46 protein-coding genes and 1 pseudogene are annotated in these 57,671 nt (G+C 37.4%); 28 read left to right on the top strand and 19 right to left on the bottom strand.

What is annotated here, in order from left to right:
• Positions 1-656: 656 nt before the first annotated feature.
• A complete protein-coding gene (locus F6K27_RS12750; protein ID WP_287276510.1) occupies positions 657-974 on the bottom strand; it encodes a DUF2499 domain-containing protein in 318 nt (105 codons plus the stop codon).
• Positions 975-1,052: 78 nt separating this feature from the next.
• Between F6K27_RS12750 and csaB the strand changes: the two genes are divergently transcribed.
• On the top strand, positions 1,053-2,090 hold the full coding sequence (gene csaB, locus F6K27_RS12745; RefSeq protein ID WP_287276509.1) for a polysaccharide pyruvyl transferase CsaB: 1,038 nt from the start codon (positions 1,053-1,055) through the stop codon (positions 2,088-2,090).
• A gap of 1,108 nt (positions 2,091-3,198) precedes the next feature.
• Here the strand turns inward: csaB and F6K27_RS12740 are convergent.
• The gene (locus F6K27_RS12740) at positions 3,199-3,939 is read right to left on the bottom strand and encodes an FkbM family methyltransferase (RefSeq protein ID WP_287276507.1); all 741 of its coding nucleotides are present in this window, start codon (positions 3,937-3,939) and stop codon (positions 3,199-3,201) included.
• Between the two features lie 96 nt (positions 3,940-4,035).
• On the bottom strand, positions 4,036-4,674 hold the full coding sequence (locus F6K27_RS12735; RefSeq protein ID WP_287276505.1) for a bifunctional 2-polyprenyl-6-hydroxyphenol methylase/3-demethylubiquinol 3-O-methyltransferase UbiG: 639 nt from the start codon (positions 4,672-4,674) through the stop codon (positions 4,036-4,038).
• 631 nt (positions 4,675-5,305) lie between these two features.
• Here F6K27_RS12735 and trmB point away from each other — a divergent pair.
• On the top strand, positions 5,306-5,956 hold the full coding sequence (gene trmB, locus F6K27_RS12730; RefSeq protein ID WP_287276503.1) for a tRNA (guanosine(46)-N7)-methyltransferase TrmB: 651 nt from the start codon (positions 5,306-5,308) through the stop codon (positions 5,954-5,956).
• Positions 5,957-6,338: 382 nt separating this feature from the next.
• Here the strand turns inward: trmB and F6K27_RS12725 are convergent, their stop codons facing one another.
• Both F6K27_RS12725 and F6K27_RS12720 read right to left on the bottom strand, forming a co-directional pair.
• On the bottom strand, positions 6,339-6,503 hold the full coding sequence (locus F6K27_RS12725) for a hypothetical protein (protein WP_287276502.1): 165 nt from the start codon (positions 6,501-6,503) through the stop codon (positions 6,339-6,341).
• Complete coding sequence (locus tag F6K27_RS12720) at positions 6,482-7,963, bottom strand: dolichyl-phosphate-mannose--protein mannosyltransferase (protein ID WP_287276500.1); 1,482 nt, start codon at positions 7,961-7,963, stop codon at positions 6,482-6,484. Before F6K27_RS12720 ends, F6K27_RS12725 begins: the two co-directional genes overlap by 22 nt.
• A gap of 921 nt (positions 7,964-8,884) precedes the next feature.
• Here F6K27_RS12720 and F6K27_RS12715 point away from each other — a divergent pair.
• The 7 genes from F6K27_RS12715 to F6K27_RS12685 all read left to right on the top strand — a co-directional run bounded on the left by F6K27_RS12715 (position 8,885) and on the right by F6K27_RS12685 (position 21,767).
• A complete protein-coding gene (locus tag F6K27_RS12715; protein WP_287300875.1) occupies positions 8,885-13,393 on the top strand; it encodes a S8 family serine peptidase in 4,509 nt (1,502 codons plus the stop codon).
• Positions 13,394-14,662: 1,269 nt separating this feature from the next.
• Entirely contained in the window at positions 14,663-14,785 is a 123-nt protein-coding gene (locus F6K27_RS12710) for a hypothetical protein (RefSeq protein ID WP_287276497.1), read from the top strand.
• A 332-nt stretch (positions 14,786-15,117) separates the two neighbouring features.
• On the top strand, positions 15,118-19,392 hold the full coding sequence (locus F6K27_RS12705) for a GAF domain-containing protein (RefSeq protein ID WP_287276496.1): 4,275 nt from the start codon (positions 15,118-15,120) through the stop codon (positions 19,390-19,392).
• Between the two features lie 510 nt (positions 19,393-19,902).
• Positions 19,903-20,640, top strand: a complete 738-nt coding sequence (locus tag F6K27_RS12700) for a TspO/MBR family protein (protein ID WP_287276495.1) — start codon at positions 19,903-19,905, stop codon at positions 20,638-20,640.
• Positions 20,641-20,680: 40 nt separating this feature from the next.
• Positions 20,681-20,857, top strand: a complete 177-nt coding sequence (locus F6K27_RS12695) for a hypothetical protein (RefSeq protein ID WP_287300874.1) — start codon at positions 20,681-20,683, stop codon at positions 20,855-20,857.
• Between the two features lie 499 nt (positions 20,858-21,356).
• Positions 21,357-21,455, top strand: a complete 99-nt coding sequence (locus tag F6K27_RS12690; RefSeq protein WP_287240632.1) for a DUF2283 domain-containing protein — start codon at positions 21,357-21,359, stop codon at positions 21,453-21,455.
• 57 nt (positions 21,456-21,512) lie between these two features.
• Positions 21,513-21,767, top strand: a complete 255-nt coding sequence (locus F6K27_RS12685) for a hypothetical protein (protein WP_287276494.1) — start codon at positions 21,513-21,515, stop codon at positions 21,765-21,767.
• Between the two features lie 706 nt (positions 21,768-22,473).
• Here the strand turns inward: F6K27_RS12685 and F6K27_RS12680 are convergent.
• The gene (locus F6K27_RS12680; protein WP_287276493.1) at positions 22,474-22,608 is read right to left on the bottom strand and encodes a hypothetical protein; all 135 of its coding nucleotides are present in this window, start codon (positions 22,606-22,608) and stop codon (positions 22,474-22,476) included.
• On the opposite strand from F6K27_RS12680, the gene F6K27_RS12675 reads away from it, so the two are divergent.
• From F6K27_RS12675 to F6K27_RS12655, 5 genes are all read left to right on the top strand, one after another.
• The gene (locus F6K27_RS12675; RefSeq protein WP_287276492.1) at positions 22,607-23,698 is read left to right on the top strand and encodes a tetratricopeptide repeat protein; all 1,092 of its coding nucleotides are present in this window, start codon (positions 22,607-22,609) and stop codon (positions 23,696-23,698) included. The two genes, F6K27_RS12680 and F6K27_RS12675, sit on opposite strands and share 2 nt — an antisense overlap.
• On the top strand, positions 23,695-26,655 hold the full coding sequence (locus F6K27_RS12670) for a CHAT domain-containing protein (RefSeq protein WP_287276491.1): 2,961 nt from the start codon (positions 23,695-23,697) through the stop codon (positions 26,653-26,655). The genes F6K27_RS12675 and F6K27_RS12670 overlap by 4 nt, the downstream gene beginning before the upstream one ends.
• Positions 26,656-27,965: 1,310 nt before the next feature.
• Positions 27,966-28,595: a type I restriction endonuclease gene (locus F6K27_RS12665; RefSeq protein ID WP_287276490.1), complete on the top strand. Its 630-nt coding sequence runs from the start codon at positions 27,966-27,968 to the stop codon at positions 28,593-28,595.
• A gap of 430 nt (positions 28,596-29,025) precedes the next feature.
• A complete protein-coding gene (locus F6K27_RS12660) occupies positions 29,026-30,195 on the top strand; it encodes an IscS subfamily cysteine desulfurase (protein ID WP_287276488.1) in 1,170 nt (389 codons plus the stop codon).
• A gap of 496 nt (positions 30,196-30,691) precedes the next feature.
• A complete protein-coding gene (locus F6K27_RS12655; protein ID WP_287276486.1) occupies positions 30,692-30,931 on the top strand; it encodes a hypothetical protein in 240 nt (79 codons plus the stop codon).
• Between the two features lie 466 nt (positions 30,932-31,397).
• On the opposite strand, the gene F6K27_RS12650 is transcribed toward F6K27_RS12655, so the two are convergent.
• The 6 genes from F6K27_RS12650 to tkt form a co-directional block, all read right to left on the bottom strand.
• Positions 31,398-32,585, bottom strand: a complete 1,188-nt coding sequence (locus tag F6K27_RS12650) for a glycosyltransferase family 4 protein (protein ID WP_287276484.1) — start codon at positions 32,583-32,585, stop codon at positions 31,398-31,400.
• 486 nt (positions 32,586-33,071) lie between these two features.
• Positions 33,072-33,224 (bottom strand): hypothetical protein, encoded by a 153-nt coding sequence (locus F6K27_RS12645; protein ID WP_287276482.1) that lies wholly within the window; start codon positions 33,222-33,224, stop codon positions 33,072-33,074.
• 222 nt (positions 33,225-33,446) lie between these two features.
• Positions 33,447-33,593 carry a hypothetical protein gene (locus tag F6K27_RS12640; RefSeq protein WP_161564767.1) on the bottom strand — a complete coding sequence of 49 codons (147 nt, stop codon included), beginning with the start codon at positions 33,591-33,593 and terminating at the stop codon, positions 33,447-33,449.
• Positions 33,594-33,779: 186 nt separating this feature from the next.
• Complete coding sequence (locus F6K27_RS12635) at positions 33,780-34,889, bottom strand: hypothetical protein (RefSeq protein WP_287276480.1); 1,110 nt, start codon at positions 34,887-34,889, stop codon at positions 33,780-33,782.
• 512 nt (positions 34,890-35,401) lie between these two features.
• Positions 35,402-35,674 carry a hypothetical protein gene (locus F6K27_RS12630; protein WP_124147858.1) on the bottom strand — a complete coding sequence of 91 codons (273 nt, stop codon included), beginning with the start codon at positions 35,672-35,674 and terminating at the stop codon, positions 35,402-35,404.
• Between the two features lie 511 nt (positions 35,675-36,185).
• On the bottom strand, positions 36,186-38,204 hold the full coding sequence (gene tkt, locus F6K27_RS12625; RefSeq protein WP_287276479.1) for a transketolase: 2,019 nt from the start codon (positions 38,202-38,204) through the stop codon (positions 36,186-36,188).
• A 310-nt stretch (positions 38,205-38,514) separates the two neighbouring features.
• On the opposite strand from tkt, the gene F6K27_RS12620 reads away from it, so the two are divergent.
• The 3 genes and pseudogenes from F6K27_RS12620 (at position 38,515) to F6K27_RS12610 (ending at position 40,964) form a co-directional block, all read left to right on the top strand.
• Entirely contained in the window at positions 38,515-39,087 is a 573-nt protein-coding gene (locus F6K27_RS12620; protein ID WP_124147856.1) for a hypothetical protein, read from the top strand.
• A gap of 459 nt (positions 39,088-39,546) precedes the next feature.
• Entirely contained in the window at positions 39,547-39,825 is a 279-nt protein-coding gene (locus F6K27_RS12615) for a hypothetical protein (RefSeq protein WP_124147855.1), read from the top strand.
• Positions 39,798-40,964: pseudogene (locus F6K27_RS12610) on the top strand (lipoxygenase family protein). The gene F6K27_RS12615 and the pseudogene F6K27_RS12610 overlap by 28 nt, the downstream one beginning before the upstream one ends.
• 44 nt (positions 40,965-41,008) lie before the next feature.
• Here F6K27_RS12610 and F6K27_RS12605 read toward each other — a convergent pair.
• The 3 genes from F6K27_RS12605 to acpP form a co-directional block, all read right to left on the bottom strand.
• On the bottom strand, positions 41,009-41,395 hold the full coding sequence (locus tag F6K27_RS12605; RefSeq protein WP_287284528.1) for a hypothetical protein: 387 nt from the start codon (positions 41,393-41,395) through the stop codon (positions 41,009-41,011).
• A 389-nt stretch (positions 41,396-41,784) separates the two neighbouring features.
• The gene (gene fabF / locus F6K27_RS12600; RefSeq protein WP_287276473.1) at positions 41,785-43,035 is read right to left on the bottom strand and encodes a beta-ketoacyl-ACP synthase II; all 1,251 of its coding nucleotides are present in this window, start codon (positions 43,033-43,035) and stop codon (positions 41,785-41,787) included.
• Positions 43,036-43,097: 62 nt separating this feature from the next.
• Entirely contained in the window at positions 43,098-43,349 is a 252-nt protein-coding gene (gene acpP / locus F6K27_RS12595; RefSeq protein WP_124147851.1) for an acyl carrier protein, read from the bottom strand.
• A 229-nt stretch (positions 43,350-43,578) separates the two neighbouring features.
• Between acpP and F6K27_RS12590 the strand changes: the two genes are divergently transcribed.
• From F6K27_RS12590 to F6K27_RS12550, 9 genes are all read left to right on the top strand, one after another.
• On the top strand, positions 43,579-44,484 hold the full coding sequence (locus F6K27_RS12590) for a CoB--CoM heterodisulfide reductase iron-sulfur subunit B family protein (protein ID WP_287276471.1): 906 nt from the start codon (positions 43,579-43,581) through the stop codon (positions 44,482-44,484).
• A gap of 518 nt (positions 44,485-45,002) precedes the next feature.
• The gene (gene psaC, locus F6K27_RS12585; RefSeq protein ID WP_006616272.1) at positions 45,003-45,248 is read left to right on the top strand and encodes a photosystem I iron-sulfur center protein PsaC; all 246 of its coding nucleotides are present in this window, start codon (positions 45,003-45,005) and stop codon (positions 45,246-45,248) included.
• 277 nt (positions 45,249-45,525) lie between these two features.
• Positions 45,526-45,714, top strand: a complete 189-nt coding sequence (locus F6K27_RS12580; protein WP_287276470.1) for a hypothetical protein — start codon at positions 45,526-45,528, stop codon at positions 45,712-45,714.
• A gap of 6 nt (positions 45,715-45,720) precedes the next feature.
• Positions 45,721-45,975 (top strand): cupin domain-containing protein, encoded by a 255-nt coding sequence (locus F6K27_RS12575; protein WP_287276469.1) that lies wholly within the window; start codon positions 45,721-45,723, stop codon positions 45,973-45,975.
• A gap of 192 nt (positions 45,976-46,167) precedes the next feature.
• Positions 46,168-46,749 (top strand): hypothetical protein, encoded by a 582-nt coding sequence (locus F6K27_RS12570; protein ID WP_375339702.1) that lies wholly within the window; start codon positions 46,168-46,170, stop codon positions 46,747-46,749.
• A gap of 337 nt (positions 46,750-47,086) precedes the next feature.
• A complete protein-coding gene (gene glmS / locus F6K27_RS12565) occupies positions 47,087-48,970 on the top strand; it encodes a glutamine--fructose-6-phosphate transaminase (isomerizing) (RefSeq protein WP_287276467.1) in 1,884 nt (627 codons plus the stop codon).
• A 286-nt stretch (positions 48,971-49,256) separates the two neighbouring features.
• Positions 49,257-49,481 carry a DUF433 domain-containing protein gene (locus tag F6K27_RS12560; protein WP_287276465.1) on the top strand — a complete coding sequence of 75 codons (225 nt, stop codon included), beginning with the start codon at positions 49,257-49,259 and terminating at the stop codon, positions 49,479-49,481.
• A gap of 332 nt (positions 49,482-49,813) precedes the next feature.
• Positions 49,814-50,293 carry a DUF3592 domain-containing protein gene (locus F6K27_RS12555; RefSeq protein ID WP_287276463.1) on the top strand — a complete coding sequence of 160 codons (480 nt, stop codon included), beginning with the start codon at positions 49,814-49,816 and terminating at the stop codon, positions 50,291-50,293.
• A gap of 346 nt (positions 50,294-50,639) precedes the next feature.
• On the top strand, positions 50,640-51,152 hold the full coding sequence (locus tag F6K27_RS12550; RefSeq protein WP_287276462.1) for a DUF3592 domain-containing protein: 513 nt from the start codon (positions 50,640-50,642) through the stop codon (positions 51,150-51,152).
• Positions 51,153-51,196: 44 nt separating this feature from the next.
• On the opposite strand, the gene F6K27_RS12545 is transcribed toward F6K27_RS12550, so the two are convergent.
• The 3 genes from F6K27_RS12545 to F6K27_RS12535 all read right to left on the bottom strand — a co-directional run bounded on the left by F6K27_RS12545 (position 51,197) and on the right by F6K27_RS12535 (position 53,381).
• Positions 51,197-51,436, bottom strand: a complete 240-nt coding sequence (locus F6K27_RS12545) for a DUF4926 domain-containing protein (protein ID WP_287276461.1) — start codon at positions 51,434-51,436, stop codon at positions 51,197-51,199.
• Between the two features lie 91 nt (positions 51,437-51,527).
• Positions 51,528-51,704: a hypothetical protein gene (locus tag F6K27_RS12540; protein WP_287276459.1), complete on the bottom strand. Its 177-nt coding sequence runs from the start codon at positions 51,702-51,704 to the stop codon at positions 51,528-51,530.
• A gap of 732 nt (positions 51,705-52,436) precedes the next feature.
• Positions 52,437-53,381 (bottom strand): aldo/keto reductase, encoded by a 945-nt coding sequence (locus F6K27_RS12535; protein WP_287276457.1) that lies wholly within the window; start codon positions 53,379-53,381, stop codon positions 52,437-52,439.
• Positions 53,382-54,318: 937 nt separating this feature from the next.
• Between F6K27_RS12535 and F6K27_RS12530 the strand changes: the two genes are divergently transcribed.
• Positions 54,319-55,737 carry a BCD family MFS transporter gene (locus tag F6K27_RS12530; RefSeq protein ID WP_287276517.1) on the top strand — a complete coding sequence of 473 codons (1,419 nt, stop codon included), beginning with the start codon at positions 54,319-54,321 and terminating at the stop codon, positions 55,735-55,737.
• Between the two features lie 350 nt (positions 55,738-56,087).
• Positions 56,088-57,365 (top strand): DNA/RNA non-specific endonuclease, encoded by a 1,278-nt coding sequence (locus F6K27_RS12525; RefSeq protein WP_287276456.1) that lies wholly within the window; start codon positions 56,088-56,090, stop codon positions 57,363-57,365.
• A gap of 44 nt (positions 57,366-57,409) precedes the next feature.
• Here F6K27_RS12525 and F6K27_RS33630 read toward each other — a convergent pair whose 3' ends face one another.
• A complete protein-coding gene (locus F6K27_RS33630) occupies positions 57,410-57,649 on the bottom strand; it encodes a helix-turn-helix domain-containing protein (protein ID WP_353735979.1) in 240 nt (79 codons plus the stop codon).
• Positions 57,650-57,671: the final 22 nt, after the last annotated feature.

Here is a 57,671-nt window from a genome sequence, read left to right as displayed (position 1 = left end):
ATACTCGAAACTATAACGTTATAGATATATTGTCTGGAGTGCGGAAAAATATCTCACTGCTGAGTTGATTTAATTTTTCAAAAAAAGATAGTCGGTACTCTGGAGTTAAGTATTCAAAATACTCTGAATATAGATACTCGAAACTATAACGTTATAGATTATTAGTCTGGAGTGCGGAAAAATATCTCACTGCTGAGTTGATTTAATTTTTCAAAAAAAGATAGTCGGTACTCTGGAGTTAAGTATTCAAAATACTCTGAATATAGATACTCGAAACTATAACGTTATAGATTATTAGTCTGGAGCGCTGAAAAATATCTCACTGCTGAGTTGATTTAATTTTTCAAAAAAAGATAGTCGGTACTCTGGAGTTAAGTATTCAAAATACTCTGAATATAGATACTCGAAACTATAACGTTATAGATTATTAGTCTGGAGCGCTGAAAAATATCTCACTGCTGAGTTGATTTAATTTTTCAAAAAAAGATAGTCGGTACTCTGGAGTTAAGTATTCAAAATGCTCTGAATATAGAGACTCGAAACTATAACGTTATAGATATATTGTCTGGAGCGCTGAAAAATATCTCACTGCTGAGTTGATTTAATTTTTCAAAAAAAGATAGCCTCTACTCCAGAGTAAGTGTCGTACCGAAAAATTAACTCTCGCTACTTTCTTCTTGCTTTTCACTATTAGAAAATATCAACCAAGCAGCAGCTAATAGAGTAAAATTTCCCAACAAAGTCATTGAAGCTTGAAGAGTAACCAACCATTCTAAATTTGGGTCATTATCAAAATAATGCCAAGTGCAGGCACACATCGCACTGACCAATGCAGGTAACATGGCAAAAGATAAACCATACCAGGCACGGTTATTAGTGACATTGCCATAGAGAGAAATAAACCAGATGGCAGCTATCCATTCAATAACGCTAGAAATATGAATAATCCAAGTAGGAACTGATAAAGCGTGCATATCTAAAAAATCTGAAAATTTAAGTATCAACTTTGGTGTTATATAAGGTTATATCAAAAGAATAAACTACTCAGGCAAATGCGAGCAATTTTGTGTGGTTACTACGGAAAAGGTAATAGTGGAGATGAGGCATTATTAGCATCCTTGTTGCAGATGTTGCCCAATAATATTCAACCTTATGTTTTGTCTGGCAACCCCATCGAAACTCAAAAACAATATCAGGTCGAAGCAGGCGATCGCCTCAATACTTTTACTATTCTCCAGGCAATGAAACGTTCCGATATATTTATCTGGGGGGGTGGAAGTCTGATTCAAGATGCTACAAGTATTGCCAGTCCTTTTTATTATGCCGGACTAATGGGAATTGCTCAAAAAATGGGCTTAAAAACAATTGCCTGGGCGCAAGGAATTGGGCCTTTACATCATCAAACTACCCAATTTTTGGCAAAGCAATGTTTTAAGGGTTGTACTGCGGTTAGTGTCAGAGATGCCAATTCGGCAAAAATAGTTGCCAAGTGGGATATTCCTTTTACCTTAGCTCCTGACCCAGTTTGGGCTTTGGAAAGTTCCTCTGTCCCTGGTCTTTGGGATTTACCTGCGCCTAGAGTAGCGGTTTGTTTGAGACCTCACCCACAACTTACTCCAGCACGTTTAGCAATTTTAACTCAGGCTTTGGTTTCTTTTCAAAAGGCAACTAAAGCGTTTATTTTGTTGTTGCCTTTTCAACCGATAAAGGATTTAAAAATTGCTGAATCTATTCATCAAAAATTGCCAAATCATAGCAAGATTGTAACTATAGAAGACCCTAGAGTTTTGAAGGGAGTTTTTCGGGGTGTGGAAATGGTAATAGGTATGCGTTTCCACAGTTTAATTATGGGGTCTGCGGAGGAATGTCGTTGTTTTGCTATTAGTTACGACCCGAAAGTTAGTCAGTTAATGACTGAGTTAGAAATACCTGGATGGGAGTTAGCTGAAGTGCCGGAAGATGCAAATTTAATTAGTAAGATGTGGATTGAAAATTATGCGAATGGAGATGCTTTGTTTCCAGAAAGGATAGATTTTTTGAGAGAGCGATCGCTAATTCATCAAGAGGTATTATCTTCAATTAATAATTAATAATTAATAATTAATAATTAATAATTGTAAGCATTCAGCAGTCAGCTATCAGCTATAGCGTTTTTATTTGAGATGCGGAAATCAAATCCTCTTAAAAAGGGAATAGACAATAGGCAATAGGCAATGGTAAAGGATTAAAAACAGTATTAAATTATGAAAAATAAAAGGGAATAGGTACTCAATACAGCATTTTTTTATTAGAAAAAATTACGTTCTAGATTTACATCTCATTTGAAAATACTATATCAGCTATCAGCTATCAGCTTTATTAATTTTAGTGGACAATTTAAGCTTGCTGTTCTTGTGCTTCAATTCTTTGTTTAAAAATGTCGTAGAAGTTAAGTAAATGCTTGCTTCATTTATTAAAAAGCTGTTTGCGCAGCATTCCGCACCGAAGAGCTGACCGCGAGCTAGCTGAATGCTTACTAATAATTAGGGCTTGCTGATTAAATATCAAAGTATTGACAGATAAAAGTTTTAGCCTTTTTGTTGTATGTAAAAAAAGTGTCAGCTTTTAGCTCCGAATTGCCCAAAATACTCACATTTTGAGTAGACAAGGGCAGAAAAATTGAGCGACAATTCTTTCGACTGCCTTCTCTGTAATTTCCATTCATTCTGACTCCTGACTCCTGGCTTCTACCCTCCACAAAAAGACTTTTTCAGCAAACACTAATTAATAATTACTTCTTCTTAATAAAGAAGAGAGAAGAGGATTTACTAAAAGAAAAAAATTTCTTTTATATCCATGAATAGAGATGCTTTATACCTTAATTTTTCGGTAAAAGGAGTAGGTAATACCATTACGGTTGCAGGACTGCAAAAATCTGGAAAAACTTCCAAAATAAGTAGGGCTTACTGATTAAATATCAAAGCATTTACAGATAAAGTTCTTAGCCTTTTTAGGTCGAAAAAAGTGCGCTTGTTTCAGTCTAATAATGCTCAAAAAGTTAGCATTTTGGGTAGACAAGTACAGAAAAATCAATGGGCAAAATATCCGACTACCTCCTCTATAATTTCCATTTCTCCTGACTCCTGACTCCTCCCCTCACTTATAAGACTTTTTCAGCAAACCCTAAGTAGATAGAAGTCGTGCATTTTTAAGTCTGAATTATGATTCTTGATTTATCATTTTATTTTGTTTAGTAAATAGAACGTTAAATACATGGGATGTTTGATAAGACTTACCGATAGGTAACTTAACTAGCTGATTAATTTCGTTTGAGGTAATTAAATAAGTTTCATATTTTAAGGATTCCATAAATTCTCTCAATTCTGTTTCATTAGTTCCCATTTGTTGTAATCCAAATCTATTAATTTCACAAATAATATAGGGAACATCATATTGATAAAATGTATTTACTGCTCCTTTAATTACATCAAGTTCTGCTCCTTCAGTGTCAATTTTAATCATCTTTATCTGACCAATATCTTTTTGCCGATCCAAAATATCATCAAGTGTAGATTGTTGAATATTTTGCATTGTTTGATTATCCAAACTTTTTTGATTGAATGGATGTTTACCGACATCCCACAAAGCATGACCGCCATCGTTATCTTGATTAAAAAATAGTTGTGTTTGTTTCGTTTCTGAGCCAACAGCAAGATTAAATAAGCTAATATTGTTTAGATTGTTGAGACTAATATTCTCTAAGATTTTTTGATAATTTGATAATTCTGGTTCAAAAGCAAAAACTTTGCCTTCGATGCCTACTATTTTTGCAGCTAAAACAGAATAATATCCAATATGAGCGCCAATATCAATAAAACAGTCGCCATTTTGTAGAAATTTCCCAATTAATTGTAAGATTTCAGATTCATAAGCTCGCCCTTTTTGCAAAGAGTCAAACATCAATTTTTGAGTAAATTTATGAGCATCTAGGGAGAGCTTTATTTCTTGTTATTCAGAATTAGATTGCCATTGGATATTGATAATTTTGGTAGAATTTTATGAAGTTATAGTCGAACTATTTTTCCTCTGAATCATTGCCCAATAGATATCTGGACCTGCAGGCACATCAAATTGAATATCTAATACTTGTAAAGTTTCAAACCCTGTTCTTTTAATTAAATCTAGCCACATAGTTTTTCCCAATACACTGTAGTGGTTTTTATTAGTTTGATGTTGGCAACTTGTATCAGGAGCAGGTACTTCTAAATATAGATAACCTTCGGGTTTAATAACTCTATAAATTTCCTGCAAAGTAAAATATGGAAAAATACTATGTTCTAAACAATGTCTACACCAAACAAAGTCAAAATAGTTATCTTCAAATTCTAAAAAAGATTGATCCATTTCATAAACTTGATAACCTTTTTGTTGGCAAATAGCCACATCTTGACTATTTAGAGTAATTCCAATTGGTGAAAAACCATGTTTTTTAAATATCTCTAAAGCGACACCTTGACCACAACCAATATCTAATATTTTGGCTGCTGGTGGTAAAAATATTTGCTTTAGACATATATCAAACATTTGTTCAGTTATTTGATTATGAAGTTTGGTTGGAGGTTCGGGATAGGTATCATTTTTAATTTTTTCTAGAAAGTTCTCTATTTTTTTTATTTGTGATGAATTTAGTTTCATAATATATAGGTATTCAACAATTAATAATTAATAATTAATAATTAGGGTTTGCTGATTAATTATTAAAGTATTGATATATAAAGGGTTGAGCATTTTTAAGGTCGAAAAAACTGTACCTGTTTAAGTTTAAAACGCTCAAAAAGCTAGTATTTTGGGCTGACTATGGCAGAAAAATCATTCTTACAATTTTTACTCAATCCAATAGAACAAGAGAAGAAATAATATTTCCTTATATTCAATTCCATAACGGTTTTAACCAGAGGTAATTATCAATTATCAATTATCCATTATCCATTAATGAACTACTCCCTATCTGAATTAGTGGTAAAAATTTACATAATTATCGTATAATTAGGGCTTGGTGATTAAATCTAAAAGTATTGACATATAAAGACAAGTGCCTTTTTGGGGTCGGAAAAAGTACTCGGTATCACGTCTAAAACGCTCAAAAAGGAGCGTATTTTAGGCTCATAGTTGGGCAGAGAAATCAAGGGACAATTACTTTTACTCCTGCCTACTCGCTCATTGCCATTTATCCTGTCTCCTGTCTCCTGTCTCCTGTCTCCTACCCCGGCAAAAAGACTTTCCATACGCAAACCTTAATCATAACGCAAAAATAGAGGTATAAATTTTGGCAAGAGTCAGAGTAAGACAACATGTTAATCCTTTCTCTAATAAATATCAAGAGTCAGTAATTCTACCAAATTTTAGTAATATTTATTCTGATTTAAATAAACCATTGCATTTAGATATTGGTTGTGGTCGGGGTAAATTTTTATGGCAGATAGCACAGACAGAACCTGAATGGAATTTTCTCGGTTTAGAAATTCGGGAACCATTAGTTATAGAGGCTAATAATTTGCTAAATGAACAGGGTTTTAATAATTTGCACTATTTATTTTGTAATGCCAATATTTCTCTGGAAAAAATATTACAATCTTTCCCAGAGGGAATATTACAAAGAGTCTCAATTTTATTTCCCGATCCTTGGTTTAAGAGACGTCATCAAATACGCAGAGTTGTACAACCAAAATTAGTCGAAGATTTAGCCAATCATTTAACAGTGGGAGGAAAAGTTTTTCTCCATTCTGATGTAGAGAAAGTGGCAAAAGAAATGTGTAAACGCTTCTCTGCTCATAGTTCATTTTCTCGAAGTTCTGATGATTGGTTAACTGAAAATATTTTGCCAGTATTATCAGAAAGAGAAATTGTTACTTTAGCTAAAGATCAACCTGTGTATAGAGCATTATTTGAGAAGGTAGTGCCGCTACGCGGAAGTTAAAAGTCAAAAGTTAAAAGTTAAAAGTAAGATTTAATAGGTATAAAACTTTGACGTTTCAATAGTTTCAACAGATTATTTGACATTATGACTTTGAAACTATTTTTGACATCCTTAAAGTGAAATGGTATCAGATGATAGGTCGTAGATGTTAGATTTAACCTTCAATTTATGAGAAGATAATTATGGTTAAAATTATCTCAAGTTATAGGAATAAATTAGGGATAGAATATCTGGTTTTTGGTGATGAGTAAAAAATCAAAATATAGAACTTCTAGATGATTGGTGGAAACTTTTCTATTCTATTCCCCGTTACAAAAATAACTTCTGACTTCTGACTTCTGACTTCTGACTTCGTTCTAATTGGGTCGCGCAATTCCACCTTTTAAAGCGAAATATTTGAAATATTTTTGGTTCCTTGCTCAAATCCCCTACTTCCTCTCCTGGGAGGGGTTAGGGGTGGGTTAACTTCTGCCTTCTCCTTCTTCCTTCTTCCTTCTTCCTTCTTGCTTCTTCCTTCTTTCTTCTTCAAATCCAAGAACGAAACCACATCCTCATCTGCCAATTTTGCGGAGATATAGGTAATCCCAAATAAATAGGCATCCAAAAAACAAAAGCAAATAAAATGATAAAAATAACTGTAACTCCTATTGCTCTGAGATGAACTTGTCTATTATTTAACCACTTATCAAGCCACCAAGCAAGTGCCAAAATAGCAAACACAGCAGCACCCATATAATGATAGATAAAAGTACAACGAGTCACTTTTGACCAAGGTAAAAAATTGGCAAACCAATTTAATAATAAATATAGTAAAAACCACATTTCTGAGGCAGGAATAAATTTCACTTTTGGCTTAATGAAAATTTTATTACGTCTAGCTTTTCGTTTTTTTTCCCAATCCCAGATGCAGTTAATTAATATTAACACTAAAGATAAAATTGCTACTGCTGATAACCACCAAAGAGCGGGATTTCCCATAGCATGAACATCATAAATTAGCGGATTAACTTTTGGATTTCCAATATCTGAAGGTAATGGTGGTAAAGAAGGTTCAGGTTGATCTAATAAGCCTGTATTTTTATAGAAATAAACCACAGGTCTGAGCATCAATGGCCAAGTAAACCATTGAGCACAATAAGGATGAGTATCTGGTCCACTACCAATTCTTTGATGATAGCTGAAAATTTGTTTTTGCATTTCCCAAAATCCATATTTCGGATTGAGAATAATGTGAGGAATCCAGAGTAAACTGTAGGTTATGATGGGAATAAAAAATAAGTTTAAAGTAAATTTCAGCAGATTTAGTCGAGCTAAATTTCGCAAAGGAGATATAAAATTAGACTTTTTTGGGGGGGCTAAAAATTCAATGACCCAGGCAAATATCCAGAGTAGATAAATACTGAGTAAAAATCCTAAACCATTCCATTTTATCGCAGCACTTGCACCAAAATTTATTCCGGCTAAAGCCAACCAAATTTTTTGTTTCAATTGCCAATCTTGCAAAGCAATAATTAAACATAACTGACCTAATAATCCGAAAATTACTAGATAAATATTATTTAGAGCGTAGCGAGATTCAACTAAAAATAATCCATCTAAAGCAATGAGTAAAGCAGCAAGAAAACCATAACTTTGACGGCGAGTTAATTGATAAGCGATCGCTCCTACTACTACTGGAATAAATGAACCAGTTAAAGCATTTATCCATCGATAAGTCCAAGGAGCTAAAGTAGAACCTGTTTCATTATTGACTATTTCTTGTCCGAAGGGCAGATGAGAGCCTATCCAAATACTAATAGCAATAATATATTGACTAAGTGGAGGGTGGGCATTAAAAAAATCAGTTTTAGTTAAGTAGTTGTTGGCAAATTTAGCATAATAAACCTCGTCAAAAACGAGAGTATTAAAACGACCTATTTGCCAGAATCTGAGCATGATTGAAAATATAAATATGCTCGCCATGCCAACAATAAACCATCTAGATAATTTACGAGATATTAGTTGCATAAATAGAATAAATTTTAGAGTGTTTTTATTTTAGTATAAAGACATAAAAAACAGCCCTAAAGTGCGAACAAATAGGGCTGTTGTTGTATAAAATAATAATACGATACATTCTTTTACTGAAAATGTCAAGTATTTGTCAGTGAGCTAACCCTAAAATAATTTTCTTGATTCAGATATTAATAACTTTTATACCTGCTCAACTGAAAAAAATTAAGTAATCATAAAAATCACATTAAAGAAGGAAGAAGGAAGAAGGAAGAAGGAAAAAGGAAAAAGGAAAAAGTGAATGGGGACTCAAACCCCAACCAATTGTAAACACTGTGTAGACGGTGAGGTATTAAACCCAAAAGAAAAAGATAAATAACAGTATTTTAGATATCTATCCTCATTATAAAAATAAGTAAAAAAATTGAAATTTCAGGGTATTTAGAATTCAAAAATTATGATTTTCCGTAATCAAAGATAATTTGCTTGGAGATGAAAAGTAAATTTATATAGCGCTACGCATTAAGAGACTGTTTATAAAGTTTTGTAATGTACAATGATTGAGCTTTAAACTGTAAAAACTTGGTGATTTATACCAGATTTTATAGGCTGAAATACCCAATTTTTCAGGGGTAAAAACACTTCATAATTCTTGACAAACAACCTCTAAGTCGTTTGATATTCCTCTGTATGCCTATTTCCATAAGAAAGCTGTTGCCTTTTCCTACCATAATGCTGTACAAACAACCCAGATTTATTGTCAAACGCCAAAGAAGATAGTGCTATATTAGGAGTTAATTTCATCGTAAGTTTTGCGGTTTAAAGTGATACATTGACCTTCATTCTAGCTATTTAACCCATAGTATGGCATTGCAGAATCTAGAAGTAACTAGAAATAAAAGTCAAACTATTAGCAATTACTAAATTTTTAGGAAAATGGAACAAACAACAGAACTATATGGCCCTTTAAATGAACTAGAATCTCCTCTCAACTATAATTTTGTTGTCGGAGAACAACCTAATATTCCCTTAGATAAATTTTCAGCTTCTGATGAGGGTATCAAGTTACTTTCTTTGTTAAATGTTGAAGAGGATACTGATAGTATTGTACTAAAAAGTAATATCGATTTTGACAATTCATTTGATGGCTTCAGAAATTCAACTGACCAAAGCTCTACAGATGAGAAACCAGTAATTGTAGGTCGGTTTGAACAGGAGGATTTAAAAAAAGACCTTGGAACAGAAAACGCCGATTTGTTAACAGGTTTACCCACAGAAGATTCTTCTGAGAATTCATCAGAAAAACCCACTGATGTTACTTTACCCAAAGAAGAGAAAACATCTGTAGATGATGATGGAGAAAAATCTGAAACAGATGTCATAAATATTCCACCAGAAGGAAAGTTCATAGAGACACCAAGTAGTATTGCTTCATTAGAACCAGAAGAGAAAGTATCGCCAGAGGTGTTAGAAGCGATCGCTAATGGTGAGGCCCAAGAACTTTTAGTCTCATTAGACAGCAGTGAAATTGATGCACTGGTAGAAGCTCGAATGGTGGAGGAAGGTTTAGAGGCAGGTAGCGACGAAATCTTAGAATACAAAGCAGAATTGCTGGCAGAACTAAAAGAAGAGGTATTCTCTGATTTACCAGAAGGATTTGAAATTATAGATGATTATGGTAATTTGCCAATTTCCTTTGTCCGGTTTGAGTCAGAAGAACCTCTGCTAGAACTGTTAGAAAATGATGACGTTTTAGGAGCAGCAGTTCCTGAAGTTTATGAAAAATCCTTAATAGAAAGTCTACCCATAATCGATCAACCTGAAGCAGAAGCAGAAGGATATACTGGGGAAGGTACAACTGTAGCTGTTCTAGATTCAGGAGCCGATCCAAATGCTCCAGGACTTCAGGATCGAGTGGTAGTAGCTCAAGACTTTGCCCCTGATGATGGTCAAGATGATGACGATGGCCATGGAACGAATGTTAGTGCTATTGTTGCTGGAGTTGCACCTGGGACCAATATTGCAGCACTAGACGTTTTTGAAGGTGGTTTCTATTATGACCAGTACCTAATCTCTGCCTTCGACTGGGTAATCGAAAACAGAAACACTTACAATATTGAAGCCATCAATATGAGTCTTGGTAACGACCAAAAATTTACAGATCCGCGAGCAGATAATGAATCTGCTCTAGGCCAAGCCATTACTGAAGCCAAATCAGCAGGTATTCTCAGTATTGTTGCCTCTGGAAATGAATACTACACAGATGGAATTTCATCCCCTGCAGCTTTTGAAAGTGCGGTATCCGTTGGCGCGACCTATGACTCCGTAGGTACTTGGGGAAATGATATTGGTGAAGTAGATCGAGTCGCCATTTTTTCTAATAGTTCCCAATTTCTAGATATACTTGCGCCTGGAGCCTGGATTACTGCAGGAGGATTAGAAAGGTATACTGGAACTTCAATGGCAGCACCCCACGTTGCTGGAGCAGTTGCGGTCTTAAGTGAAGCCTTCCCTGATGAAAGTCCCGACCAAATTCTGCAACGGATGCTTAATTCTGGCGACCCCATTACAGACCACCGCAACGGAATTACTAAACCCAGACTTAATCTAGGTGCTGCATTAGAGATAGAATCTTCTCGACCTGACAACGATAATTTCCTAGATAGCGAAATCCTATTTGGTACATCAGACAGCGACTTTGGTTCAAACATTGATACTACTGAACAGTCTGGAGAACCAAATCACGCTGGTCTTGGAGGTGGTAATTCTGTTTGGTGGAGTTGGACAGCTCCTACTTCTGGGGAAGTGACAGTTAATACTTTCGGTAGCGACTTTGATACTGTATTGGCTGCCTATACAGGTGCTTCGGTGTCAAACCTGACTGAAGTTGATAGTAACGACGACAGTGGAGGTGGTACTCAAAGTGAAGTTGTCTTTGATGCAGTAGAGGGAACCACATATCATTTTGCAGTAGATGGATTTTTAGGAGCTACAGGCAATATTGCTATCGACCTTTCACTGGAAACAACAGATGTAGAAAACGATAACTTCTCTAACAGTATTTCTCTCAGTGGTTCATCTGCTAGCACTACTGGCAACAATATTAATGCCACCATAGAATCGGGAGAACCAGATCATGCTGGAAACCCTGGGGGTAGTTCTGTTTGGTGGAATTGGACAGCACCTTCATCTGGTACAGTCACTATTGGAACTGATGGCAGTGACTTTAACACGATATTAGGGGTTTATACAGGTTCTTCTGTGTCAAACCTGACTGAAGTTGCCAGTGACGATGATGGTGGTGAGGGATTACAAAGTCAGGTAACTTTTGACGTTGTTGGAGGAACAAATTATAAAATTGCAGTTGATGGATTTTCTGGTTCTGAGGGTAATATTGTTTTAGATTTAGACCTAGCAACATCAGAGATATCTAACGATGATTTTGCCAACAGTGCTACCCTCAGTGGTACTTCTGATAACGCAACTACCAGTAGCATCAACGCTTCCATAGAATCGGGAGAACCTGATCATGCTGGAATTTCTGGTGGTCATTCCCTATGGTGGAATTGGACAGCACCAAGTTCAGGATTAGTAACTATTGATACCTTTGGCAGCGATTTCGACACCATTTTAGCCGCCTACACAGGTTCATCAGTCTCCAACTTAACTGAGATTGCTAGCAATGACGATAGTAGTGGTTTGCAAAGCCAAATTGCTTTCCAAGCAGTAGCAGGAACTAACTATCAAATTGCAGTGGATGGATTTAGTGAAGCAGCAGGTAATGTTGAGTTGGCTTTGTTTTTGGAGGCTGATACCCTAGCAAACGATGATTTTGCTGACAGGATTTCTTTAAGCGGTTCACAGATTAATGAAACAGCTACCAATGAGAACGCAACTGTAGAGTTAGAAGAACCTCTTCATGCAGGAAATGATGGCGGTGCATCCCTGTGGTGGAGTTGGACAGCTCCTAATGATGGTACTTTAACCGTCAATACTGGCGGTAGTGATTTTGATACAATACTAGCAGCGTATACAGGTTCTTCCCTCTCTAACTTAACTGAGGTTGACAGTAATGATGATAGTGTAAATTATGGTCTCCAGAGCGAGATTCTCTTTGATGTAGTTGAAGGTGAAACCTACAACATAGCAGTGGATGGATTCAATGGTGACTTTGGTAATATTAACCTCGAACTAATTCTCTCTACCTTTGAAAACCAAATCGATCTATCTAGTGATGTCTTTGAAGTAACTCCGCAACAAGTTAGTCCTGGTGATTCTATTGATATTGACTTTTCTGTAGACAATACTGGCAGCGATGATGCTACTGGTTTCTGGGTAGACTTCTTCTTATCCGAGGATGGTAATATCGATCCACAGGAAGACTATCTGCTTGGTTTTACCTGGATAGAAAGTTTGCCAGGAAACAGTAATAGTGGAGTGCTAAGTGAAAGTTTTTCCCTACCTACTATAGACGGTTTTTCTTGGGATGAGGACGCAGATTATCAGATTGGTATGCTCGTTGACAGTTTTGATGCTGTTGCGGAGACTGACGAATTCAATAATATAGATACCGAAACGATATCGATATCTACAACGTCATCAGAACCATCTTACACAAGCACCCCAGTCAGAATTAATGGGGTATATGAACCCATTGCAGGTGACTTTAATGGAGACAACAATACTGATATTCTCTGGTATCGACCAGGACCAGGCCAGGATTTCATTTGGTTCTTCAACTCTGACGGCTCTTTTGAGAGCAGTCGCTTCACGGTCAATGGTACTTACACGCCGATAGTTGGAGATTTTAACGGTGATTCCACCTCAGATATTCTCTGGTATCGACCAGGGTCAGGCCAGGATTTCATCTGGTTCTTTGATAAGGATGGAAATTGTACCAGCAGTCCTTTCACCGTCAATGGTACTTACACTCCAGTAGCTGGAGACTTTGATGCTAGTGGTACCACAGATATTCTGTGGTATCGACCAGGTACAGGTCAAGACTTTTTATGGTCTTTCAATTCCGACGGTACTTTTGACAGCAATAGGTTTAGAGTTAATGGTACTTACACCCCAGTAGCTGGAGACTTTGATGCTAGTGGTACCACAGATATTCTGTGGTATCGACCAGGTACAGGTCAAGACTTTTTATGGTCTTTCAATTCCGACGGTACTTTTGACAGCAATAGGTTTAGAGTTAATGGTACTTACACCCCAGTAGCTGGAGACTTTGATGCTAGTGGTACCACAGATGTTCTGTGGTATCGACCAGGTACAGGTCAAGACTTTTTATGGTCTTTCAATTCCGACGGTACTTTTGACAGCAATAGGTTTAGAGTTAACGGAACTTACACCCCAGTAGCTGGAGACTTTAACGGCAATCTCTTCTCTGATATTCTCTGGTATCGACCAGGTACAGGTCAAGACTTTTTATGGTCTTTTTAATAGATCAGGACTTACGCATGAGGTACGAAAAACTAGGACTTGAGATTGCTTTCCGTTCCGGACTGCTCCGCAAACCCTTTCGGTCCCAATGACGGAAATACCTTGAGGTACGTAAGTCATATAGAACCCCTAAACGGATCTATTTAAAAATAGAGAAGGAGATGGGGAGATGGGGAGATGAGAGTATTTTTCTACCTGCAAGGGAAGCTACCAGGTCTGCTATTGGGCGACGCGGGGTCTCATCCGCTTTTTCCCCATTCTCGTTCCTGAATTTCCACAACTTCCTCAGGCTGAGGACGGAAGCCAAAAGCACATACCGCGTCCAAAGACACGCTCAGGGGTTCTATAGATATAAATTATAGCGGTTTTCAAATAGATAGACTACAGTGGCAAAAGCATTATCCTACTGTCTGCTCTCTACTGCCTACTGCCTACTCCCGCGCACCAAAAGAATTTTGTAGTCTACTTAAATGAAAAGCACTGTAACTGAGTCCGTGGTCTCAACCTTGACTTGGTGAGTAATATAATTTCTATCGTCTGTGGGGGTAAACGGCCGTTTGCCCCCTACAATTTTAGGTAGTAGTGCATTGTAATGGTATAGCTAGTGGGAGCATCTTGCTCCCGTTCTAATATCATATCAAATCCGCTTAATTCGGAAAAAAAATGTTTCATCTGAGCGCCAGAGCGCAAATCTTTCTAAATTATTTTCCCTCTTGACTCCGGAGGACTGACTCCTAATTAATTATCTCATATCATGTCTGGTAGCATCGGTATTGTAAGCGTGAAGGTAAGGAAGAAGGAAGAGGCAAGAAGGCTGAAAAGCTTGAAAAAAACGTAAATTTCCTGTAGATATTCACCCTTGGTTTTACACAAACGCGCCCCAGCGGAAATGATATCAAATAAGGTAAGCAAGAAGCAAGAAGCAAGAGGGAAGAAGGCTGAAAAGCTTGAAAAAACGTAAATTTCCTGTAGATATTCACCCTTGGTTTTACACAAACGCGCCCCAGCGGAAATGATATCAAATCCGGTTAAACAGTTATAGATTGGTTAAGTCTTGAGGAGTCAACCCACCCCTAACCCAACCCAGGAGGGGGAGGACCGAGTCAGGAGGAGAGAGAATCACAAAGATGAGCGTAGTTATGACGATTGAAGATTTTTTTTATGTCTAATTAAACGGATTTGATCTGATATCATTATACCAATGCTACTGGATTTGATCTCATGTCTGTTTGAATACCCACAATAAAAAATTGGTGGTGGTGCATAGTAATGGTAGAGAGAGTGTGGGGAGATGGGGACCCACCCCTAACCCCGACCGTGGAGGGGAGTATGGGAGAAATTAAAAAATATATATCTTCACCAAAACCCATGCAGGACTACCAAAAAATTTAGGGAATAGGTAATAGACATTAGTATTAAGCTATACCTCACTATCCTCAAAAGTCCTGTAATTGTCAATAGTGCGAGCAAGATGCTTACACTATTGACAGTTATTAAATTATATCATACAATTATATATAAAAAATTGTTAAATAAAATTAAAATTATTGTCTACAAAAAATGTAGATTCATCATAACTAAATCATTAAGATAGTGTCTATAATTCATAGAGGTTTGCTCGGGAGGTAGAGATACAAAAGATTCAGTGGTATATGAGGTACAAATATTAACGATACTCGCTCTGAAACATTATCTATAAAATTTTTAATAAAAATCAATAAATTATGTCTGTAGAAAATCAAGAATATAAAAAAAAATTAGCAACAGCGATCGCTCGTATTCCAACATCCCTAGAGCGAGAAACTATTTTCAAAATTACGATTACAGAAATACGACAGTTAATCAATGCAGACCGAGTAGCATTGCTTCGCTTCTATCCTCAGTTAAATTGGCAAGGAGAATTTATTTGTGAAGATGTAGCAGATGATTGGAATTCCATTTTAGGGGTGAGGGTAAAACATTGGCTTTTTGGGAAAGAATTAGCTGCATACAATAAAGAAGGATACATTGAGACTATAACGGATATTGAGCAAGCAACATTAAGTGAATCAGAGGGCAAAATTTGCCAAGAGTTTCAGGTACAAGCTCATTTGGTAGTTCCCATACTCAAAGTAGATAACACCAAAAATGCTACAACATTAACTCAATCTGAACTGTGGGGATTACTTTGTATACATCAATGTAGCAGACCTCGGCAATGGCAAGATGTGGAGATTGAACTTGCTCATAAAATGGCTCAAAATCTAGGAGTAGTAATCAAAAATACAGACCTTCTAGAAGCAGCACATTACCAAGTACAACAACAAAAAGCCTTAGCTAGAGTAATCAAGAGAATTCGTAGTCCACTAGATTTAGAAGAAATTTTTAAGATTACTGCCACAGAAGTACGTCAACTACTCAAAGCTGACCGCGTGGGAGTGTTTCGTTTTTATCCAGAAAGAGACTGGGAAGGAGAATTTGTTTCTGAAGATGTAGGATTAGAGTGGAATTCAGCATTAGCAGTTAAAGTATATGACCACTGTTTTGGGGAACAATTCGCTGTTCATTATCAAGAAGGTAGAATACAAGCAGTGGCAGACATTTATCAAGCAGGATTAAGTGATTGCCATGCAGAAATTTTGGGGCGATTTCAAGTGCGCGCCAATCTAGTTGTGCCTCTACTCAAAGGTGCAGATACAGAAATGTTACCCGAACTTTGGGGTTTGCTGTGCATTCATCAATGCAGTGGGCCTCGTCATTGGCAAGACTACGAAATAGAATTTGTCCAACAAATAGCCGATCATTTTGGTGTAGCGCTACAACAAGATGATGCTCTCAGACAAGTTGAAAAACAGGCAGCACAACTAGCTATAAGTAAAGAAAAAGAAAAGTTAGCCGAACGCCAGAAAATTGTAGGTAATTTATTCGACAAAATTCGCCTATCCCTAGAAATTGAGACAATTTTTGCCACTGCCACCCAAGAAGTCAGAAAACTGCTGCAAGCAGATCGAGTAGTAATATATAAGTTTTTACCTGACTTTAGTGGGGAATTTGTTGCCGAATCTTTTGCAGAAAGATGGACTCCCCTAGTGGGAGTTCAGCCCATAATTAAAGATACTTTTTTAGAACAAAATCAGGGGGGGCGGTATGCAAACAATGAAACTTTCGCCGTTGACGATATTTATCAGGTGGGTCATGATCAGTGTTATGTTCAACTTTTAGAACAATTTGAAGCCAGAGCTTATGCACTTGTGCCAATTTTACCTGGAGAAAAACTTTGGGGTTTGCTGGCAACTTTTCAAAATGCTGCTCCTCGTCATTGGCAAAAGGATGAAGTAGACTTGCTAGCTCAAATAGCTGCTCAGTTGGGAGTTGCTCTCCAACAAGCTGAGTATTTTCAGAAAGTTCAGGAGCAGTCGGTACAACTAGCAAAAGCAGCAGAGCAGGAAAAATCAGCAGAAAGGCAAAAAACTCTAGTAGCAATTGTTGATAAAATTCGTCGGTCTTTTGATCTTAAGACAATTTTTCAAACAACTACCCAACAAGTACAAAAATTACTGGATGCAGACAGAGTTACTATCTACCGCTTTCGTGCTGATTGGAGTGGGGAGTTTGTTGCTGAGTCAGTAGCTAAAGGTTGGAATTGTTTAATACAGGAGCAAAAGGAAAATCCCGAAATCAACAAAAATGTTAGTAGATGTTCCGTCCAAAATTTGGCAAATCCCCATACTGATACCTATTTGCAGGAAACTAATGGCGGGCCTTTTAATAAAGGATTAGTTTATCGTATCTGCAACGATATCTATAATGCAGGTTTTAGTGACTGTTACATTGAGGTATTAGAGTCTTATCAAGCCAGGTCTTATGGGATTATTGCGATTTATCTGGGAGAAAAACTTTGGGGTTTGCTGGCAGCTTATCAAAATTCTAGTCCCCGTGATTGGCAAAAGGATGAAGTTGAGTTGCTAGTTCAAATAGGAACTCAGTTAGGGGTAGCTCTACAACAAGCTCAGTATGTTCAGAAGGTTCAGGAGCAGTCAGTACAACTAGCAGCAAGAGCTGCAGCAATGGAAAAATCAGCAGAACGCCAAAAAACTCTGGCTGCAATTGTTGATAAAATTCGTCGGTCTCTTGATCTTGAGACAATTTTTCAAACAACTACCCAACAAGTACAAAAATTACTGGATGCAGACAGAGTTATTATCTACCGCTTTCATGCTGATTGGAGTGGGGAGTTTGTCGCTGAATCAGTAGCTGAGGGTTGGGAGAAGTTAATACAGGAGCAAACGGAAAATTCCAAAATCTCCGCAAATGTTAATCTATGCTCCATTAGAGATTTGCCAAATTATGTGAATGATACCTATTTGCAAGAAAACAAAGGCGAAAATTTTGCCCAAAAAGTTTATTGTATCTGCAACGATATTTATAATGCAGGTTTTAGTGACTGTTACATTGAGGTATTAGAGTTTTATCAAGCAAGAGCTTATGCTATCGTAGCTATTTATCAGGGAGAAAAACTTTGGGGTTTGCTGGCAGCTTATCAAAATTCGGCTCCTCGTGAGTGGGAAGCAGCAGAGGTAGAATTATTGGCTCAAATTGGCGGTCAGTTGGGAGTCGCACTACAACAAGCTCAGTATTTCAAACAAGTTCAAGCTCAAGCAGCAGAATTGGAAAAAGCCACAGAACGACAAAAGGGACTGTCAATTACCATTGATAGAATTAGGCAATCTCTGGATATTAATACAATTTTTCAGACGACTACTCAAGAGGTACGACAGTTACTAGAAGTTGAGAGAGTCGCTATTTATCGTTTTTACCCAAACTGGAGTGGGGAGTTTGTGGCAGATTCGATGATTGATGAATGGACCCCTATTATTCAGACTCCTTTAGCAATTAATCCTGTAATCAGTAAACTGACTAATGCCAGTAAACTTCCCAGAAATGAAACTTTTGTGCCAATTTTGCAGGGAGAAAAACTTTGGGGGTTACTGGTTGCTTATCAAAATTCTAGCCCTCGTTATTGGCAAGATGAAGAAATTAATTTGCTAGCACAGGTGGGAGTGCAGTTAGGTATTGCTTTACAACAAGCTGAATTACTGGAAAAAACCCGTACCCAAACTGAAGAATTAACAAAAACTCTGCGGGAGTTAAAACAAACTCAACTGCAGATGATTCAGGCTGAAAAAATGGCTAGTTTAGGGCAGTTAGTAGCAGGAATTGCCCATGAAATTAATAATCCTGTAAATTTTATTTTTGGCAATCTAATTCATGTCGATGAGTATGCACAAAGTTTGCTCACTTTGATGAAATTATATCATCAACATTATCTTGACCCTGTTCCAGAAATTAAAGATTTTTCAGAAGATATTGACTTGGAGTTTATTATTAAAGATTTGCCTAAGATGATAAATTCTATGAAAATGGGAGCTGAAAGAATTCGTCAATTAGTATTATCATTAAGAACATTTTCTCGCCTTGATGAGTCTAAAAGGAAAGAAGTAGATATCCATACAGGAATTGATAGTACCCTGTTAATTTTGCAACATAGATTGAAACTTAAATCAGAACTTCCTCAGATTACAATTGTTAAAAATTATGGGGATTTACCTTTAGTTCCGTGTTATGCAGCTCCAATTAATCAGGTATTTATGAACCTGCTTAGTAATGCTATCGATGCATTAGAAGAAAAACTGGAAACAGATCAACTTTTTATTCCTACTATTACGATTACTACAGAAATTAATCAAGATAATCCAGACACAGTTTTAATTAAAATTTATGATAATGGTTTGGGAATTACTCAAGAGGCAAAAGATAAAATATTTGACCTGTTTTTTACTACTAAAGAGGTAGGAAAAGGAACTGGTTTAGGGCTTTCTATTAGTTATGAAATTATAGTACAAAAACATAGAGGTCAAATATTCTGTAATTCTCAACTAGGTCAAGGAACTGAATTTATTATTCAAATTCCAATTAATCAGGAGTCAGGAGTCAGAAGTCAGGAGTCAGGAGAAATATAAGGATTTGAATAGCATGAATTTTTAAATTCGTATTCAATAAAGTATCTATATTCAAATGAACTAATACCAGTTTTATATGAGGTTGCATACAATGATGAAATTCATTAAATTGATCTATATTTATCTACGCTTACCGGCGGTCAATTATACTTGAAATATTATTCTATAGCAGTTTCATTTCAATTTGGTATAACTTAGCAATTATATCATTTCTAGTAGCATCGGAGCGTGTATAAAATAAGGTGGCAATGAGAAAAAAACCTTTCCTACCGAATGCTACGCAAACAGCATAGCTGCCTTCCTTCCAGCAAAATCTAATTACTCAACCGGACATGATATTACTGTATAATCAGATTTTAGATGAGACAGGAATTACGCATAACCACCACATAAAGTAGGGGTTAACGGCCGTTAACCCGTACATAGCCAACCCCTACAAATGGTGTATAATTTCGTCTTTTGCGTAAGTCCTATGAAAATAAAGTTAATAGTTTTCTGAATATTCTGATTATGACTCAATCAAATGATGGTGGAACAGTCGAACAGTTTGTCAATACAGTAATGGGGGTAAAAACTGAGTCGAAAAATCAATCCATCCCCAAACAAATAGTTTCTACAAAAGAGCTAGATATCAAAGCACTTTTAATGTATAAATTAGGAACTATTGTACAAATAGGAATTATTCTTCTAGCTTTCTGGGGAATGGAAAAATTGGTGACTTTAGTTAATAATTATTCTTCTTTTCCTAATTGGTTAAATACCGTACTTGTAGGAATGTTTTTTACCTTATTAAGTATTCGTTCGCGAATTTTTTCCCCATTAAATAATACTCGTTCTCGTCAGACTTATGATAGTATAGTCAGACCTAAATGGGCACCTCCACCTTTAGCTTTTCCCATAGTATGGATGACAATTGCAGTCTTACGAGTTATCTCTTCGTTATTAGTTTGGCAGGAGATCAACCAACAATTTTTAGTGCTTCCTTTAATAACTTTTGCAGTACATCTTGCTTTAGGAGATACTTGGAATACAATATTTACTGTAGAACGTAGGTTAGGTGCTGCTGTTCCCGTCGTAATTTTAGGTCCTTGGTTATCTGCTTTAATAGTTACTATATTTTACTGGCAAATTAATCCCACAGCAGGAATGATTTTAGCCCCTTCTTGTGTATGGTTAACTGTGGCGGCTATATTAGTATTTAGGATTTGGCAATTGAATGGAAAAGAACCACTATATCCACTTAAATAGACAATTATATCATCTCCGGTTGAATAGTTATAAATAGGGTTTGCGCTTCACTAGTCTTTTAGTAGGGGTAGGAGACAACCCACCCCTAGCTACCAGGAGGGGGAGACAGGAGACAGGAGACAGGAGACAGGAGACAGGAGACAACCCACCCCTCGCCCCTCCCCCTCCCAGGAGGGGAGAAATGGGAATGAGCGAGGAGGTAGGATTCAACAATTAATAATTAATTATTAATTATTAATTATTACCTCTCCTTGAAAAGAAGAGGATTGACTAAAAGGAAAAATTTTTTTCTTTTTTCCCCTGAAAAGGGGAGGATTTTAACCTGAATTAATAATTAATAATATCATGTCCGGTAGCATCGGTATTGTATAGCAAAGGTAGGGAACAGGGAACAGGGAACAGGGAACAGGGAACAGGGAACAGGCAAGAATACTTAAGGGCAATAAAAAACTTAAATTTCCTGTAGATATTCACCCTTGGGTTTACACAAACGATACCAGCGGACATGATATAATTATACCAATTTCCATGCATTAATGCTATACTTTCGATGAACTTCAGTTATTAAGTAATAATAATCGTTTAGTAATGTTTATAACGATTATCGATATTAAACAAAGATATATTATCTCTTTTCACCCTACTCCCTACTCCATACTGTCAAAGAGATGTAGCAATAATGCGTGAAATTTAGTATTATTAATTATTCGGTAATTATGAAGTTAAAAATTGATCAGCAAATTGATGCTTTATATTTTCGCCTTGATGAATCTCAAATTATTGAGTCGGAGGAGGTACTGATAACTGATAACTGATAACTGATAACTGAATTTTGAATATTCTACAATTTGAAAATTAATAATTTATGAAAAATGAATAGAGAACAAGTTTTGTTAGATAAGTGGCGGAGTTTACCTGTGGAAAAACAGCAGGAAGTATTAGATTTGGTCGAACAATTTTATAGACAAAATCTGGATATAAATCAGGAAAATATTTATCAACCTAAAACGGAAATGGGTAAAAAATTATGGCAAATTCGTTCTCAAGCACTTGCCAAACAACCTAAGTTACTAACTTGGGATGAAGTTGAGGTCGAAATTAGCGATCGCCGAGGTGAAAGAGAGTGACTTTTACCAAAACTTAGGCTTTGTTGCATGAAAGTAGCGTTCTTAACATCCATTGCGTAGCTTAATTGCTCTGTTTGGCGGTTATTGATGTTCTATTTACTATTGTCCAATAGTTATTGTTCTGCAATAAGAGCGATCGCTCTGTTTCGTGATTATTGATGTTCTATTTACTATTGTCCAATAGTTAGGGCTGACCGCTCAATTTTCAAAACTTTTACCTGTAAAGGTTTCAGCCTTTTTATTTCCAAGATTGATGTTCTATTTATCTATTGTCCAATAGTTACAGCAGTTTCAGCGCGTTATTGTTGTAGATATGCACAAGCAAGTGCGGCAGCTATATACTTTCATGCAACAAAGCCCAAAACTTATATAGATTAGCGTACTTATTGCAGCATTTAGCAGCAAGGGAAAATCATCAATAACGATCGTATCAAACAAAAATACCATGAACAAACAAAAACAGAAAAGCAACAGTCCCGACAATACTGAAACTGCTACTTCCTGCTATCAAGCTGCTTTGAGAGTGTATACCGAATCTGCCTATCCGTTCTACTAAACTTACCCAAACTTACCCGTGCCGGAATTGCACGCAGCTCTGGAGTTAGCTTCCTGCTTTGCTGACGCAATGCTGCGCAAACACAGAAGACCACTGACCGCAGTCTGTAACTTATCTTCTCCACAGGCTTAAAATCGGCGGGAACTCTACCTACTGATAAGTGAGTATAGTAAATTTTTTCTTAACTGTCAAGTCCTCCCTTTCTAAGCGATCGCCTCTATCTAGAGGTTTTAATTGCAGCAAGAGAGAATCATCAATAATTATCGTATCAAACAAAAATACCATGAACGAACAACGCCTAACAGCATACGCACAACTAATTCAACAACTCTTAGAATGTTCCGAAGACCGAAAGGCAGACTTACTGCAAAACCATCAAGACTTAATCGATAAGGAATTCATCGCCTTCATGCAGCAATATGCACAATATCTGGCAGAAGCAGGCAATAAAAATAACGCCCGACGGCTACTGAATACGGCTCAACAACTAACACAATGGTTAAATCAATCGCCAAAATCTGTCTCCGAGGAATCTTATATCACCCTACTGCAACAACTACTACAAGCAGAATCGGAAGTTAGCGCAGGTAAAGCAAACAAAAGCATCGTCTACCAAATTCTAGACAATAACCGACACCTCCTCAATGAAAACCTCGCCCACATCCTGCCACAATACGCATCCGACCTCATTACCAACAACTCTCCTGAAACTACGGATACTACTGTTGCATTAATCGAAAACCTGAGTTTTCATATTTGGCAGTTTCCAAGGGGAAACAGAAAAGCACAAATAGAAATAGCGATCGCCGGATATTTATTCACCCTCAGTCACCATGAAGAAAACACCAAAGATTGGGCAAAGACTCAAAATAGCCTAGGAGCAGCCTACCGTCAGAGAATCAAAGGTAACACAGCCGAGAACATAGAATCTGCCATTGCCTACTACCAAGCTGCTTTGAGAGTGAGAACTGAATCTGACTACCCCGAAGATTGGGCAGAGACTCAAAACCACCTAGGTATAGCCTACTATAGTAGAATCAAAGGTAACACAGCCGACAATATTGAAACTGCCATTGCCTACTACCAAGCTGCTTTGAGAGTGAGAACTGAATCTGACTACCCCGAAGATTGGGCAGAGACTCAAAACCACCTAGGTATAGCCTACTATAGTAGAATCAAAGGTAAGAAAGCCGACAATATTGAAACTGCCATTGCCTACTACCAAGCTGCTTTGAGAGTGAGAACTGAATCTGACTACCCCGAAGATTGGGCAGAGACTCAAAACCACCTAGGTATAGCCTACTATAGTAGAATCAAAGGTAAGAAAGCCGACAACATAGAATCCGCCATTGCCCCTACTACCAAGCTGCTTTGAGAGTATTCACCGAATCTAACTACCCCCAAGATTGGGCAATGATTCAAGGCAACCTAGGATCGGCCTACTCTTACTCTAGTAGAATCAAAGGTAACGCAGCCGACAACATAGAATCTGCCATTGCCTACTACCAAGCTGCTTTGAGAGTATATACCCTCTGTGCCTATCCCCAAGATTGGGCAATGACTCAACGCAACCTAGGTATAGCCTACTATACTAGAATCAAAGGTAACAAAGCTGACAACAAAGAATCTGCCATTGTCTACTACCAAGCTGCTTTGAGAGTATATACCGAATCTGACTACCCCCGAGATTGGGCTATGACTCAAGACTGCCTAGGTATAGCCTACTCTAGTAGAATCAAAGGTAACACAGCCGACAATATTGAAACTGCCATTGCCTACTATCAAGCTGCTTTGAGAGTGAGAACTGAATCTAACTACCCCCGAGATTGGGCAAGCACTCAAAACTGCCTAGGAACAGCCTACAAAAAGAGAATTAAAGGCAAGGCAGCCGACAATATTGAAACTGCCATTGCCTACTATCAAGCTGCTTTGAGAGTGAGAACTGAATCTAACTACCCCCGAGATTGGGCAAGCACTCAAAACTGCCTAGGAACAGCCTACAGAAATAGAATCAAAGGCAAGGCAGCCGACAACAAAGAATCTGCTATTAACTACTGCCAATTTGCTTTAAGAGTATATACCGAATCTAACTACCCCCAAAATTGGGCAGAGACTAAAAACTACTTAGGAACAGCCTACAAAAACAGAATTAAAGGTAAGGCAGCCGACAATATTGAAACTGCCATTGCCTACTATCAAGCTGCTTTGAGAGTGAGAACTGAATCTAACTACCCCCGAGATTGGGCTATGACTCAATACAACCTAGGATTAGCCTACAAAAAGAGAATCAAAGGTAACGCAGCCGAGAACATAGAATCTGCCATTGCCTACTTCCAAGCTGCTTTGAGAGTTAGGAAACCAGAAACTTTACCCGCAGACTGTTTAAAAACCGCCCGTCAATTAGCTAACTTAGCCTCAAAACAAAAAAACTATCAACTCGCCATCGATAACTATCAAACAGCTATTACCGCCATTGAGCAAAGTCGAGATTGGATACCCGACGAAATTGCCAGACAAGAAATTTTGCGTAAGAATATATATGTCTATGAAAATATGATTCAAGCTTCAGTTAACGCCGAACAATATGACAAAGCTTTAGAAACTGTAGAAAGATTCCGCTGTCGTCGCTTGCTGGACTTAATTCTCACGAAAGATTTATACAAAAATGGCGAAGTGCCTGAAGATATCCGCGACTTGGAAAAACAAATGGAAGCAAAACAAAGAGAAATTGACATTTTACGTCGGCAGTTAGAAACGCCAGAGGATAACAAGGAAAAAGTTGGAGCGAGTCGCCACCTTACCCGCGATGAGTGGGATGATATTACAGAGGAAATTCAAAAATTGATGAGGGAAAAACGGGAAACTTGGCAAAAGATGCGTCGGTTAGACCGGGTATTAGCGGAAGGTATTCAAGCACCGAGTGTTAGTGTAGGGGGAATGAAGGAGTTGTTGGAAATTAGGCAACAGGCAACAGGCAACGGGCAACAGGGAGAGGATGCTGCTCTGCTGAGTTTCTACAGCACCAAAAATGATACTTATATTTTTATGCTTACTCAAGCAGGGGTAAAATTGCACCGTTGTCAAGAGCAAGGTTACGAAAAATTCCAACTGTGGTTACGGGATAATTGGTTAAAACCTTACTCCCAAATAAATGATAAAGCAGCATATCAAGCAGCAGCAAATTTAGCCAAGTACGATATTGATGCCATTGAGTCAATTAACCCCAAACCATCTAATGTAGTAGTTAAACTCAAGGATGGCAGGGAAGAGAAAATTAGTCTTTCCGACTTTAACGCATCCCGGAAACAACAGAAACACCATTTATACAAACAATGGCAAGACAAAATGGAGGGAATGTTAAAAGAAATAGCAGACAGACTGCAAATAAACCAACTGATAGAAAAACTCACGGACATCAAAGAAATTATTCTGGTACCCTTTATGTTTCTGCATCAAATTCCTTTACCAGCGTTACCCCTAGACAACGGAGAATATTTAGGGGATAAATTTCGGGTGAGAATAGCACCCAGCACCCAGGTATTAACATTTTGTCGGCAACAAGCGCCATATTCAGAGTCAGACCTACCACGTTACGGTATCGTCGAAAATACCAGGGACGATCTACCATACACTCCCAAAGAATGCGAGTTAGTAGCACAAATTTATGGAGTCGCCCCCGAACACCATCTCAAAGGTAGCAAAGAGGCAACCAAAGCTAAGTATAAACAGTTGTTGACCAGAGAGAAAGTTAATGGTTTACTCTCCAGTCACCACGCCAAATCTAATTTGACCGAACCATTAGAATCAAAGTTATTGCTAGGAGACACAGACTTAACATTAGGGGAGTTGCTGAATGCCAGCATTCGTTTCCCGCAGTTAGGAGACTTATTTCTCTCCTGTTGTGAAACAGCATTAGGAAATTCAGAATTAACGGACGATATTTTTACCCTCAGCGCCGCCTTTTTATCAGCAGGTGCGTCGAATGTTATTAGTAGTTTGTGGGCAGTCAACGATTTAGCAACGACAATTTTATCATATTTTTACCACCGCAACCGCGCCGCAGGTATTTCTAGTGCGGATGCGTTATGGCAAGCACAGATGGAGTTGAAGGAGTTAACTTTGGCAAAAGCGGAGGAAAGTTTGGAGAATGCAGAGGCAGTATTAGAAGAGTTTGAAGAAGGGAGCAGAGAGTATGAGGAACAGGAGAAAATAGCTGATAACTGTCAGGAAGTTTTGGATTTAGTCAGCGAAGCTAAAAAATCAATAGGGGGCGAAAAACCGTTTAATCATCCTTATTATTGGGCAGGTTTTGTTTGTCAAGGAGAAGGGTGAATTCAGTTATCAGTTGTCAGGAGTCAGAATTCTGAATTCAGGAGGAAAGAAGAGCTATGCTCAAGGTGTTGCTGAGTAATAATGTTTTTTAGATTAACTTTGGGCGCAAAACATCAGTTTTTCAATTTTATAGCGCTGCGCGCTGGCATATTTACAAATTGCAGGAGGTGTCCAATAGCTAAAAGTCTTATATTATCGGCAATTTATATCATGTTCGGACGGGTCAGTTATAATAAAATTTAAGGACTCCGGGTATCGACAGTACCAAACAAATACTTAAATTATCAATACCCCCAATACCAATATTTGTTCTTTTTCTCCAATATTTCCTCCTGAGTTCTGAGTTCCCCTCCTGGGAGGGGCGCGCGGGTGGGTTGACTCCTGAGGACTCACAACAGTCATTTATAAGTATTCAACCGTTAGCGTAGCTCCCCCTCCGGGGGAACATGATATTATTCCCCCTATTGCCTGTTGCCTGTTCCCTGTTCCCTGCGCGCAGCGCTATACCTTCAGCTAATAGACATCTCCAAGAATAAAAAATCAATATCTATATCCCAAAGAAATTATCAATTCTTTCCCCTCCACGGTCGGGCCCCGCGGGTGGGTTCCCTACTGCCTACAGCAAAGTGCCTATGGGTGGAGTAGATGTCTAATTATCATTACATTTAAGCAACGCCATGCTCAACGAAAGAAGATAATGTGGTAAGCTAAAAATGAGCGATCGCGCTATTATGGGGAGTGTGGGAAGTGTGGGAAGGGTGAGGATATCATATCAAATCCGGTTGAATACTTATTATATAGTTGGCACAGATGGGGAGATGGGGAGATGGGGAGATGGGGAGGTAGTCCGATTTAATATTGAAGTGTGGTATAGAATTATAAACATATACTGTATAACCAGATTCTATATCAACAGGACTTACGCAAATTAACCTTTAAAACGCTATATGTAGGGGCGAATGCCATTTGCTAATATCAAATCCGCTCGGGTTCGGTATAAAAAAAATTTTCATCTTCATCCAAGAGCAAATGTTTCGCGCATTCTCTTCCCTCCTGACTCGGTCCTCCTGACTCGGTCCTCCTAGATTAACTATCTAATTACACCGATGCTACCGGATTTGATATAACGCAAACCTCCGAATGGCGTCCTCACTCTATTTAGTGTCCGTGCGTAAGTCCTGAGCAAAAGAGATTTGGTTAAGTATTTAACGGAACATGATATAATACGAACAGGATTTACCCAGTGCGTAACGCTAGTTTTGGTGCGTTACGCTAGCGCTAACGCACCTACGGACTGACCAAGGAAAAACATGACTGCAATTATTCAAGCAAATAAACTAAATATGATTGATGTTGAGCATAAATTTAGTCTCAACCAAACAGATGATATTCAATTCTTTAGAGAATGGTTTGATAATTTACCCGAAATAACCGATATCGAAAAACAAGTATTAGACCGAGCAAAAGCAAATTATTTGAATGCTATTAAACATCGGGAAATTTCAGAAAATTTGGTAAAAATGACAGTAATTGCTCCCCTACTTGCTTGGGCAAATTTTTATCAGCTTCCTTTTGATATTGTAGATGAAAATTCTATTGATGTTTCTGTAGAAACACAGGATGAAGTTATCAAAGGTAGGATTGATATAATAGTCTTCAAATATCATCTATGGTTATTAGTAATTGAGTCAAAAAATGCTGGATTATCTATAATTAATGGTATCCCTCAAGCCCTTACTTATATGATTGCTAATCCTCATCCAGAACAACCAATTTTTGGATTAGTAACTAACGGAGATGATTTTCAATTTATCAAATTAGTTAAACAAAATTCACCTCAATATGCTTTATCTAAAAAATTCACAATTTCTAATCCCCAAAATAATGAACTTTATCATGTACTCAGTATCTTAAAAAAATTAGGTCAAGTTATCAATTAAACATTTACAATAATAAAAAATCAAATCAATAATTACCGAATAATTAATTATTAATAATTAAATAATTCGCGCCTTGAAGCCTCCCCTTTTAAGGAAAAAAAAAAGAAAATATTCGTTATATTCAATCAAGAACGGTTTTAACCAGAGGTAATTATCAATTATCCATTATCCATTAATGAAAGCATATTTTGGGCAAATGAGATACAGGGTAAATGATGAAAATATTGTAGTGAGGCAATCTAGCCATCTTCGGGGTGTACCTCGCGGGCAACGGGAAGCGCTGTATAAATTATTTCCCCCTACACAGAACAATCTTGGGACAATTCTTACTCCTATCTCCTCGCTCATTCCCATTTCTCCTGTCTCCTGTCTCCTGTCTCCTGTCTCCTACCCCTACTAAAAGACTTTCCATACACAAACCCTAATTATTATGTTAAAACGTCCTATATATCTCGACTGCAATGCTACTACTCCTCTTGATGAACGAGTATTAAAAACAATGTTGCCCTATTTCACCGAACATTTTGGCAACCCTGCCAGTATCACTCATCAATATGGTTGGGAAGCAGAGGCAGCAGTTAAAAAAGCTAGAGAAATTTTAGCTTCAGCTATTAACGCCACCCCCGAAGAAATTGTGTTTACCAGTGGAGCGACAGAGGCAAATAATTTAGCAATAAAAGGAGTCGCTGAAGCTTACTTCAATAAAGGTAAACATATTATTACTATTGCCACGGAACATAATGCCGTTCTCGACCCCTGTACATATTTACAAAACTTGGGATTTGAAGTTACTTATTTACCTGTAAATACAGATGGAATTATTGATTTAACTTCCCTAAGAACTGCCATACGTCCCGATACAATATTAGTCTCTGTCATGGCAGCAAATAATGAAATTGGTGTCTTACAACCCTTGGCAAAAATAGGAGAAATATGTAAAGAAAATTCAGTAATTTTCCATACTGACGCTGCACAAGCTATTGGGAAAATTCCTCTAGATGTGCAGACAATGAATATTGATTTACTATCATTAACTGCCCACAAAATTTACGGTCCAAAAGGTGTTGGCGCTCTCTATGTGCGTCGTCGTCATCCCAGGGTAAAATTAGCACCTCAAATACATGGGGGCGGTCACGAAAGAGGAATGCGCTCTGGCACTTTGTATACTCCCCAAATAGTCGGTTTTGGTAAAGCTGTAGAAGTGGCAGTAACAGAAATGGAGTCAGAGGCAAAACGGTTAACTACTTTGCGACAACGGTTGTGGGAAAAGCTGCAAACAGTGGAAAATATTTTTCTCAACGGACATCCGACTCAGCGTTTGCCAGGAAATTTGAATATTAGCGTTGAGGGTGTGGATGGACAAGCATTGTTATTGGGGTTACAACCTGTGGTGGCAGTGTCTTCCGGTTCTGCTTGTACTTCTGCAAAAATAGCGCCTTCCCATGTTTTGGCAGCTTTGGGGCGTTCAGAAAAATTAGCTTATGCTTCCGTGCGTTTTGGCATTGGGCGGTTTAATACTGCTGAAGAAATAGACTTGGTGGCCGAACACGCGATCGCCACTATTACATCTTTGGCGTTGATTAAATGTAATGATAATTAGACATCTACTCCACCCATAGGCAGTAGGCAGCTTTGCTTTAGGCAGTAGGGAACCCACCCGCGGGGCCCGACCGTGGAGGGGAAAGAATTGATAATTTCTTTGGGATATAGATATTGATTTTTTATTCTTGGAGATGTCTATTAGCTGAAGGTATAGCGCTGCGCGCAGGGAACAGGGAACAGGCAACAGGCAATAGGGGGAATAAATTGCCGATAATATAAGACTTTTAGCTATTGGACACCTCCTGCAATTTGTAAATATGCCAGCGCGCAGCGCTATAAAATTGAAAAACTGATGTTTTGTGCCCAAAGTTAATCTCAAAATCATTACCACTCAGCAACGCCACATTTTTACGTCAAGCAACCGCAAACATATAGAACCCCCGATCGTATCTTCATAAATATGCGCGTTTTTTTAGCCTTGAGTCAGGAGACAGCTATACTGGAGACAGGAGACAACCCACCCCTAATATCAAATCCGGTTAAACAGCCATAGAATGGTTAAGTTAGGAGGAGTCAACCCACCCCTAACCCCTCCCAGGAAGGGAGGGGAAGTCAGGAGGACCTCCTCAGGAGGAGAAAGAATTACAAAGATAAACGTAGTTATGGCGATTGAAGATTTTTTTTATGTCCAATTAAACGGATTTGATATAACCCCTCCCAGGAGGGGAAGGGAAGAGGGAAGAGGGAAGATGTGGGGAGAAATAATACAAAAAATTCAACACTCCTTCAGATGATTTTTCCTCAAAATTGATGGGCGAAAAGACTTGACTACCATAATTATATAGAACTCAAATGGGTTCTATATAACCCATTTTATATCATCTCCGGTAGCATCGGTATTGTAAGCGCGAAGGTAAGGAAGAAGGAAGAAGGAAGAGGAAAGAAGGTTATTGAGCAAGAAAAAAACCTAAATTTCCTGTAGATATTCACCCTTGGGTTTACACAAACGATACCAAAAGTACATACCGCGTCCAAAGATATAGCAATGTGCGCTGGCATATTTACAAATTACAAGAAGTGTCCAATAGCTAAAAGTCTTATATTATAGGTTTTTTATTCCCCCTTCCGGAGCTGTTGCCTGTTGCCTGCGCACAGCGCTATATAGCACTACGCAAATAGGATGTGAACATTTATAAATGCTCAAAGTTAGTTAGGAATTACTTCTGACTTGCGCGTAGCGCTATACTCCCGTTGTTTGAATTACCAAACTACCTGTAACCTTTCTGCTGCCACTCTCTGATAAACCATATCTGTTTGTTTCGCTATCCTACCCCAACAGAATTTATATTCTAATTCCTGATAAGCATTACTAACCAATTTTTGCATATAATCAGAGTCTCTCAACACCTCTACAATGCCTTGTGCTAAAGAAATAGAATTACCAACTTTCGTGACAATACCTGTTCTACCATGTTCCACCACTTCTGGTAAACCACCCGTATCCGAAACTACCACAGGCACTCGCGCGGCAAAACTTTCTAGGGCAACAATACCAAAAGGTTCGTACAGACTGGGAAATACTGCACAGTCAGCGACCGCTTGAAACTTATCTAAATTTTCTTCAGACATAAACCCGGTAAAATTAAATCTTTCAGAAACTCCCAAATGCCATATTTCTTTTTTCCAAAAGTCAGTTTTTCCACCACCGATCATAATAAATTTTACCCGGTCTCCCATTTCTGCAATTACTCTCGGCGCTGCATGAATTAACACAGAAATACCTTTTTCTGGGGTCATTCTACCTAAATAGTAGACAATTTTTTCTCGATCTTCTGCAAAATGCCTGCGGAAATTTACTGCATTAAACTCATCTCTACTTGGTTTTTTTTCAGCACAAATACCATTATAAATTATATCTATTTTATCACAAGGACTGTCTAAAGTTCTTGCTACTTCTAGCTTCATATATTTAGAACAAACAATGACTCGCCAAGCATTATAAACTAGCTCTTTTTCCTTCTCATTTATGTACTGTTGGCTATGATTATGAATACCATTGTGACGACCATTTTCTGTGGCATGAATTGTAGCTATTAATGGTAGTTTAAAGATATGTTTAAGAGCGATCGCTGCATCGGTGACTAACCAATCATGGGCATGAATTATATCAAAATTTTTCTCTTCTTTTATTAGTTTCCCTCCATGACGACCCATAGCTTCATTCATATTTGCTATCCAATGAAAGAAGTTTTGACTTGGTCCGACTGGCACTCTATGTACTTCTATCCCTTCTACAATTTCATACATTGGCGCTTCGCCAGACTTGACTGTGATTAAATGCACTTCATGTCCTAATTTCACCATTTCTGGATATAATTCTGCAACATGACGTGCTATGCCTCCAATAATTCTTGGTGGAAACTCCCAGCTTAATACAAGAATTTTCATTACTGCATAACTCCCATTTTTTACAATTCTTAATTTTTAGTAATTTTACTTCAAAGATGATTTTTAATATTTAACATTTTCTCAATAAATTACACGGATGCTTTAATTCAACTATTCTTGGCGATGTGAGTTAATTCTGGTTAATTACTATACCAAAAAATATACTTAATATAATAATGATGTTTATGCAAGTGAGATTTTTATCCCTGGACTATTTTATAAATTTTGTCAAGGCTATTAAATGACTGAAAGACGAACTTGATACTGGGATAGAATTAATATATACACGATCATTTCACTTAATACTAATAACTATTATTCCATTATCTTTTTAAGATATCATTAATTTCCCCTAACTCAAAATCTCAAGCAATCAATAAAAATAAGTATAATTATACAAGCATGAGGAATTATTAAAAAATATTAAGTAACTGCGATCGCTCTATTTAGCCTGTAAGTAATTCTCTGCATTTATCCCCTGAACTCTCAAAATATCAAAATCATAGAAGCCAGAGTTAAATTATAAATTATTGCCATTGCTGCGATGAATAGATCGAAATTTGATATTGTTCTTCCTTTTCGTCTCAAGTCTATATTAATTTCTGATGTTTTTTCGATAATTGATAAATTGTTTAACAATAAAATTGTAATTTCTTAACAAAACTCATTAAACACGGAAGCTTGAATCATCATCTCCTCCTATAATTTTTTAATTCTGGTTTACAACTGCTGAAACCATACTAATATTTAGTATATCACTTACCTTAATATCTCCCTTCTACTGCAGCATTAAAAATTTCTTTTTCTTCTGAGGTAAAATCATCAAGTATTGTCGATAATAACTCTGTTGACATAACTCTCTCAACCCTTTTTTTTTAGTTGTTCATCATTGAGAAATAGGAAAATTTGAGGTGACACTCTATCTAATAATTTCGAGAAAGTCTGAATAAGTTCATCTCGATCTAATTCCTGATCAAGACTATCATTTTCCATTGTTTGGTCAATCATTTATGATATTCTTTTAAGAACTGTATTATTTTCCACGGAAGCTTGAGTTATCATCTCCTACTATAACTTTTTAATTCTGGTTTACAACTGCTGAAACTATATCACTCTGCATCATCTAAATGATGCCAATAAAAAACAATTGTTCCACAATTTATATCGGTGGTTAAAGTCTGATGGGTTATTCTCTTATTTCTCTTTTACACATTGAGAAAAATGTGGTTTTACAGTATCTTTAATTTCCCTATAGACGCTCTCTAGTAGATCATTCCATAAAACAACAATTATTAAAGCATTGTTTTTAATTTCAGATTTTATTTCTTTTAATTTATGCAGCAATGAGCTTCCTGACCGCTCTTTTTTTCCAGTAGAATAAGACCTTTGCAAGACCATGGAACAATCTAATTCTGTTTGTTGTTTAATTTCCTTTTTTAAGTCCTTCAAAAAAAATTCGCGATCGCCTCGTTTTAATGTGTCAGGATATAACAAGATAGTGTCAGGAAAAGGAAATTTAGAGTAAGACTTATTTCTGTATAGAGCTGATAATTTACTTGAAGCCCATTTTGTTACTTTATCGTCAAAATCTTTACTTGTTTTTTGAGGAATATTTGAACTCAAGAAAGGTTTATGAAGTTCACCACCACCGTACTCTAAATTTGGAGGGATAAAGACCGTTCTCTCTCTTTTTAAATATTTTTGTTTAATTTCAACTGGTTGATTTTCATACTCCACACCAGATAATTCATCGATAAAACTTGAAATTATACGAACTCGTTTATCAGGACTAACTTGAGGACAAATAGGCCATTTTCGTAATCCTTCATACTCCGTTGTAAAAATTGGAAAAAGACGTGAAATAGGAACAGCTATAAATCTATCTTTATCCAAACGATCTTTTACAAAAACTGCCTCCTCGTGAGGAGATATTTTAAGTTGTGAATACTTTTGACAATAATATTCATAAACAGTCTTACCCAAGTCTTTAACAGTATATTGATTTATCGTTTTTCCTGTAGTACCTACATAACGACAAGGAATTTTTTTTGTTCCATTATCACGAAGGAAAAAAGCTCTTTTTTCATCATTAAGTGTTAAATCTGTATGTTGTTGGAGAATCTCATTTTTTTCATTATCTGTATAATCTGCGAAAGATTTTTTACCAACATATTTAGTTCTTATATCCGCAGCAAAGTAAAACCCATCACCTTCTAAATAAACAACACCAAATTTGAAACCACGGTAAGCATTAACAAGATCTTTATTTACACCTTCATTTCCCGGAATTTGATTAAAAAACAATGTCCAATTTGAACGCCAAAACTTATCATCAAGACTCTTAAATTTATCTGTAAAAGGTCTTTATAATATCCTACAAACAAGTTCTCTTTCTTTACCAATAGCATCTTCAATTTTTACATCCAAAGTTTCTTTAGCCACTTCGATAAAATAAGTCTTATCAGGTACATCTGTTATTTCTAATATCTTTCCTACTTCTGGACTATTTCCATCAGGAATTAGAAAAGCTGGATAACCAAAACGTTTAGTAGGATAAACAGGACAAAATAGTTCTTCTCGCCATAATTTATCCGCCCATCTTTGAAGTCGAATTGGTTGATTATTAGCTTTAGGAATCTTTTCAGTTACTTTAAGTATCCGGAAACGATAGACTTCTTTTTCAACACCTCTTTAATTATAATTGATAATCAAGTCAATAAAAACCAAATCGACTTATGCTTTAGTTTTAACTATTAGTACCCAATAGCATTTTTTAGTATTAGTTTAAGTTCTAATGAAATTGGTAATCTATCAATTTATCTACATAGATTTGATAAAGGTTCACCATCTGATTTTCTCTGTAGATAAACTCCTTTCAACAAAGCTTCTAACCCATACTTTGTCAGTGCATCTGATGCGAGTCCTATTACTCCCAAGAATACGATACCACCAATCATTCCTCCGGGTCCTAACATTGCTAATGCTGCTGTAATTGCTGCAGCACCAGTGAACCCCGTCGTTGCCATTGCAATTAAAAGTATAACACCGGGTAATCCTACACCTGCTATCTTTCTTACAGCTTCATCCATAACTATTTTTTCTTGTTATTAAGTAAAGATTTTTTCTTAGTATAAGAAAAACTGTCTAAATATTTCCTCAGCAATAGTAAAATCACGGAAAACCAACTTATTTTTTATTAATAAAAACAAGAATAATATCATGTCCGGTAGCATCGGTATTGTATAGCAAGGGTAGGGAACACCGGAGCTGGGAACAGGGAACAGTCAGGAATACTTAAGAGCAAGAAAAAAACTTAAATTTCCTGTAGATATTCACCTTTGGGTTTACACAAACGCGCCCCAGCGGACATGATATAAATCCTGAAAAATACTGAAGGGAATTGCTATGAAAATTTAAAAGGTTCCCTATTTCTAGAGAACCTCTTTAATGATAGTTGAAATTTTGAGATAGCTAATAGGCAGATATAGCACTACACACTACAATTAAGACAACTATAAAACTTTAAAGCTTATTATCTGTAAAGTTTTAACTCTAGATGACTGCTGACTGCTGAATGCTAAATGCCGATCGCTATGAAAACTAACCCAATACTTCCTTAGCTTTAGCAACAATGTTATCAACAGTGAAACCAAACTTCTCCAGCACAACACCACCAGGAGCAGAAGCACCAAAAGTATCAACACTCAAAGTTGCACCTTCATCAGTCACATAACGATGCCAACCAAAACTAACACCAGCTTCCACTGCAAAACGCTTCTTCACAGCAGCAGGGAACACAGACTCTTTATAAGCTGCATCTTGCTCTTCAAATAATTCCCAACATGGCATAGAAACCACCCGTACTTTCTTACCTTCCTCACGGAGTTTTTCTGCAGCGTCAACACATTGGTAAGTTTCTCCACCAGTACCAATTAAGATAATATCTGGAGTACCTTCGCCATCACTAATAATATAAGCACCTTTAGCAACCCCATCAATGGAACTACCAGCTAAATTAGGTAAACCTTGACGAGATAATGCTAACAGAGTAGGTTGAGGATGAGAAGATTTAGCCTTTTCCACTGCAACCTTGTATGCACCAGAAGTTTCATTACCATCCGCAGGACGCATCACAAGTAATTGTGGAATCAAACGTAAAGATGCAATATGCTCAACTGGTTGGTGAGTCGGTCCGTCTTCACCTAAAGCGATAGAGTCGTGAGTCATTACCCAAATAACACCAGCTTCAGCTAAAGCAGACAAACGGATGGAGTTCCGCATATAGTCAGTGAACACCAAGAAGGTTGCACCATAAGGAATTAACCCAGAACCATGGAGAGCAATACCATTACAAATTGCTCCCATACCATGTTCCCGAACACCAAAACGCATATTTCGGTTTTGATATTGACCTTTTTGGAAGTCTCCTAAACCTTTGAGTAGAGTCTTGTTAGAAGGAGCTAAGTCAGCAGAACCACCAATTAACTCTGGTAAAACTCCAGCTATAGCATTTAGTGTTGCACCAGACTGGTTACGAGTTGCATCCTTCTTGCTTTCAGGAGTATATTTAGGAAGTGCATCTGCCCAACCTTCAGGTAACTTACCACTTACCATCCGTTCCAAAGTAGCTGCATCTTCAGGATATTTGGATTTATAGTCGGAGAAAAGTTGATCCCATTCTTCCTGATATTTTGCTCCTCGGTCAACTGCTTGGCGGAAATGACTCAGAGCATCCGCAGGCACTTCAAATTCTGGATATTCCCAACCAAGATTTTTCCTAGTAGCTGCTACTTCATCAGGTCCGAGTGCTGCACCGTGAACATCGTGAGTATCAGCTTTATTAGGAGAACCATAACCAATAAGAGTAGTAACTTTGATCATGGAAGGTTTATCAGTAACCGCTTTCGCTTTTTCAATTGCTTCGGCGATCGCATCTAAACCAGTATTACCATCAGTAACGTGCTGAACGTGCCAACCATAAGCTTCAAAACGCTTACTTACATCTTCAGTAAAGGAAATGTCTGTATGACCGTCAATGGAAATATGGTTATCATCATAGAAAGCAATTAACTTACCTAAACCCCAGTGTCCCGCTAAGGAAGCAGCTTCACCAGAAATACCTTCCATGTTACAACCATCACCCATGATGACGTAGGTATAGTGGTCAATTAGGTTACAGTCTGGCTTATTGAATGTAGCAGCTAAATGGGCCTCTGCTGCAGCTAATCCTACAGCGTTAGCAATACCTTGTCCTAGTGGCCCGGTAGTAACCTCGATACCTTCAGTGATGTGATTTTCTGGGTGGCCAGGAGTTTTAGAATCCCACTGACGGAATTGTTTAATTTCTTCCATAGGTACGCTGTCAAAACCTGTGAGGTGCATGAGAGCGTAAAGTAACATACAGCCGTGGCCAGCAGAGAGAACGAAGCGATCGCGATTTAACCATTTAGGATTTTTGGGGTTAAAGCGCATGAACTTATCCCAGAGGACAAAGGCCATTGGTGCAGCACCCATGGGTAGTCCAGGATGGCCAGAATTAGCTTTTTGAACTGCATCAATTGCTAAGAAGCGGATTGAGTTAATACAAAGTTCTTCCAGTGATTGAGTTGTAGCAACCATAGTTATTGTTTCTATATATTGAAATGTGTGAATGCCGGAGCGAATAAACCAGATATTTGTCCACTGTCATACTACAGTTATACTGCTCTGGAATTGTTCTCAGACCATATACATTACAGATCATCTCACTGTAGGGATCTCTAGGCAAGGGAAGTTATCAAGTCAAAAATTTTAAGGCCCTTATGAAGTTAAACTTATGGTGTGGACTTTAGTTATTATTATGAGGTTAAGGGTATGAAACAGTCTATAAGGTTTTATCTCCCAGCCGCATTCCTAAAAGTATTAATATCTAATGTTTGGAGATACCTAGATGAATCAAGATAACACTACTATAGAAGAACGTCGCTTTGATGATATCCAAACTTGGATGTCAACAGGAAAAGGTACAGATTTACCCGAAGTCTTACAGGGTATCTACTTTATGGATGGAAACGATCTACCAGAGGATTGTCTGACTCTGAATGCTTCTGCTTCATGGAATCCTGAGACTCTAACCTTGTCAGTGAGGACTCACGATCCCTTTCAATGGACATTTCATCCTTCAGTTGCTGGACGAAGACTTCTTCAGCAGAATAAGTCCCAAAAATTGCTCATCAAGATACTTTTTCAGGATAATACTTTGAGACGGGCAGATGTGATTCCCCAATTTTATGGAATACAATTTCCTCGCTGGATTCTTGGCTTTGAGATGATCCAAACGGAAGATAGTGTCGATGGTATGACCTGGTATCGCAGAAATAATATCTTTTTTGGTTTGATTCCTGCAGGGAGCTATATTCTCAGGAAGATTGTGGATAAAAATGGCCAAAAAACTCCTGCTTTTCACGATATGCTTGCTAAAGTTCAGGAAACTTGCATTGTTGTGACTAAAAGTAATAAGTAGCTTTTGCTGAAAAAGTCTTTTGGTGAAGTTAGGGAATAAAGTTATTCGATTGACTACTCCCCTAGCTGAAGCCTAGGGGATTCTAAGTTGATACTACGCAACTTCAAAATCAGCAGTTTCTTCAAATAGTCCAACTTATGGGGAGTCACCAATGACTCAATGCTGCAACTCTGGTTAAATTTGATCGGGTGTTAAAAAGTTTTTAGTGTTACTTAGACATTTTATGGTATAAAAAATGCCTGTTAGCTCCGCATTCCGCCGGAAAACCCGCTTGCTGTTAATAATTCATGCCTTTTTGAGGTAAAAAACCCTGCATGTCTATATTTGAGAATATTTTATGACTCTGTTTTGTCTAAGTTCCACCCATTAGAAGATGTTGTTTAAGTTCCCTTCTCCTTAAAATCAAGATACAAATTATACTAAAATAAGCTTAGTATTTTCTAACGGAAAGAGCAAAAGATGTCTGAAATCCAACTAGCAAATTCTTTATCTAAAAATAGCGAACAAAACACCGCCACGAGTCTAGTCAAATTGGCGGCTTTTTTAGTAGCGTTGTACATCCTAGAGCGTGACAGCCCAGCTGAATATAAATATAATTACAGCTATCTCAATCCTCTGGCGATGACAAATGTACCAAGATACAAAATTATAGAGAAAATTGTAGGTTTTCCTGTAATAAAGCTACCTAAAGGCACATTTCCAACACTGCAATGGCTGATCAAGTTAGCCGAGAATTAGAACAGCAAAAGTATATTGCTACTCCAGTAGCACTATTTGCCGTTCCACCTGCTGATAGTTGGTCTAGGTCTTTATTTCCTGTTGCCATTAGTTATCAACGAACAGCTATTAGCACTGAATGGATTTTGTTTACGCCCCTAGATGGGGAATCTTGGATGACTGCTAAAAACATAGTCCAAATGACTGATTCTAACTATCATGAACTCATCAGCCATTTAGGACGCACTCATTTAGTGGTGGAGCCTTTTATTGTCCCTACTAATCACTTACCCGAAGATCATTGTTTAAGAAAACTTTTGGTACCTCATTTCGAGGGGACTGTGCTGATCAATTATGGCGCTCATGCAATATTAGTTGCGCCTGGTGGTACAGTAGACTCTATATTAGCCAGCAGCGTCGGTGGCGATCAAGCTATGGCAGCTAAAGCTGCACAAAGTTATTTGTTTAACTTTAATGAAATTTCATTTCCCCAAACTTTATAAAATCGGGGTGTAGCCGATCCTGACAAGTTACCAACCTATCCCTACCGAGATGACGGGTTACTAATTTGGAATGCCATTGAAATTTGGGTACGGGATTATTTCAACATCTGCTACAGAAACGACTCAGCAGTTGAGAGTGATACCGATTTACAAACTTGGGGCTCAACATTAGTTTCTTTGCAAGGGGGACGGTTGCAAAACTTTGGTGATGATGGACAAGGCAAATTTAACACCATAAATTGTTTAGTCAAAACAATCTCGACAGTGATTTTTACAGCGAGTGCTCAACATGCAGCGGTGAACTTTTCTCAACAAGAAATGATGTACACGCCAGCATTTCCTTTGGCTCGCTATCTTCCAGCCCCAATAAATCCCCAAGATCCTGAGAGTTTCATCAAAGGTTTGCCTTCACTCAGTCAAGCTCAAAACCAGATTAATACGCTTTATTTACTTGGCTCTGTCTATTACACCCAACTAGGTAAATATTCCCCATCAGCATTTCCAAATAATCAAGAATTGCAAGCGGCTTTGAAGAAATTCCAGGACAATTTAAAAGCGGCTGAGACCAAAATTAAGGATCGAAATCGCAATGCTGACCGTTTAATGCCTTACGAGTTTTTCCTCCCTTCCCAAATTCCTCAAAGCATCAATATTTAGCAGATAGCAAAGTGGGGAAATGCGATCGCTTTCCATCAGGCTATTCATCTACTAGAGTTGTCCCTAAATAGAGGAAAAAATCGCTCCAACCTAGACAGAGCAACAATTCCAACATCTTTTATCTCATGTCCGGTAGCATCGGTCTTGTATAGTAAATAGGCAACAGGCAACAGCTCATCTGGCAACAGGCAAGAAAAAAACTTAAATTTCTTGTAGATATCCACAAATAGAGGAAAAAATCGCTCCAACCTAGACAGAGCAACAATTCCAACATCTTTTATCTCATGTCCGGTAGCATCGGTCTTGTATAGTAAATAGGCAACAGGCAACAGCTCATCTGGCAACAGGCAAGAAAAAAACTTAAATTTCTTGTAGATATCCACGCTAACTTTTACACAAACGATACCAACAGACATGATATTAGTCGCCAATAGCTACAATCCTTATATAATAGAGTTGTTGGGAATTAAGCAAAAAAAATGGCTAAAACTCTTATTAGTCAAAGTTTATAGCGTTTTTATGCCTAAACTCCTGAAAAGCTTACTATATAAGCTTTTGAGCATTGTTCAATTCTTATTTCCCAACAACTCTATTTTTCAAATAAGCGTGGGGGATGCCGAAAACGCAGATTTTAGCTGTTTGCGTAGCATCCCGCAGGGAAGCGCTGATAGCTTGTTAAAAAGCGTTTCCGTTCCGGAATCTCCGCAAACAGATACCATTATCTATGCACTACCTTTTTAGGCTGATAGCTGACAGCTAATAGCTAATAGCTAGTAAAAAAGGGGGTGCAAGCCCCCTAAATAATTTCTAGTCCTAACCTCTAGACATATTTCTTAAATGCTAGAGTTACATTATGCCCTCCAAATCCAAATGAGTTGGATAAAGCTGCTTCCACTTTGTGAGCACGACTTATATTAGGGACATAATCTAGGTCACATTCTGGATCGGGATTATCTAAATTGATTGTCGGTGGAATTTTGTCATGGGCGATCGCCATTACTGTTGCTATAGCTTCAATACCCCCAGACCCTGCTAACAAATGACCAGTCATTGACTTAGTTGAACTAATTGCTACCTTATAAGCACTTTCACCTAATGCCTTTTTAATAGCTTTTGTCTCTGTTGGGTCATTTGCTCCTGTACTGGTACCGTGGGCATTTATGTAACTGATTTGTTCTGGAGTTAAAGCAGCATCTTTCATGGCCAACTGCATAGCTCTACTTGCCCCCTCTCCATCTGCAGCAGGAGCGGTCATATGATAGGCATCACAAGTCATACCATAACCAACTACCTCTGCATATATCCTTGCCCCACGACTAAGGGCACATTCCAATTCTTCTAGGAGGATAATTCCAGCACCTTCACCCATCACAAAGCCATCGCGATCGCGGTCAAAAGGACGACTTGCATGAGCTGGGTCATCATTACGCCTGGATAAGGCTTTAGCAGAAGCAAATCCTGCCAATCCTAAAGGGGTAATTGCAGATTCCGCCCCACCACAAATCATTGCTTGAGCAAATCCCCTTTGGATCAGACGGAAAGCATCTCCTACAGCATTGGACCCTGAAGCACAAGCAGTCACACAACAAGAGTTAGGTCCTTTGGCTCCAGTGTGAATTGCCGTTAGACCTGCGGCCATATTAGCAATCATCATTGGAATCATAAAGGGGCTACACTTAGAAGGACCACGAGTCAGATATATCTCTTGTTGATCTTCTAATACTTTTAGGCCACCTACCCCAGTGCCAATTATTACCCCCACCTGTTCTGCGTTTAGGTCATTGATTTCAAATTTGGCATCAGTTACAGCCTGTTTGCTCGCTGCAACTGCAAACTGGGAAAACCGGTCCATTCGTTTCGCATCTTTAGGACCAACATAGTCGTGAGGGTCAAATCCTTTTACCTCTCCAGCAATACGACATTTGTGTTTTGAAGCATCGAATCTGGTTATTGGGCCTATACCGTTTTTACCGCTTAATAACCCGTTCCAATAGTCAGATAGGGTGTTGCCAATAGGTGTTAAAGCACCCATTCCTGTGACAACTACCCGTTTCAACTCAGAATTTGTCATAATTTTCGTTTTCAGAAGTTCCATACCCAGAAGGCAGAAACTTTGGGTTTTTGATCGGGATGTTATGCTTTGGCTGTTAGTTCCTGTTCAATATGGTCCACAGCAGCTTGAACGGTAGAAATTTTTTCTGCTACTTCATCTGGAATCTCGATTTCAAATTCTTCTTCCAATGCCATAACTAACTCTACGGTATCTAGAGAATCAGCTCCTAAATCATTGGCAAAATTAGATTCTGGTTTGATTTCTTCTTTTGGTTTTTCTAGCTGGCTGGACACAATTGTCTGTACTTTGTCAAAAATGTCTTCTTGGCTCATAAAATTTTCTCCTTTTTAGTTTGGATGTCGCGTATACAATCTTATCTGAAAACTGAGACCCCTCTATTACGGCACACAGGCAAATGAGTTTTCTAAATGCCTTTTTTTATTTTGTGGTTAAATTTTGTATCAGAATAAGCTTTTAATTATAAATAAGTAACAAAGAAATTATATATACTAATAAGTTATGTCTATGATACTTATCTTCTTTATATAATTAGTTAATGTTATGCCTGTTCAAACACTGAAATATGCTTACTTCCCTGGCTGTGTTGCTCAAGGAGCTTGCCGGGAGCTTTACCAATCGACTCAAGTTCTTACTCAAGCTCTGGGAATAGAGCTAATAGAATTGAAAAAAGCTGCCTGTTGTGGCTCTGGTACTTTTAAGGAGGATTCTCAACTACTAGAAGATACTGTTAATGCCCGTAACATAGCTTTGGCCGAAGAGTTAAATTTAGCCTTACTAACCCACTGTAGTACTTGTCAAGGGGTAATTGGTCATGTCGATGAACGTCTCAAGGAATCTCAACAAGTCAATCCTGACTATGTAGATCAAATTAATGGCCTCTTACAAAAACAGACTTGTTCTCCCTATCAAGGCAGCACAGAGGTCAAACATTTACTTCATGCCCTGGTTGCAGATTATGGTCTAGAAGAAATTCAAAATCGCGTTACCCGTAAACTATCTGGCCTTAAATGTGCTGCGTTCTATGGTTGCTATCTACTTAGAGGTCAAACTAATTTGCCGTTAGATGACCCCTATCAACCAGAATCTATGGAAAATGTATTTCGGGCTATTGGGGCGACTCCAATTTATTACCGAGGCCGGACTCAATGTTGTGGTTGGCCTCTTTCTAGTTATGCCACTAATCAGGCTTTTCAAATGGCTGGAAATCATGTGAGCGAAGCTATTGACAAAGGTGCTGACTGTATGGTAACACCTTGCCCTTTGTGTCACTTAAATTTAGATTCTCGTCAACCAGAGGTAGAAAAAGTTATTGGACGTAATTTAGGTTTACCAGTGTTGCATTTACCTCAACTAATAGCTTTAGCTTTGGGCGTTTCTCCAACAGAATTGGGTTTGGATCGTCATGTAGTCTCAACTCGTCCAGTATTAGAAAAGTTAGGACTATAGCTGAAGTCAGGAGTCAGGAGTCAGGAGTCAAAATAATTTTATGGCAATTTCAGGAGTCAGGAGTCAATAGAAAAGAGTCATTAGTCAGAAAAAATTTTATGGCAATTTAATGAAGCTAATTATTAGCCATTAATTTTAGTTGTAGCTAAAGGCTGTTAAATAGTAATATCAAATCCATTTGATTGGGCATAAAAAAATCTCCAATCATCATAACTACGCTCATCAAAGTGATTCTCTGTGATTCTCTCCCCATATGACTCGGTCCACCTGACTCCTCCTGACTTAACCAATCTATATAACCAATCTATAACTGTTTAACTATATTTGATATAATAAAAAGATTTTTCCAATTCAAAACTCCAGGCGATCGTTGAGAAATTTTAAGTTTTTCAACAATGTTTATCAATGGTGAGAAGCAGTAGGGTAAACTAAATCAAAGCATTCATATCTAATAACTTGCTGTTCTATATGCCTTTGAGTAGATACGGCAGAATAAACTTGTTGGGAGAATTTAATTTATGTCTCATTCAGTAAAAATTTATGATACTTGCATCGGTTGCACCCAGTGTGTTCGTGCTTGTCCATTAGACGTTCTAGAAATGGTACCTTGGGATGGTTGTAAGGCAGGCCAAATTGCTTCATCTCCTCGTACTGAAGATTGCATTGGTTGTAAGCGTTGTGAGACTGCTTGCCCTACTGACTTTTTGAGTGTCCGGGTTTATCTGGGTGCTGAAACTACTCGCAGTATGGGTCTCGCTTACTAATACTCTTTTCCCTCTATTGGTTTTTGGTTTTAGATTTAATAGAGGGTTGGAAAATTTTAGATATAGCAGAAGAAAGAAGGAAGAAGAAAGAAGGAAGAAGGAAAAATCTTACGTTTTCTGAGTTTTAAGCTTTTGATCTGTCCTAACCTTTCCTGCGATTGTTATAAGGTATAATAAATAAAAAATTTTGTAGAGGGAATTAATAATTTTCCCTCTATTTTTTATTTAGTTTCTACATATTGTTACAGGAGTTTGGAACTGATAACTGATAACTGAAATGACACCCAATTCAAATGAAGTAATTAATTTTGTAGATAATACTACAAAGTACAACAAGATTGCTTCGGCCATGAGAGAACTTGTGGGTCAATTTATGCCAATTAAGGTCATCGAAGATTCTCCACCTTTTGCAGTTGCAAGGTTGGGGGTATTTTCCCGAGCAGGACAAGGGCCAATTGTTGAATAACTTGTAATGTACCTACCTAATTCTCGTCATAGAGCTCATATCCATGATGAATCAGATGCAATTATCAAAATAATTACTGGAACTGGTGTTGTAGTAATTAACGGAAAACCTATACCTTACAAACCAGGTGATGTGCTTGATTTCCCAAAAAGTATCAGCCATGGTTTTGAGGTAGGAGATGAACCTACACTTTTCCTATCTACTCAAATACCTGGGATTATCAGAAGTGATGGGTCTGTGGACTTTAGATATGCAGATTGAAAATAGAGTTCTACTTCATAGAAATAATTGCTTAATATTAAGATAATACTTGAAATATTCAGGTAAAAAAAAGTAGTGAAGATGGATTTACAAGAAGCTTTAGAAAGATATCATGGTACTAAACTCAACCTTGATGAATTGAGCAAATATCAACAGTAGGCTTTCTATTATTTCCATAACGAAGAATTTGTCTTGAACTCAAACCTTTCAGTAACTATACAGTTAGACTTGGTAAAACCTCGTGAGGTTTATGAAAGGTCTTTTCAAAATGCCCAAGAAGCATCTTTTCAAGGTTATCTTGTATGGAATTTAGTCAAAGCTTTATCTCTAGAGTGGACTTTCTGTACGCGTAAAATTGACGAGGAGTGGTATCTCTTTAAAAATCTTCCAGTTTATTTCCCTATTGCTGTTGGTGGGGAGGATAGATTTAAAGACGTAATTATTAACGATGTTATTTCCATGGATTGGACAAAGTTTTGTAGGGTATATCGAGATTCTATTGACAACTGCAACACCGATCCTGGTTCTTTTCCGCGATTAGTATGGGAAATTTCTCATTTTATTGGAAATCTACCTTACCTAAACTTTACATCATTTCAAATGCACCGTGGAGTTATGAAAACTGGTCGGTCTATATTTTACTTTGGACAACGCCACAATTTGTACCAAAGACAGACTGTTCCGTTAAGCATTACCTTCGACCATGCTAATTCAGATCCCTATGTGTTGGACAATCTCATGCAAACCTATCAAAATTTGTTGATCACAGTTTAATTTAACTGAGGGAAACAATGTTGAAAAAGGTCGTAATTTAAAGAAGCAGTCAGCGGTCAGCAATCAGCAGATTTTTTTTGCGACTCCCTAGATTGGGGAGCATTCCGGAACGGAAAGGAGATTTCAACTCCTCCGATGGCCATCCGCCTCATAGGAAGCTGAGGATTTTTACCCAGAGCTGCTAAAAACTGATAGCTAGTTAATTGGCGATGAACTTGAGAATTGTCCTAAGAAAACCTGCAATTGCTATGGCAAAGAAAAACCTTACTCTCCTACGGGATAACTAACTTTGAGTAAGTATTATATATAGTCAAAGTTAGTCAGAATAAAAAATAAAATGTGTGGAATTGTTGGTTATATTGGTACGCAGTCAGCTACAGAAATTTTACTATCTGGACTAGAAAAACTAGAATATCGGGGTTATGATTCTGCCGGACTGGCCACTGTTTGGGAGGGGCAAATTAAATCTATTCGGTCTAAGGGTAAACTACACAACCTGCGGGAAAAATTGGCCGGAATGGAAATACCTGCTAATATTGGTATTGGTCACACTCGTTGGGCGACTCATGGCAAACCGGAAGAATATAATGCTCATCCTCATACTGATGATACTGGACGAGTGGCAGTAGTTCAAAATGGGATTATTGAAAATTATCGGGAATTACGCAGAGAATTAGAAGGTCGGGGACATAAATTTATTTCTGATACTGATACGGAAGTTATCCCCCACTCAATCGCAGAATTTTTATCTAATTTTACTGAAGGCAACAGGGAAGCATTTTTAGAAGCTGTACGTCAGACTGTGAATAAACTGGATGGAGCATTTGCGGTCGCTGTTGTTTGTGCAGACTATCCCAACGAACTTATTGTTGCTAGACAGCAAGCACCTCTATCTATTGGTTTAGGACAAGGAGAATTTTTCTGTGCTTCTGATACTCCTGCTCTTGTATCCCATACTCAAGTTGTTGTCAGTTTAGAAAATGGTGAAATAGCTCGTTTAACACCTCTGGGGGTAGAAATTTATAATTTTGCAGGGGAGCGCTTGAATAAAATACCCCGTATTCTTAACTGGAGTCCGATTTTAGTTGAGAAAAATATTTTTAAACATTTTATGCTCAAGGAAATTCACGAGCAACCAAATGTTATCCGGGGTTGTTTAGAAACTTATATTAATAGCGATTGGGATATTAATAACGATCATGTTTCTCCGACTAATTTAGAATTATCCCCTGCTCTATATCAAGACTTAGAACAAGTTGAAATATTTGCCTGTGGTACTAGTTGGCACGCTAGTTTAATTGGGAAATATTTATTGGAACAATTAGCAGGAATTTCCACTACAGTTAATTATGCTTCTGAAGCTCGTTATGCACCTTCTCCTCTGAAAAAAAATACTCTAACAATTGGTGTTACTCAATCTGGAGAAACAGCAGATACTTTGGCAGCTTTGTCAATGGAACAACAACGACGTTTAGATAAACCAGCCGAATTTTCATCAAGGTTGCTAGGAATTACTAATCGCAGCGAAAGTTCTATTGCTAACTTAGTTCACCAAATTATTGATATTCGGGGAGGTCTTGAAATTGGTGTGGCTGCTACTAAAACATTTGTGGCACAGGTAATGGCGTTTTATTTATTAGCTCTAGAATTAGGCTGGCAAAAACAATATTTATCTGGTGAAGAAATTGCAGGAATTGTTAATGGTTTGCGACAGATACCTGCACAGATGGAACAGATATTAGAAGCTCAAGATAGCCAAATAGAAGATTTTGCTCACCAGTTTAATGATACTCAAGATTTTATCTTTGTGGGTCGAGGAATTAATTTTCCAATTGCTTTAGAAGGCGCTCTAAAACTGAAAGAAATTAGTTATATTCACGCTGAAGGATATCCCGCTGGTGAAATGAAACATGGTCCGATCGCTTTGTTGGATGATAAAGTGCCTGTAGTTGCGATCGCTATGCCTGGTTTAGTATATGAAAAGGTACTTTCTAATGCTCAGGAGGCTAAAGCGAGGGATGCACAGTTAATTGGGGTGACTCCTGAAAGTACGGAGGCGGATGTGTTTGATCATGTGTTGGCAGTGCCTGCTGTGGATGAGTTGTTGTCTCCAATGTTGACGGTTATTCCTTTGCAGTTGTTAGCTTATCATATTGCTGCTCATCGTGGTTTGGATGTGGATCAGCCGCGAAATTTAGCGAAGTCGGTGACAGTGGAGTAATATCTCAGTGAACAGTTATAGTTGTTTCACTTTAGATTGAGACAAGTGTTTCTTGCTATAAAAGGATTTCAGCCTCAAAAGTGTTTCATTCTTAAATTAAATGACTATATCAGTATTTTCTGTTGAAATACTTGACGTTTTAATCCCCCCAAACCCCCCTTGGGAAGGGGGGCTAAGAATTCAGACTTATGCTATAACTTTATTAAAATGGTATGAGTAGACTAAAAAGTAGGGACGTTGCATGCAACGCCTGGTTTATCATTTGTAAAAAAAGGAAAATGGAGTCATGTTAAAACACCTAAATCGAATTACTTTTGACCCGAAAATTATGACGGGAAAAACTTGTATTCGAGGAATGCGAATTCCTGTTTCTTTGATTCTGAATTTAGTTGCCAATGGGAAACTTAATCAGGAAATTTTAGAAGAATATCCCGATTTAGAATTAGAGGATATCAAACAATGTTTGCTTTATGCTGCCTGGTTAGCTGAAGAAAGAGTTATTCCTAATTGAAAAGCTTTTCAAGTCGTGAGAACCCTTAAATCAACGAAAGAGTTAGGGCAAAAACGAACAAAGGGTAAGTAAACTAAACCATAAAGTTTGTCTAAATTTTTTCGATGTAACCGCTTAACTATTTCTCAATGAAATGCCAATTCTTCTGCTAAACTATTTGTAATATTGTGACTCCAGGGTGATTATACCGAAACTTTCGGCTTTTTGTCATCTGGCGGTTGACTATACAGATCGGTATAATAAGTAGTTAGGCTGCAAAAAATGTTTGTAATCATGCTGATTTCTGTACAAACTTTGACATATTAACTACTATGCTTAGGTTCTTGATCATTATGGTTAGGTTCTTGATCTTTATTTACGCTTCTGGGTTTGGTCTGCTTGGGTATGGTATCTACTCTGCCTGTAAATCAGTCGAAGCTTCTAATTGGCCATCTGTGACGGGCACAATTACTAATGTGTCTCTTCATGAGAATAAAGGTCGTAGCATAACTTATGAAGTAAAGGTTAAATATCGTTACTCTGTTAGGGGTAAAACATATACTAGCTCCCGATTGGCATTTGGATATTTTTTTAGTAGCGGCGGACAGGAACAGCAAGATATTCTCAATAAACTAAAGAGTGCTTCATCAGTAAAGGTTCGATACAGCCAAAAAAATCCTGCAACATCCACTCTTTCATTCGGAATTCATCGCTCAATAAAGTTTGTCTTAGCTTTCGCTATTGTATGGTTGGGATTTACCTGTAGTTCGTCGGTAGTATATCAACCAGACCATGTTCTGCTCAAAAATCTAAAAGTGACCCCAAAGCGATGATATTACTGATTGTTTCTCCTATATCTGCGATCGCTGCCTAACTATCCGGTTGCACCCAATGGAACAGAAAGTTCTGGTTAGACTTGAAAAGTTATCTGATACAGGTGAACTGGTGCGTTAGAAGGTAGAGTAAATAAATGTTGATTAAGCCACTTTAAGTTAATAATGTAAAACCAATAACTCATCTTCTTTTTGGTAACATAGTGACTCCAAGAGGATTATACCAAAACTTTCGGCTTTTTGTCATCTGGCGGTTGACTATACAGATGGGTATAATAAATAATTAGGCTGCAAAAAATGTTTGTAATCATGCTGATTTCTGTACAAACTTTTAAATTGAGTACTCATGGATCAACTGTTTTTAGCTCTATTTATCAGCATATTTTCCGCTCCTGGGTTTGGTACGCTTGGGTATGGTATCTACTCTGCATATAAATCAGTTGAAGCTTCTAAATGGCCATCTGTGAGGGGCACAATTATTAATGTGTCTCTTAGTACCGATGGCAATATGTCTTTTCGTATCAATGGCAAGACAAGTTATGAAGTAAAAGTTAAATATCGTTACTCTGTTAGGGGTCGAACATATACTGGTTCCCGATTGGCATTTGGATATGTTTCTAGTAGCGGCAGACAGATACACCAAGATATTCTCAATAGACTAAAGAGTGGTTCGTCAGTAAAGGTTCGATACAACCGAAGAAATCCTGCAATATCCACTCTTTCATACGGAATTCATCGCTCAATAAAGTTGGTCTTAGAGTTCGCTATTATATGGTTGGCATTTTCCTGGATTTTCTGGTGGGTAGTATATCAACCAGACGATGTTCTGCTCAAAAATCTGGAAGTGATCCTAAAGTGAGGATCTTACTGATTGTTTCTCCTATATCCGCGATCGCTGCCTAACTATCCAGTTGTACCCGATGGAAATGTTTGTTTTTCTTGTATTTGTTCGACACTAATTAATTGAATTTGAGATTCAGTAACTTCTACTGTATCTTGAGCAATTAAACCTTCTACACTGTAGCCATCTTCTCCTTGATACATGGGATAATATTCAACAATTACCCCCATACTACCTTTTTTGAGATTAAACTCAGGAATATCTTGAATTAATTGAACTTGATAAAATAGAGGAAATGCCATTTTTTATCTCTCCTGTGCAGGAAAGAAAGTAACAAATTTAGTTATTTTTTCAGTTACTATCCAAATCGTTTTGATGTTTAAAATAAAACCATTATGACAATTTAATGAACCAATAATCTGATATTTTTGCCCATATTTTCGTTAAAGTTATTGTGATAGACGATCGCCAAGTTGGTAAACTTAAAGAATTAGTCAGAGCGATCGCCCAAACAAGACCCAGACCCAGAATGAATTTAATAATAGTAGGTTCTGATTGGTCAATTCCCACAATATAGAATCCGGTTACATAATATATGGGTAGTACATTAGCAAAATTTTCATTTTGTGAAGCTTAAAAAAAATTTAGAGAGGAAGTATAGATTGCATTCGGTAAAAAGCCGTGATACTATAAGTATATTGGGGGGAGCTTGCCAATACGCCTGATTTTTTATTCAACACAAAAAAAAGAGACTTTTAGACAAAAAGGAGCGATCGCTGAGAGTAGTAAGTGAAAGTTTAGTCATTTTGTGAAGCTCAAAAAACCTCCTAGGTAACAGAGCGATCGCCTTCTCTTCCCAAAAAAATCGTGATACTATAGATATATTAGGGGTTGTTCGTACCTACGCATGACTTTTTATTCAACTAAAAAACATTTCTTCAGCTATGAGAAATATTGTGCGATAGCATACGCTGAACTGGAGGTGATCGCTGAGAGTAGTAAGTGAAAGTCTAGTCATTTTATGAAGCTCAAAAAAAAATAGAGAAAGTAAGGTAGGTTGCATTCGGAAAAAAACCGTGATAGTGTAAATATAATGGTTGTCGTTAACCTCAAGACATGACTTTTTATTTAACACAAAAAAAAGATACTTTTAGACAAAAAAAGCGATTGCGTACGCTTAACGGAAGGTGATCGCCATCCCTCCTCAACTAATAAATAATTAAATTAACTCCAACGTTGTAGTTATGTAGTTATTAGGAAAGACAAAAGCAAAATTTCAAGCTTTCAATCTTCCCTTTCCTATTATTTCAACCAAGGATGAGTAATTTCTTCTAACTGATTAAATTCTTCTTGACTCATCTCCCAACCAATAGCTCCTACATTTTGTCGAACTTGTTCAGAATTTTTACAACCAGCAATAGGAATCACACTATCTTGAAAAACCAACCAATTCAGGGCAACCTGAGCCAGAGTTTTGTCATATTTTTCACCAATTTGTTTTAACAAAGACATCACAGGAGTAATTTTTTCTAAACCCTTTCTTTGAAAACGAGAGTCAAATTGACGAGCACCAGTCGGCGGTTTTTCCACAGTATATTTCCCAGTTAATAAACCTTGAGCCAAAGGACTATAAGCTAAAATTGTCACCCCTAACTCTCTAGCAGTATCCAAAATTCCTTTAGCTTCAATTTGTCGAGAAAGCAGAGAATATCTCACCTGATTAGTTGCTAAAATTACCCCTCGTTTTTCCAGAATTCCATGAGCTTGACGCATCTCTTCAGCCGAATAATTACTAACACCAACCGCTTCAATTCTGCCCTGTTTTACTTCATCAGCCAAAGCATTTAATAAAGTTTCCTGACTCATAAAAAAAGTAAAGGGCCAATGTACTTGATAAAGAGTAACTTTCGGCAACATTAATCGTTTCAAACTAGCAGTAACAGCATCAGCAACAGACTCTGGAAAAAAACGCCAAGGTACAGGACCATATTTAGTAGCAATTTGCACAGGTTGTGCAGTTTTTTGCATAAATTTTCCCAGCAATTCTTCTGATAAACCATTGCCATAAACTTCAGCAGTATCAAAGAAATTTATCCCTGCTTCTAAGGAAGTTTGAAAAGCAGCTTCTACTTCATTAGCACCATAATTACTGCCATAATTCCAGAAAAATTTATCCCCCCATGCCCAAGTGCCAATACAAATGGGATTAACAGTTATTCCTGTTTTACCTAAAGTAGTTGTTGCCATGTTCAAAAAAATCCTAATTAGTGTATAATGCTCAAAGCCAGACTAACAATTTTTAGTTAAATTTTAATCTAGATAGATGTTAATTTACCAAAAAATAATTCAGTTATCAGTCTTCAGAATTCAAAATAAAATTCAGTAAGGCTTATGTATGAATAACAGGGTTTAAAAGCCATTAAGTCATAAAATTGATAGTTTTCAATTAGTTCATAGCAAACAATGCCAGAATAATTATTTTGTCTTCTAGTTTGGTAAGCATTCAGCCATCAGCTATTGCTTTTAGTTTTAGATAAAAGCTTTACTAATTGAGTTAGAATTTATACTTACTATAAAAGCTGGCTAAAACAGTCTATATTCATTAAAATCCTCTGCTTTTGCTCAGAGGTTACAACTAATAGCTGTTTGGGCAGCATTCCGCAGGAAATGCTTACTTAGTTTGTGGCAACTGACTCAAAAAATCAGGTCTCAAACCTCCCTTTTTAAGAGGATAAAACAGAAAATTTTGCATCTTCTCGCCTCCCTATTATAGGAGGTACTAAAAAAGGAGGCTATAGCAATCATAAATCATTTGTAAAAAATCTAAGAATATATAAAAAGTCTGAAAGTTTTACCGAATAATTAAGGTTTAAAGCCTCTCCTTTAAAGGAGAAACAAAACAAATTTTTCCTTTGAGTCAATCCTATCCGTTTTCAAGGAGAGGTAATTATTAATTATTAATAATTAATTTTTGAACCCTGTTCCCTGTTCCTTAAATTCAAAGATTTTTTTACCCGCAACTGAAATAGGATTGCTATATCAGTTATAGCAAGGAAGGAGTTGGTTAGGACATAGATTGATGATGAATCTCAGACAGAGAAAAGCTTTTGCCACTGTTCCCTGTTCCCTGTTCCCTGCTATAACTGCATTTACTCCTTATTCAATACTTAATAATAATATAGTTATGACAATTAAAGATTCTTCCAGTCCACTCAAATTTATCAAATTAATCCAAGAAAACTTTCTATTTTTTAGATTAGGTTTATATCAAATGGGGTTAGGAACAATGTCAGTTTTAACTCTCGGAGTTTTGAACCGAGTGATGATTACTGAATTAACAATACCTGCCACAATCGTAGCATTTACTTTGTCATTATATCAATTTATGGCACCAGCAAGGGTTTGGTTTGGTCAAATGTCTGATGTTAAACCTTTGTTTGGTCAACACCGTACAGGTTATATGTGGATAGGGGCAGTTTTGTTTACTTTAACTGCTTTTATTGCTGTACAAGTTATGTGGCAAGTTGGTGATAGTTTACAAGTTAATGGTTGGACGAATCCCACATTTTTTTGGGTCGGAATGTTGGGTTTAATGTTTATAATTTATGGTTTGGCTTTAAGTGCAAGTTCTACACCTTTTGCTGCATTATTGGTAGATATTTCCGATGAAGATAATCGTTCTAAAGTTGTCGGTATAGTTTGGTCGATGTTGATGGTAGGAATTATTATTGGAGCAATTACCAGTAGTGTTTTACTTAAACAAGTTGGTGTGGGCGCACCATTAGAAACTGTAAAGGCATCTGTTAATAGTTTGTTTATTAAAGTGCCAGCAATTGTATTAATTTTTGCCTTTATTTCCACAGTGGGAGTTGAACAAAAATACTCTCGTTATCGCACTCGTTCAACTATTGCTAATCGGGAAGATAAAGTTACTCTAGGAACAACCTTAAAAGTTTTAAGAGCTAGTCGTCAAACAGGTTTATTTTTTACATTTGTATTTGTACTAATTATTAGTTTATTTATGCAGGATGCAGTTTTAGAACCCTATGGTGGAGAAATATTTTCGATGCCAATTTCTGAAACTACAAGATTGAATGCTGTATCAGGTATGGGAACTTTAATCGGATTAGGTACAACTGGATTTTTAGTAGTACCAAGATTGGGTAAGAAAAATTCTCTAAAAGTGGGATGTGTAGCTACAACAATTAGTTTTATCCTGATAGTTATGTCGGGGTTTACTGGCAACCCTTCTTTATTTAAAGGAGCTTTATTTTTATATGGTTTAGCTGCTGGTTTAACTACTACTGCTTCTCTGAGTTTAATGTTAGATTTAACCGTGGCAGAAACAGCAGGAACTTTTATCGGTGCTTGGGGATTAGCTCAAGCAATGGCAAGAGGATTATCTACAGTTATTGGTGGTGCGACTTTAGACTTAGGTAGACTTTTCTTTAATATTCCAATGCTTGCTTATGGCTTAGTTTTTCTCATGGCAGGAATAGGAATGATATTGTCAATTTTTCTGTTAAATCGAGTCAATGTACGAGAATTTCAAGATAATTCAAAACAAGCGATCGCTACTATTTTAGAAGGAGAATTAGATTAATTAATAATTAATAATTAGGGTTTGCTGAAAAAGTCTTTTAGTTAGGAGTAGTAGACAGGAGAAATAGGAATGAGCGAGGAGGTTTGAAGAAGAATTCAGTATACAGGATTCTGGAGAGAAATTAGGTTGGGGTTTAATTAACAAGAGTGACAATTTTTCCGTATCTCCATCATTTTTTCTCTTCTTGCTCCCTACTTCTTACTTGTTACTTCTTGCAGATAAATTGACCAATGAAAATTCCTCAAGTAATCCTGATTAACCATAATCTAGATATGTCTGATTTCTTAAAGCTTCTCTAGCCTCGCAACTTGATATAATCAATTTATAGAGTGAAAAAAGGAATAATACAAATGGTTGGTTATAACCCTGAATTCTTAGGTACAGACTTTCCGTTACCAATGCCTAGTTTTTCCCCAAGTCTAGTTGGTAACGTTTTGAGAAAACCAGAGCTGCGAGACGATATATATGTAGATTATATTAACTTCACTGTCATTATGAATCGCGTGCGACGTTCGCCACTCGTAACGGCTCTCAATATTGACCAAAATCTGCTCAAAAAAGTGGAACGGAAGAGTAGATGGGATATTGATACTCGTGTAGGTTGTGAGTATCAATTAGACAACGATTATTATGCTAACAACTGTTGGGATAGAGGACATTTAGCTAGAAGGGCGAGCGCTGCTTGGGGTCATTCCACACAGGAGGCAAGAAGAGCTTCTGATGCAACTTTTTTCTTTACCAATGCTGCATTGCAACATGAGAATTTCAATCCAGATGAATGGCTAGCTTTAGAGGATTGGGTCAAGGATTTGACTCTCGATCAGAACGGTTTAATCACAGAATTTACTGGTCCCATTTACGGCGATTTTGGTAGAACAATTACTCCTTCTGGTCGTAAACCTGCGGTAGTCCCTTCTGGATTTTTCAAAATTGTATGTTTCATTAACGGACAAACACAGGAATTAGATGTGCGAGCATGTATCATGTGGCAAGATGCAGATTCTATGGCAGATAGACGAGGAAGAAAGTTGTTTAACTTTCAACGCTATCAAGTCACGGTATCAGAGATTGAAGAGTTAACAGGATTATTTTTTGACTACAAAATCTATGAAAAAAATCCTCTCCTGTTTAATGAAAATGAGGGAGCAAAAGAGAAATTAAATATAGATAGTTTTCCGGAGTGTATCCCTGTAGATGAACCAGAAGAAATGATTTCTCAGGAGACAAAACGACAAGATATCGGTGAAGAATTACCAGTTTATATTGCTGCTGCGATGGTGAACTCAAAAGGAGACGAACGTCAAAATGAATGGGTTTCCGTTATCAATCTGTCCCCAGATGAAATTGATTTAACAGGTTGGACACTATCAGATATGAAGCGGGTTCCTCTTGAGTTGGATACAGTTTTGGCAGGAGAGCAACGGATACTAAAACCGGGAGAAGCGAGGCAAATTAAACCTTTAAATCCGTTGGCGCTTTCTAATAAAGGAAGTACGATTGCTCTTTATCAACCAATGGAAGGAAGCGAAAGAGGTTTGCGCATTGACCGAGTTCATTATACTCAAAAACAAGCTAGTGTAGAGGGGGTGCCAATTGTGTTTTCCTATCAAAGAAAAAACAAATCTTAACTTTCTTTTTACACATATAGCAATCCTAAATAGGTCGTGACAAATCAAAAAGTATAGCGCTGTGCGCAGGCAACAGGCAACAGGCAACAGCTCCGGAAGGGGGAATAAAAAAACCATAATATAAGGCTTTTAGCTATTGGACAGTTCTTGTAATTTGTAAAGATGCCAGCGCTCATTGCTATATCTCGCCATTGATGAAGAGTAGGCCGACTTATATTTAATAAACGACTCACATGACTGATAGACATACCATTAATAATGAGGTCAAGAGCCCGTTCACGCAAATCTTGACTGTAAGGATATACC

The sequence above is a fragment of the Okeania sp. SIO2F5 genome, from assembly GCF_010692685.1.
Classification (GTDB): domain Bacteria; phylum Cyanobacteriota; class Cyanobacteriia; order Cyanobacteriales; family Microcoleaceae; genus Okeania; species Okeania hirsuta.
Note: the sequence above shows the minus strand (reverse complement) of the source record. Positions and strands in the feature narration are given on the sequence as shown.

What these genes read in the sequence shown, in the direction of transcription:
- F6K27_RS12750 (WP_287276510.1), bottom strand. Translation starts at nt 974, where the DNA reads ATGCACGCTTTATCAGTTCCTACTTGGATTATTCATATTTCTAGCGTT.
- csaB (WP_287276509.1), top strand. Translation starts at nt 1,053, where the DNA reads ATGCGAGCAATTTTGTGTGGTTACTACGGAAAAGGTAATAGTGGAGAT.
- F6K27_RS12740 (WP_287276507.1), bottom strand. Translation starts at nt 3,939, where the DNA reads ATGTTTGACTCTTTGCAAAAAGGGCGAGCTTATGAATCTGAAATCTTA.
- F6K27_RS12735 (WP_287276505.1), bottom strand. Translation starts at nt 4,674, where the DNA reads ATGAAACTAAATTCATCACAAATAAAAAAAATAGAGAACTTTCTAGAA.
- F6K27_RS12720 (WP_287276500.1), bottom strand. Translation starts at nt 7,963, where the DNA reads ATGCAACTAATATCTCGTAAATTATCTAGATGGTTTATTGTTGGCATG.
- F6K27_RS12715 (WP_287300875.1), top strand. Translation starts at nt 8,885, where the DNA reads ATGGAACAAACAACAGAACTATATGGCCCTTTAAATGAACTAGAATCT.
- F6K27_RS12710 (WP_287276497.1), top strand. Translation starts at nt 14,663, where the DNA reads ATGGTAGAGAGAGTGTGGGGAGATGGGGACCCACCCCTAACCCCGACC.
- F6K27_RS12705 (WP_287276496.1), top strand. Translation starts at nt 15,118, where the DNA reads ATGTCTGTAGAAAATCAAGAATATAAAAAAAAATTAGCAACAGCGATC.
- F6K27_RS12700 (WP_287276495.1), top strand. Translation starts at nt 19,903, where the DNA reads ATGACTCAATCAAATGATGGTGGAACAGTCGAACAGTTTGTCAATACA.
- F6K27_RS12690 (WP_287240632.1), top strand. Translation starts at nt 21,357, where the DNA reads ATGAAGTTAAAAATTGATCAGCAAATTGATGCTTTATATTTTCGCCTT.
- F6K27_RS12685 (WP_287276494.1), top strand. Translation starts at nt 21,513, where the DNA reads ATGAATAGAGAACAAGTTTTGTTAGATAAGTGGCGGAGTTTACCTGTG.
- F6K27_RS12675 (WP_287276492.1), top strand. Translation starts at nt 22,607, where the DNA reads ATGAACGAACAACGCCTAACAGCATACGCACAACTAATTCAACAACTC.
- F6K27_RS12680 (WP_287276493.1), bottom strand. Translation starts at nt 22,608, where the DNA reads ATGGTATTTTTGTTTGATACGATAATTATTGATGATTCTCTCTTGCTG.
- F6K27_RS12665 (WP_287276490.1), top strand. Translation starts at nt 27,966, where the DNA reads ATGACTGCAATTATTCAAGCAAATAAACTAAATATGATTGATGTTGAG.
- F6K27_RS12660 (WP_287276488.1), top strand. Translation starts at nt 29,026, where the DNA reads ATGTTAAAACGTCCTATATATCTCGACTGCAATGCTACTACTCCTCTT.
- F6K27_RS12655 (WP_287276486.1), top strand. Translation starts at nt 30,692, where the DNA reads ATGGTTAAGTTAGGAGGAGTCAACCCACCCCTAACCCCTCCCAGGAAG.
- F6K27_RS12650 (WP_287276484.1), bottom strand. Translation starts at nt 32,585, where the DNA reads ATGAAAATTCTTGTATTAAGCTGGGAGTTTCCACCAAGAATTATTGGA.
- F6K27_RS12640 (WP_161564767.1), bottom strand. Translation starts at nt 33,593, where the DNA reads ATGATTGACCAAACAATGGAAAATGATAGTCTTGATCAGGAATTAGAT.
- F6K27_RS12630 (WP_124147858.1), bottom strand. Translation starts at nt 35,674, where the DNA reads ATGGATGAAGCTGTAAGAAAGATAGCAGGTGTAGGATTACCCGGTGTT.
- tkt (WP_287276479.1), bottom strand. Translation starts at nt 38,204, where the DNA reads ATGGTTGCTACAACTCAATCACTGGAAGAACTTTGTATTAACTCAATC.
- F6K27_RS12620 (WP_124147856.1), top strand. Translation starts at nt 38,515, where the DNA reads ATGAATCAAGATAACACTACTATAGAAGAACGTCGCTTTGATGATATC.
- F6K27_RS12615 (WP_124147855.1), top strand. Translation starts at nt 39,547, where the DNA reads ATGTCTGAAATCCAACTAGCAAATTCTTTATCTAAAAATAGCGAACAA.
- fabF (WP_287276473.1), bottom strand. Translation starts at nt 43,035, where the DNA reads ATGACAAATTCTGAGTTGAAACGGGTAGTTGTCACAGGAATGGGTGCT.
- acpP (WP_124147851.1), bottom strand. Translation starts at nt 43,349, where the DNA reads ATGAGCCAAGAAGACATTTTTGACAAAGTACAGACAATTGTGTCCAGC.
- F6K27_RS12590 (WP_287276471.1), top strand. Translation starts at nt 43,579, where the DNA reads ATGCCTGTTCAAACACTGAAATATGCTTACTTCCCTGGCTGTGTTGCT.
- psaC (WP_006616272.1), top strand. Translation starts at nt 45,003, where the DNA reads ATGTCTCATTCAGTAAAAATTTATGATACTTGCATCGGTTGCACCCAG.
- F6K27_RS12580 (WP_287276470.1), top strand. Translation starts at nt 45,526, where the DNA reads ATGACACCCAATTCAAATGAAGTAATTAATTTTGTAGATAATACTACA.
- F6K27_RS12575 (WP_287276469.1), top strand. Translation starts at nt 45,721, where the DNA reads ATGTACCTACCTAATTCTCGTCATAGAGCTCATATCCATGATGAATCA.
- glmS (WP_287276467.1), top strand. Translation starts at nt 47,087, where the DNA reads ATGTGTGGAATTGTTGGTTATATTGGTACGCAGTCAGCTACAGAAATT.
- F6K27_RS12560 (WP_287276465.1), top strand. Translation starts at nt 49,257, where the DNA reads ATGTTAAAACACCTAAATCGAATTACTTTTGACCCGAAAATTATGACG.
- F6K27_RS12555 (WP_287276463.1), top strand. Translation starts at nt 49,814, where the DNA reads ATGGTTAGGTTCTTGATCTTTATTTACGCTTCTGGGTTTGGTCTGCTT.
- F6K27_RS12550 (WP_287276462.1), top strand. Translation starts at nt 50,640, where the DNA reads ATGGATCAACTGTTTTTAGCTCTATTTATCAGCATATTTTCCGCTCCT.
- F6K27_RS12545 (WP_287276461.1), bottom strand. Translation starts at nt 51,436, where the DNA reads ATGGCATTTCCTCTATTTTATCAAGTTCAATTAATTCAAGATATTCCT.
- F6K27_RS12535 (WP_287276457.1), bottom strand. Translation starts at nt 53,381, where the DNA reads ATGGCAACAACTACTTTAGGTAAAACAGGAATAACTGTTAATCCCATT.
- F6K27_RS12530 (WP_287276517.1), top strand. Translation starts at nt 54,319, where the DNA reads ATGACAATTAAAGATTCTTCCAGTCCACTCAAATTTATCAAATTAATC.
- F6K27_RS12525 (WP_287276456.1), top strand. Translation starts at nt 56,088, where the DNA reads ATGGTTGGTTATAACCCTGAATTCTTAGGTACAGACTTTCCGTTACCA.